The sequence below is a fragment of the Streptomyces manipurensis genome, assembly GCF_049570255.1.
GTDB classification, from domain to species: Bacteria; Actinomycetota; Actinomycetes; order Streptomycetales; family Streptomycetaceae; genus Streptomyces; species Streptomyces manipurensis.
The window spans coordinates 2927501-2984442 of record NZ_CP186950.1; the positions used below are offsets into that span (position 1 = coordinate 2927501).

Annotated in this window: 47 protein-coding genes (1 of these 47 cut by a window edge); 15 read left to right on the forward strand and 32 right to left on the reverse strand. The window is 73.0% G+C overall.

Features of this window, described 5'->3' with window-relative positions; genetic code table 11:
• Positions 1-310 precede the first annotated feature (310 nt).
• Positions 311-1318, reverse strand: coding sequence for a stage II sporulation protein M (locus ACPU2J_RS13370; protein WP_423833298.1), 1008 nt, complete (start codon positions 1316-1318; stop codon positions 311-313).
• Positions 1319-1429: 111 nt separating this feature from the next.
• On the opposite strand from ACPU2J_RS13370, the gene ACPU2J_RS13375 reads away from it, so the two are divergent.
• Positions 1430-2377: an RDD family protein gene (locus tag ACPU2J_RS13375; protein ID WP_423833299.1), complete on the forward strand. Its 948-nt coding sequence runs from the start codon at positions 1430-1432 to the stop codon at positions 2375-2377.
• 34 nt (positions 2378-2411) lie between these two features.
• Here the strand turns inward: ACPU2J_RS13375 and ACPU2J_RS13380 are convergent, their stop codons facing one another.
• Both ACPU2J_RS13380 and ahcY read right to left on the reverse strand, forming a co-directional pair.
• Positions 2412-3032 (reverse strand): hypothetical protein, encoded by a 621-nt coding sequence (locus ACPU2J_RS13380; protein WP_423833300.1) that lies wholly within the window; start codon positions 3030-3032, stop codon positions 2412-2414.
• 127 nt (positions 3033-3159) lie between these two features.
• Positions 3160-4596 carry an adenosylhomocysteinase gene (gene ahcY / locus ACPU2J_RS13385; RefSeq protein ID WP_420080619.1) on the reverse strand — a complete coding sequence of 479 codons (1437 nt, stop codon included), beginning with the start codon at positions 4594-4596 and terminating at the stop codon, positions 3160-3162.
• Positions 4597-4942: 346 nt separating this feature from the next.
• Between ahcY and lepB the strand changes: the two genes are divergently transcribed.
• Positions 4943-5644: a signal peptidase I gene (gene lepB / locus ACPU2J_RS13390; protein WP_423833301.1), complete on the forward strand. Its 702-nt coding sequence runs from the start codon at positions 4943-4945 to the stop codon at positions 5642-5644.
• A gap of 71 nt (positions 5645-5715) precedes the next feature.
• Here lepB and ACPU2J_RS13395 read toward each other — a convergent pair whose 3' ends face one another.
• The 6 genes from ACPU2J_RS13395 to ACPU2J_RS13420 form a co-directional block, all read right to left on the reverse strand.
• On the reverse strand, positions 5716-6639 hold the full coding sequence (locus ACPU2J_RS13395; protein WP_420080617.1) for a cation diffusion facilitator family transporter: 924 nt from the start codon (positions 6637-6639) through the stop codon (positions 5716-5718).
• Positions 6640-6716: 77 nt separating this feature from the next.
• Positions 6717-7877 (reverse strand): mannose-6-phosphate isomerase, class I, encoded by a 1161-nt coding sequence (manA, locus tag ACPU2J_RS13400; RefSeq protein WP_420080616.1) that lies wholly within the window; start codon positions 7875-7877, stop codon positions 6717-6719.
• Between the two features lie 42 nt (positions 7878-7919).
• Positions 7920-9053, reverse strand: a complete 1134-nt coding sequence (locus tag ACPU2J_RS13405; RefSeq protein WP_423833302.1) for an SIS domain-containing protein — start codon at positions 9051-9053, stop codon at positions 7920-7922.
• A 105-nt stretch (positions 9054-9158) separates the two neighbouring features.
• Entirely contained in the window at positions 9159-9344 is a 186-nt protein-coding gene (locus tag ACPU2J_RS13410) for a Trm112 family protein (protein WP_388284321.1), read from the reverse strand.
• Positions 9345-9654: 310 nt separating this feature from the next.
• Positions 9655-11025 carry a phosphomannomutase/phosphoglucomutase gene (locus ACPU2J_RS13415; protein WP_420080614.1) on the reverse strand — a complete coding sequence of 457 codons (1371 nt, stop codon included), beginning with the start codon at positions 11023-11025 and terminating at the stop codon, positions 9655-9657.
• Positions 11026-11103: 78 nt separating this feature from the next.
• Positions 11104-11478, reverse strand: a complete 375-nt coding sequence (locus ACPU2J_RS13420; RefSeq protein WP_365497767.1) for a DUF3499 domain-containing protein — start codon at positions 11476-11478, stop codon at positions 11104-11106.
• A gap of 90 nt (positions 11479-11568) precedes the next feature.
• Between ACPU2J_RS13420 and ACPU2J_RS13425 the strand changes: the two genes are divergently transcribed.
• Complete coding sequence (locus tag ACPU2J_RS13425) at positions 11569-12048, forward strand: metallopeptidase family protein (protein ID WP_423833303.1); 480 nt, start codon at positions 11569-11571, stop codon at positions 12046-12048.
• A gap of 27 nt (positions 12049-12075) precedes the next feature.
• Here the strand turns inward: ACPU2J_RS13425 and ACPU2J_RS13430 are convergent, their stop codons facing one another.
• The 3 genes from ACPU2J_RS13430 to ACPU2J_RS13440 form a co-directional block, all read right to left on the reverse strand.
• Positions 12076-13554, reverse strand: a complete 1479-nt coding sequence (locus ACPU2J_RS13430; RefSeq protein ID WP_423833304.1) for a DUF5719 family protein — start codon at positions 13552-13554, stop codon at positions 12076-12078.
• The gene (locus ACPU2J_RS13435; protein ID WP_423833305.1) at positions 13551-17192 is read right to left on the reverse strand and encodes a glycosyltransferase; all 3642 of its coding nucleotides are present in this window, start codon (positions 17190-17192) and stop codon (positions 13551-13553) included. Before ACPU2J_RS13435 ends, ACPU2J_RS13430 begins: the two co-directional genes overlap by 4 nt.
• A gap of 219 nt (positions 17193-17411) precedes the next feature.
• Positions 17412-17675 carry a WhiB family transcriptional regulator gene (locus ACPU2J_RS13440; protein WP_003983763.1) on the reverse strand — a complete coding sequence of 88 codons (264 nt, stop codon included), beginning with the start codon at positions 17673-17675 and terminating at the stop codon, positions 17412-17414.
• A gap of 626 nt (positions 17676-18301) precedes the next feature.
• On the opposite strand from ACPU2J_RS13440, the gene ACPU2J_RS13445 reads away from it, so the two are divergent.
• The 3 genes from ACPU2J_RS13445 to ACPU2J_RS13455 are packed head-to-tail and all read left to right on the forward strand — an operon-like array spanning position 18302 to position 21178.
• Positions 18302-18865 (forward strand): cysteine dioxygenase, encoded by a 564-nt coding sequence (locus ACPU2J_RS13445; protein WP_423833306.1) that lies wholly within the window; start codon positions 18302-18304, stop codon positions 18863-18865.
• A gap of 52 nt (positions 18866-18917) precedes the next feature.
• A complete protein-coding gene (gene cofD, locus ACPU2J_RS13450) occupies positions 18918-19877 on the forward strand; it encodes a 2-phospho-L-lactate transferase (protein ID WP_361598599.1) in 960 nt (319 codons plus the stop codon).
• Positions 19874-21178 (forward strand): coenzyme F420-0:L-glutamate ligase, encoded by a 1305-nt coding sequence (locus tag ACPU2J_RS13455; protein WP_365081829.1) that lies wholly within the window; start codon positions 19874-19876, stop codon positions 21176-21178. Before cofD ends, ACPU2J_RS13455 begins: the two co-directional genes overlap by 4 nt.
• Before the next feature lie 15 nt (positions 21179-21193).
• Here the strand turns inward: ACPU2J_RS13455 and ACPU2J_RS13460 are convergent, their stop codons facing one another.
• Together ACPU2J_RS13460 and ACPU2J_RS13465 are read right to left on the reverse strand one after the other, a co-directional pair.
• Complete coding sequence (locus tag ACPU2J_RS13460) at positions 21194-22192, reverse strand: DNA-3-methyladenine glycosylase family protein (RefSeq protein ID WP_423833307.1); 999 nt, start codon at positions 22190-22192, stop codon at positions 21194-21196.
• Positions 22193-22322: 130 nt separating this feature from the next.
• Positions 22323-23711 (reverse strand): peptidoglycan recognition protein family protein, encoded by a 1389-nt coding sequence (locus ACPU2J_RS13465; RefSeq protein WP_420080609.1) that lies wholly within the window; start codon positions 23709-23711, stop codon positions 22323-22325.
• A gap of 140 nt (positions 23712-23851) precedes the next feature.
• On the opposite strand from ACPU2J_RS13465, the gene ACPU2J_RS13470 reads away from it, so the two are divergent.
• The 4 genes from ACPU2J_RS13470 to ACPU2J_RS13485 all read left to right on the forward strand — a co-directional run bounded on the left by ACPU2J_RS13470 (position 23852) and on the right by ACPU2J_RS13485 (position 29764).
• A complete protein-coding gene (locus ACPU2J_RS13470) occupies positions 23852-24601 on the forward strand; it encodes a TIGR03089 family protein (RefSeq protein ID WP_420080608.1) in 750 nt (249 codons plus the stop codon).
• Between the two features lie 198 nt (positions 24602-24799).
• Positions 24800-26038: an LCP family protein gene (locus ACPU2J_RS13475; RefSeq protein ID WP_420080607.1), complete on the forward strand. Its 1239-nt coding sequence runs from the start codon at positions 24800-24802 to the stop codon at positions 26036-26038.
• A 223-nt stretch (positions 26039-26261) separates the two neighbouring features.
• The gene (locus ACPU2J_RS13480) at positions 26262-27998 is read left to right on the forward strand and encodes an LCP family protein (protein ID WP_420080606.1); all 1737 of its coding nucleotides are present in this window, start codon (positions 26262-26264) and stop codon (positions 27996-27998) included.
• 59 nt (positions 27999-28057) lie between these two features.
• Positions 28058-29764 (forward strand): LCP family protein, encoded by a 1707-nt coding sequence (locus ACPU2J_RS13485; RefSeq protein ID WP_423833308.1) that lies wholly within the window; start codon positions 28058-28060, stop codon positions 29762-29764.
• A gap of 89 nt (positions 29765-29853) precedes the next feature.
• Here the strand turns inward: ACPU2J_RS13485 and ACPU2J_RS13490 are convergent, their stop codons facing one another.
• Positions 29854-30879, reverse strand: a complete 1026-nt coding sequence (locus tag ACPU2J_RS13490; RefSeq protein WP_423833309.1) for a glycosyltransferase family 2 protein — start codon at positions 30877-30879, stop codon at positions 29854-29856.
• Positions 30880-31180: 301 nt separating this feature from the next.
• Here ACPU2J_RS13490 and ACPU2J_RS13495 point away from each other — a divergent pair, with 301 nt between their 5' ends.
• On the forward strand, positions 31181-32566 hold the full coding sequence (locus ACPU2J_RS13495) for an LCP family protein (protein WP_361598658.1): 1386 nt from the start codon (positions 31181-31183) through the stop codon (positions 32564-32566).
• Between the two features lie 21 nt (positions 32567-32587).
• Here ACPU2J_RS13495 and ACPU2J_RS13500 read toward each other — a convergent pair whose 3' ends face one another.
• Positions 32588-33124 (reverse strand): acyl-CoA thioesterase, encoded by a 537-nt coding sequence (locus ACPU2J_RS13500; RefSeq protein WP_360875801.1) that lies wholly within the window; start codon positions 33122-33124, stop codon positions 32588-32590.
• Between the two features lie 105 nt (positions 33125-33229).
• On the opposite strand from ACPU2J_RS13500, the gene ACPU2J_RS13505 reads away from it, so the two are divergent.
• Positions 33230-34543: an LCP family protein gene (locus ACPU2J_RS13505; protein WP_423833310.1), complete on the forward strand. Its 1314-nt coding sequence runs from the start codon at positions 33230-33232 to the stop codon at positions 34541-34543.
• Between the two features lie 37 nt (positions 34544-34580).
• Here ACPU2J_RS13505 and ACPU2J_RS13510 read toward each other — a convergent pair whose 3' ends face one another.
• Complete coding sequence (locus ACPU2J_RS13510) at positions 34581-35663, reverse strand: sugar phosphate nucleotidyltransferase (RefSeq protein WP_420080603.1); 1083 nt, start codon at positions 35661-35663, stop codon at positions 34581-34583.
• 138 nt (positions 35664-35801) lie between these two features.
• Positions 35802-36974, reverse strand: a complete 1173-nt coding sequence (locus ACPU2J_RS13515; RefSeq protein ID WP_361598566.1) for an acyl-CoA dehydrogenase family protein — start codon at positions 36972-36974, stop codon at positions 35802-35804.
• Positions 36975-37178: 204 nt separating this feature from the next.
• On the opposite strand from ACPU2J_RS13515, the gene ACPU2J_RS13520 reads away from it, so the two are divergent.
• The gene (locus tag ACPU2J_RS13520) at positions 37179-38522 is read left to right on the forward strand and encodes a UDP-glucose dehydrogenase family protein (RefSeq protein WP_361598563.1); all 1344 of its coding nucleotides are present in this window, start codon (positions 37179-37181) and stop codon (positions 38520-38522) included.
• Positions 38523-38662: 140 nt separating this feature from the next.
• Here ACPU2J_RS13520 and ACPU2J_RS13525 read toward each other — a convergent pair whose 3' ends face one another.
• From ACPU2J_RS13525 to ACPU2J_RS13540, 4 genes are all read right to left on the reverse strand, one after another.
• Positions 38663-39736, reverse strand: coding sequence for a membrane dipeptidase (locus ACPU2J_RS13525; RefSeq protein ID WP_423833311.1), 1074 nt, complete (start codon positions 39734-39736; stop codon positions 38663-38665).
• 147 nt (positions 39737-39883) lie between these two features.
• A complete protein-coding gene (locus ACPU2J_RS13530) occupies positions 39884-41062 on the reverse strand; it encodes a dipeptidase (protein ID WP_423833312.1) in 1179 nt (392 codons plus the stop codon).
• Positions 41059-41595 carry a 5-(carboxyamino)imidazole ribonucleotide mutase gene (gene purE / locus ACPU2J_RS13535; RefSeq protein WP_420080601.1) on the reverse strand — a complete coding sequence of 179 codons (537 nt, stop codon included), beginning with the start codon at positions 41593-41595 and terminating at the stop codon, positions 41059-41061. The genes ACPU2J_RS13530 and purE overlap by 4 nt, the downstream gene beginning before the upstream one ends.
• The gene (locus ACPU2J_RS13540; protein WP_423834963.1) at positions 41592-42710 is read right to left on the reverse strand and encodes a 5-(carboxyamino)imidazole ribonucleotide synthase; all 1119 of its coding nucleotides are present in this window, start codon (positions 42708-42710) and stop codon (positions 41592-41594) included. The genes purE and ACPU2J_RS13540 overlap by 4 nt, the downstream gene beginning before the upstream one ends.
• Before the next feature lie 219 nt (positions 42711-42929).
• Between ACPU2J_RS13540 and ACPU2J_RS13545 the strand changes: the two genes are divergently transcribed.
• The gene (locus ACPU2J_RS13545; protein ID WP_423833313.1) at positions 42930-43490 is read left to right on the forward strand and encodes a GtrA family protein; all 561 of its coding nucleotides are present in this window, start codon (positions 42930-42932) and stop codon (positions 43488-43490) included.
• A gap of 37 nt (positions 43491-43527) precedes the next feature.
• Here the strand turns inward: ACPU2J_RS13545 and ACPU2J_RS13550 are convergent, their stop codons facing one another.
• Positions 43528-44793, reverse strand: coding sequence for an ATP-binding protein (locus tag ACPU2J_RS13550; protein ID WP_361598546.1), 1266 nt, complete (start codon positions 44791-44793; stop codon positions 43528-43530).
• 27 nt (positions 44794-44820) lie between these two features.
• Entirely contained in the window at positions 44821-45498 is a 678-nt protein-coding gene (locus ACPU2J_RS13555; protein WP_420080599.1) for a response regulator transcription factor, read from the reverse strand.
• Positions 45499-45910: 412 nt separating this feature from the next.
• Between ACPU2J_RS13555 and ACPU2J_RS13560 the strand changes: the two genes are divergently transcribed.
• Positions 45911-47431 (forward strand): peptide MFS transporter, encoded by a 1521-nt coding sequence (locus tag ACPU2J_RS13560; protein WP_423833314.1) that lies wholly within the window; start codon positions 45911-45913, stop codon positions 47429-47431.
• A gap of 63 nt (positions 47432-47494) precedes the next feature.
• Here ACPU2J_RS13560 and ACPU2J_RS13565 read toward each other — a convergent pair whose 3' ends face one another.
• From ACPU2J_RS13565 to hutU, 8 genes are all read right to left on the reverse strand, one after another.
• Entirely contained in the window at positions 47495-48820 is a 1326-nt protein-coding gene (locus ACPU2J_RS13565) for a hypothetical protein (protein ID WP_420080597.1), read from the reverse strand.
• Positions 48817-49926, reverse strand: a complete 1110-nt coding sequence (locus tag ACPU2J_RS13570; RefSeq protein ID WP_420080596.1) for a hypothetical protein — start codon at positions 49924-49926, stop codon at positions 48817-48819. Before ACPU2J_RS13570 ends, ACPU2J_RS13565 begins: the two co-directional genes overlap by 4 nt.
• Positions 49923-50897, reverse strand: a complete 975-nt coding sequence (locus ACPU2J_RS13575; RefSeq protein WP_423833315.1) for a hypothetical protein — start codon at positions 50895-50897, stop codon at positions 49923-49925. Before ACPU2J_RS13575 ends, ACPU2J_RS13570 begins: the two co-directional genes overlap by 4 nt.
• Before the next feature lie 17 nt (positions 50898-50914).
• Complete coding sequence (locus ACPU2J_RS13580; RefSeq protein ID WP_420080594.1) at positions 50915-51583, reverse strand: LPXTG cell wall anchor domain-containing protein; 669 nt, start codon at positions 51581-51583, stop codon at positions 50915-50917.
• Positions 51584-51696: 113 nt separating this feature from the next.
• Positions 51697-52875, reverse strand: coding sequence for an imidazolonepropionase (gene hutI / locus ACPU2J_RS13585; RefSeq protein WP_423833316.1), 1179 nt, complete (start codon positions 52873-52875; stop codon positions 51697-51699).
• Positions 52876-52990: 115 nt separating this feature from the next.
• Positions 52991-54331, reverse strand: coding sequence for a formimidoylglutamate deiminase (locus ACPU2J_RS13590; protein ID WP_365136040.1), 1341 nt, complete (start codon positions 54329-54331; stop codon positions 52991-52993).
• A complete protein-coding gene (locus ACPU2J_RS13595) occupies positions 54322-55512 on the reverse strand; it encodes an allantoate amidohydrolase (RefSeq protein WP_361598652.1) in 1191 nt (396 codons plus the stop codon). Before ACPU2J_RS13595 ends, ACPU2J_RS13590 begins: the two co-directional genes overlap by 10 nt.
• A gap of 68 nt (positions 55513-55580) precedes the next feature.
• Positions 55581-56942: the 3' portion of a urocanate hydratase gene (gene hutU, locus ACPU2J_RS13600; RefSeq protein ID WP_389069490.1), read on the reverse strand. It continues 303 nt past the right edge of the window; 1362 of the gene's 1665 nt are visible here — the last part of the coding sequence; its start codon lies beyond the right edge, outside the window; the stop codon is at positions 55581-55583.

The following is a 56942-nucleotide window of genomic DNA, read 5'->3' on the forward strand; positions in this document are numbered from 1 at the left end:
CTATCAGACTCTTTCGTGTCCGAATTCCTCGGCGCTTTCCAGGTTTCCGCTTTCGCGTTTCCCTTTCCGGCGATTCCGACTCTATCAGAAGATTTCCACCGGATTTCCCGGCTTTGAATTCCTGAATGAAGAGACGGCTGTACCCCGATGAAACTCAATGGTCCATGTGGGGTGAGAGAGACTTTAAACCATCGCTGCCGAACTTGTCCAGTTCGAGGCAACCGTTCGAATCTACCTCTCCACTCGCGCCGTGTCAACAGCGTTTGCGGAACGACGAGGAGACTAGCAGCTCAGCAGCCCGGTACGCACATCAGGCCGCGGTCGGGAGCGTGGCCGTCCGGTCGGCCTCCTCCACGTCGCCCAGCTCGCCCGCCCGTGCGGCCCGGCCGCCCAGGACGAAGACGTAGACCAGGAACGCCGCCTCGGCGACCACGCCGATCGTGATGCGGGCCCAGGTGGGCAGCCCCGAGGGGGTCACGAAGCCCTCGATGAGGCCGGAGACGAAGAGGACCACCGCCAGGCCGATGGCCATGCCCAGCGCGGCGCGGCCCTGTTCGGCGAGTGCCGTGCGGCGGGTGCGGGGGCCCGGGTCGACGACCGTCCAGCCCAGGCGCAGGCCGGTGCCTGCGGCCACGAAGACGGCGGTCAGTTCGAGCAGGCCGTGCGGCAGGATCAGGCCGAGGAAGACGTCGAGCCTGCCGGCGGAGGCCATCAGGCCCAGGCCGACCCCGAGGTTGGCCATGTTCAGGAAGAGGATCCAGATCACCGGGATCCCGAGGAAGACCCCGAGGACCAGGCAGATCGCGGCCGCCTGGGCGTTGTTCGTCCACACCTGGGCGGCGAAGGAGCCCGCCGGGTTGCTGGAGTAGTACGTCTCGTACTGGCCGCCGGGCTTCGTGAGCTCCTTGAGCTGCTCCGGGGCGGCGATGGCTCCCTGGACCTCGGGGTGCGTGGCGATCCACCAGCCGATGAGCACCCCGAGGGCGGTGGAGAGCAGGGCGGTGGGGATCCACCAGAGGCGGCTCCGGTACACGGCGGCCGGGAAGCCCACCGTGAAGAAGCGGGCCGCGTCGCGCCAGCCGGCGCGGCGGGCCCCCGTCACGGTGGCCCGGGCCCGGGCCACCAGCTGGGTCAGCCGGCCGGTGAGCAGCGGGTCGGGGGCGCTGGACTGGAGGAGGGAGAGGTGGGTGGAGGTGCGCTGGTAGAGGGCGACGAGTTCGTCCGCCTCCTCGCCGGTGAGCTTGCGTCCGCGCCCCAGGAGCTGCTCCAGGCGGTCCCATTCCGCTCGGTGTGCCGTGACGAAGACGTCGAGATCCATCCGGTGCCGCTCCCCTGCCCCAGGTCCCCTGGCCGCTGCCTATTCCTAGTGTGGTCAGCTTGGCAGACTGGATGCCGAACGGGCGGGTCAGGTCACATGAGAGGTGCTGCGGTGAGCGATCTGGTGACGGGGGACGCGGTCGTCCTGGGGCTACGGCCCGCGAGGCTGCCGAGCCGCGCGCTGGCCATCTGCCTGGACCTGGCCGTGTACGTCACCGGCTACGTGCTGGTCACCGTAGGGCTGACCCTCGCGACGGCCTCCCTGGACCCGGCCGCCCGGGCCGCGGTCGCCGTGGCGAGCGTCCTGCTGGTGCTGGTCGGCGTACCGATCGCGGTGGAGACGCTGTCCCACGGGCGTTCCCTGGGCAAGCTGGCCTGCGGGCTGCGGGTGGTGCGCGACGACGGCGGGCCGATCCGCTTCCGGCACGCGCTCGTACGCGGCGCGCTGGGCGTGGTGGAGCTGCTGCTGACCTTCGGCACCGTCGCGGTCGTCGCCTCCCTGGTGTCGGCGCGCGGCCGGCGGCTGGGCGACGTGTTCGCGGGGACCCTCGTGGTCCGCGAGCGGGTGCCGGGCGCCCCGGTCATGCCGGTGCCGCCGCCGCCTCCGTGGCTGGCCGGGCGGTTCGGCGGCCTGGACCTGTCGGCGGTGCCGGACGGGCTGTGGCTCGCGATACGCCAGTACCTGACCCGGATGAACCAGCTCGACCCCCAGGTGGGTGCCGCGATGGCGGCGCGGCTCGCCGACGATCTCGTCACGTGCACGGGTGCGCCGCCTCCGGCGGGGGTCCCGGCCGCGGCCTTCCTGATGGCGGTGGTGCACGAGCGGCAGTCGAGGGACGCCGCGCGGGCCTTCGGTGCCGCCGGCACTCCTCCCGTTGCCGGCGCGGGCCCCGTGTTCGGTCCTGCTCCGACGGTCGGCGGCCCGGTTCCGGCGCCGGACACGGCTCCGGCCCCCGCCGTCGGGCCCGTTCCGTACGCGGCTCCGGCGCCCTACGCGGCCCCCGCGCCGGCGGCGCCCGTCGAAGGCCCGCGCGCGGGCGGTTTTGCCCCGCCCGCCTGACGGTTCCCGGACCGGAGGCGTTACCGGGCTCGGGTCACTGCTCCTCGAAGGCCGAGGGCGGTGTCTCCAGGTGCTCCAGTTCGATGCCGGGTGCCGACAGGACGACGTCCCCGGCGATGTGGACCGTGTGGACCTCGCCCGTGTCCAGGGCGCTGACCCGGTACTCGTCGACGAGAAGGGGGCCGCTGTCCGTGGGGTGCTCCTCCCGCCGGAGCAGGGCCCAGGCCTGGTCGACCGTGCGCGGGGCCAGCACCGGGTCGGTGAGGGCCAGCAGCCGGACGCGGGTCTCGGGGCCGCCGGGAGCCAGGCGGAGCAGACGGGACGTGGCGATCAGGAAGGCCGGCGAGGTGCCGGTGAAGCCGGGGGCGGCGATGTTGCCTTCCGTGGCCTCGGTGCCGGCGGGATCGGTGCGGACCCAGGTGACGCCGTCGAGCGCGGCGCCGCGCACCTGCCAGCTCGCCGCGTTGACCTCCAGCCGGATGGGGCGCCCCAGCTCGTCGATCGCCAGGTCCACGGAGCCTCGGTGCTCGCCGCCGGGGGCGGTGAGCTGGGAGACGTAGCGCCAGCCCGAGGGGCCGGGGGCGCAGTGGAAGTGCTCTTCGCCGAGGAGGGTGTGGTCGTGCGGGTCGTGGAGCGAGTAGCGGCCGCGGGGCATGCGCGCCCCCCTTCTTCGGGTCGGTTCTTCGGATCGGTTCTTCGGGGCGGTGGGGATACGGGGCAGGCCCCCGGCACGGGTGCCGGGGGCCTGCTTCAGGTACGTCCGCGGTGGATCGCCGGAGGGATCAGTAGCGGTAGTGGTCGGGCTTGTACGGGCCCTCGACCTTGACGCCGATGTACGCGGCCTGCTCCGGGCGCAGGGTGGTCAGCTTGACGCCGAGGGCGTCGAGGTGGAGTCGGGCGACCTTCTCGTCGAGGTGCTTGGGCAGCACGTAGACGTCGGTCGGGTACTCCTCCGGCTTGGTGAACAGCTCGATCTGGGCCAGCGTCTGGTCCGCGAAGGAGTTCGACATCACGAACGACGGGTGACCGGTGGCGTTGCCCAGGTTCAGCAGACGGCCCTCGGACAGCACGATCAGGACCTTGCCGTCGGGGAACGTCCAGGTGTGGACCTGCGGCTTGACCTCGTCCTTGACGATGCCGTCGATCTTGGCCAGACCGGCCATGTCGATCTCGTTGTCGAAGTGACCGATGTTGCCCACGATCGCCTGGTGCTTCATCCTGGCCATGTCCGCGGCCATGATGATGTCCTTGTTGCCGGTCGTGGTGATGAAGATGTCCGCGGTCTCCACCACGTCGTCCAGCGTCGCGACCTGGTAGCCGTCCATCGCCGCCTGCAGCGCGCAGATCGGGTCGATCTCCGTGATGATCACGCGAGCGCCCTGGCCGCGCAGCGACTCCGCGCAGCCCTTGCCGACGTCGCCGTAACCGAAGACGACCGCGACCTTGCCGCCGATCAGGACGTCGGTGGCACGGTTGATGCCGTCGATCAGGGAGTGACGGCAGCCGTACTTGTTGTCGAACTTCGACTTCGTCACCGCGTCGTTCACGTTGATCGCCGGGAACAGCAGCTCACCGGACTGCATCATCTCGTACAGACGGTGCACACCCGTGGTGGTCTCCTCCGTCACACCGCGGATCTCGGAGGCGAGCTGGGTCCACTTCTGCGGGCTCTCGCCGAGGGTGCGGTTGAGCAGCGTGAGGATGTGCGCGTATTCCTCGGAGTCGGCGGTGGAGGGGTCCGGCGCGGCGCCGGCCTTCTCGAACTCGACGCCCTTGTGGACGAGGAGGGTGGCGTCACCACCGTCGTCGAGGATCATGTTCGGGCCGCCGGTGGGCGTGTTCGGCCAGGTCAGCGCCTGCTCGGTGCACCACCAGTACTCCTCCAGCGTCTCGCCCTTCCAGGCGAAGACGGGGACGCCCTGCGGGTTCTCCGGGGTGCCGTTCGGGCCGACCGCGATGGCGGCGGCCGCGTGGTCCTGGGTGGAGAAGATGTTGCAGGAGGCCCACCGGACGTCGGCGCCGAGGGCGACGAGGGTCTCGATGAGGACGGCGGTCTGCACGGTCATGTGCAGGGAGCCGGTGATGCGGGCGCCGGCCAGCGGCTGCGCCTCGGCGTACTCACGGCGGATCGACATCAGACCGGGCATCTCGTGCTCGGCCAGGGTGATCTCCTTGCGGCCGAAGGCGGCCAGGGAGAGGTCTGCGACCTTGAAGTCCATGGGTGCTGCTCCTCATGGTTCGAGAGGGTGGGTACGGCTGGTCCGTGCGCCGTCCTGGGGACGGGACACCGAGCACAGTCCGTCGGGGGTCCTCTCTCCCCTCGGCCGGTCGCAGGGACCGCCCGACCCGCCATCAGCAGCGACGCCTGACACTGCCCACGAATCTACACCGATCGGCGCAGCCAACCCCAGTCGGACGGCGAACTCGGCCTGTCCGTTCGATTCGTTCCCCGGGCCCGGTGGACGACCCCGGCCGCCGTGCGGTTGCGGCCTGACCGTAGTCTTCCGGCCGTTCGTACTGGTCGGAGGGGTGGGGGACGTCATGGGGCGCAGGCCCGGGCGGAGAATGGGGATCTGGGCCGTCGCCCTGCTCGTGCTGGGGGTGACGCTGGCCGGCGGACCGCTGGCGTTCCTGTTCAGCACGTTCACGCCGGTGAAGCAGGGCAGTGAGAGCATGCTGCCCGCCGTCCCGGTCGGGACCGTGCTCGTCATGCGGAAGGATCCCGGTCCGCTACGGCACGGTGACGTGATCTCCTACGACCCCTCCGACTGGGGGCTCGACGGCCCCTTCCTCGGCCGTGTCGTGGCGCTGGGCGGGGACCACATCGCCTGGGCGACGGGCGACCGGACCCTGACCCTGAACGGCGAGCCGCTCGAGGAGCCCTACCTGGAGGGCGGCGACGCGGGAGCCGGCGGGGTGCCCTTCGCCGTCTCGGTGCCGGAGGGCCGGATGTTCGTGCTGGGCGACAACCGCGGCGACTCGGCCGACTCCCGGTTCCACCCGGACTACCGCGCCGGGACGCTGCCGGTGTCGGCGGTGATGGGCGTCGATTCCGGACTCTCCGAGGAGTCCCCGCTGATCGGGGCGCTGGGCCTGGTCTCGACCTCGGGCGTCGGCCTGCTGGCGCTGTCGCTCGGGCTGGGGATCGCCTCGCTGGTGACGCGGCGCAAGCCCGCCGAGGTGGCGTACCCGGTGTGGGGGGCCACCCGGGTGGACGACCCGCAGCAGGAAACACAGCCGGAACCGCAGCCACAGCCACAGCCGTAGACCTTCCGCCTTCCGGTACGCCGAGGCCCCCGCGAGCCGGTGCTCGCGGGGGCCTTCGCGTACGGCGGCGGCTACTTGGCGGCCTGGGGGCGGTAGATGTCCGGCTCCAGGTAGATCACGCGGGCGATCGGGACCGCTTCGCGGATGCGGGCCTCGGCGGCGTTGATGGCGTCGGCCACCTCGGTCGCGGTGTCGTTGCCCTCGACCGCGATCTTGGCCGCGACCAGCAGCTCCTCGGGCCCGAGGTGGAGGGTGCGCATGTGGATCACGCGGGTGACGACGTCGCCGTCGACGACGGCGGCCTTGATCTTCTCGACCTCCTCGGTGCCGGCGGCCTCGCCGAGCAGGAGGGACTTCGTCTCGGCGGCCAGCACGATGGCGATGAGGATGAGGAGAACGCCGATGCACAGCGTGCCGATGCCGTCCCAGACGCCGTCGCCGGTCAGCAGGGCGAGGCCGACGCCCATCAGGGCGAGGACCAGGCCGACGAGCGCGCCGAGGTCCTCCAGCAGGACGACGGGCAGCTCCGGCGCCTTGGCGCGGCGGACGAACTGGGTCCAGCTCTGGCTGCCCCGGACCTCGTTCGACTCCTTGATGGCGGTGCGGAACGAGAAGCTCTCGGCGATGATCGCGAAGACCAGGACGCCCACCGGCCAGTACCAGGCCTCGATCGGGTGCGGGTCGTGGATCTTCTCGTAGCCCTCGTAGATGGCGAACATGCCACCGACGGTGAAGAGCACGATGGAGACGAGGAACGCGTAGATGTAGCGCTCACGCCCGTAGCCGAAGGGGTGTTGCGGCGTGGCCTCTCGCTTGGCCTTCTTCCCGCCGAGGAGGAGCAGACCCTGGTTCCCGGAGTCCGCCACCGAGTGGACGCTTTCCGCGAGCATCGACGAGGAGCCGCTGAAGAGGAACGCCACGAATTTGGCTACAGCGATGGCGAGGTTGGCGGCGAGTGCCGCCACGATCGCCTTGGTACCGCCCGACGCGCTCATGGGTGCAGGGTGTCCTTCCTGGGCCTGTGACTTACCGGCCGCACATTGTTGCAGCCCGCGGAAGGGACGGCGTCGTCTCAGACCACCACGGTGGCGCGGAAGACCGTACCCGCTCCCGACAGTTCGGTCGTTTCGCCCGCCGGAACGAACACGGACTCGCCCGCGGACAGGGTCAGTTCGCCCGCCCGTGCGGTTCCCGCCGTACAGAGCAGGATCTGCGGGGCCCCGGCCGGGAGCCGGTGGGGGGCGCCGCCGGGTGCCGGCAGGAAGCGGGAGAGCCGGAACTCGTCGATGGGGGCCTCGTAGACCTCCTCGCCGCCGTCTCCCTCCGGGCGCATGACGTTCGGGTCGCTCGGCTCGAAGCGGACGATCTGCAGCAGCTCGGGAACGTCCACGTGCTTGGGGGTGAGTCCGGCGCGCAGCACGTTGTCGGAGTTGGCCAGCAGCTCGACGCCGAGGCCGTCGAAGTAGGCGTGCGGGACGCCCGCGCCGAGGAACATGGCCTCGCCGGGCTGGAGCCGGACGTGGTTGAGGAGCATGGCCGCGATGACCCCGGGATCGCCCGGGTAGTGGTGGATCAGGGAGGCGTACGTACGGTATTCGCCACCGAGGCGGCCTGCGGCGGCGGCGGTCTCGGCGACGGTACGGGCCATCTGCTCGCGGTCGGCGCTCAGTACGGCGGTCAGCACCTCGCGGAGCGCGGCCTCCTCGGGGTGGGCGCGCAGCAGGTCGGCGTACGGCTTCAGGGAGTTGACGCCGAGGCCGTCGAGCAGGTCCGCGGACTCCTTCGGGGCCCGGAAGCCGCACAGCCCGTCGAAGGTGGTGAGCGCGCAGATCATCTCGGGCTTGTGGTTGGCGTCCTTGTAGTTGCGGTGGGGCGCGTCGATCGGGATGCCGCGGCGTTCCTCGTCGTCGAAGCCGGACCGGGCCTGGTCGAGGTCGGGGTGGACCTGGAGGGAGAGCGGGGCGCCGGCGGCGAGGACCTTGAGGAGGAAGGGCAGCCTGGGGCCGAACTTGGCGACGGTGGCGGCGCCCAGCTCGGCTTCGGGGTCGGCGGCGATGACCTCGGCCAGCGACCGCGTGCCGGCGCCGCGGTCGATGCGGGACGGGGCCCCGGGGTGGGCGCCCATCCACAGCTCGGCCTGGGGCTCACCGGTGGGTTCGACGCCGAGCAGCGCGGGGATCGCCGTGGTGGATCCCCAGGCGTAGGGGCGGATCGTGTTGGTCAGGCGGTCCATCGTCGTCTTCCTGGACAGGGCCGGGCGTGTGCGGCGCGCACCTCAGCTGTTTCCCCCGGAGGCCAGCGCCAGGTAGGCGGTGGCGAAGTCCGTGACGGCGAGCAGCTCGGCGAGCTGCTCCAGCTCGGCGCCCTCCTCCGGTTCGAGCTCGCTGATCGCCGTGTCGTGGCTGAGGGCGAGTTCGCGTGCGGCGGGGGCGGCGGTGAGGCCGCCGGTGGGCCGGTCGCGCAGCAGGACGACGCGGACGTACAGGGCCTGGGGCTCGTCCACCCGGTCACGGAAGAAGTCGTCGGGGTCGGCGCCGGCGGCGAACGCTCCGGCGAGCAGGACGCCGTGGGCGGGCAGGGCCTCGGGGAGGGCCGCGGCCAGGGCGGGGCGGCCGGCGAGCTCGGCGAGGGTGGCGGCGAAGCGGCGCCCCGCGGGGCCGGCGCCGGCGCCCTCGCTCCAGATGAGCGGCAGGGAGTCGGCGAGTTCGGCGGCGAGGGTCTTGGCCGGGTTGGAGTACGTGGCGATGGCGGGCCCGCAGCGTTCGGCGGTGCGGTCGAGCCGGTCGGCGACGAGCTGGAGGGTGTCGGGCGCCGCGGAGATCAGGCCGACCCTGTCGAGGAGCACCAGCAGCGGGGTGAGCAGGGCCCACAGGGCGCCGGGTCCGGCCGCGGCCGATTCGTCGAACTCCTGGTAGGGGGCCTTGGCCATCGGTACGTGGAGTCCGTGCGCGCCGTCCACGGCCTCGCTCAGCGGTGAGCGTTCGGGGGCGACGGCGACGACGGTGCAGCCGCGCCGGTAGGCCTGCTCGGCGAGCAGGGCGAGCCCCGGTTCGGTGCCGTCGGTGGTGGCGAGCAGCAGGAGGTCGACGGAGCCGGCCCAGCCGGGCAGGGTCCAGCGCAGGGCCCCCGCGGCGTGCGCCACGCCGGTGGGGTCGAGGCGGATCACCGGCGCGGAGGCGCCCGCGAGGGCGCCGAGCAGGTCGGCGACCCCGGTGGCGGCGGTGCCGGGTCCTGCGATGAGGACGGCGCGGGGCCGCCCGTCGGGGCGCAGGTCGGCGAGGCCGGCCTCGCTCGCGTGCCGGACCGCGGTACGCACCCTGGCTCCGGCCTCGGCTGCACCGCGGAGCAGGCCCCGGCGGTCGACGCGGGCGAGATCGTCCGGTGCGTCGAGGAGCGACTCGTCGAGCATGGCGGCCTCCGGCTGTTGGGTGACGGGAACCAGTCTGCGGGTCTCGCGGCGCGGGCGCGGTGTGGTGCGGGTGCGGGTGCGGTGCGGTGCCGGGCGGTGGCCGGGTCAGACGGGGCGGCGGGCCTCGTCCACGAGCAGGACCGGGATGCCGTCGCGGACCGGGTAGGCGAGGCCGCAGTCCTGGCCGGTGCAGATCAGCTCGGGGGCCGTCTCGTCGGCCGACTTGTCCTCGAGGGGCGAGTGGCAGGCGGGGCAGGCGAGGATCTCCAGGAGGCCGGCTTCGAGCGGCATGGGGTGGGTTCCCTTCGGGGATGCGGGTATGGCGTGGTCAGCGTACCGCCGAGTCACTGCCGGTGCGGTGTCGTGGGGGGCGGAATTGGGGGTTCCGCCCGGGGGCGGTTTCCGTCGCCGCGTGCGGATGCGGGTGCGCGTGCGGGTGGGCCGTGGGTGAGCCCGGCTCCGCCGGGACCCGGGCGCTGCCCGGACCCGCGCCTCAAACGCCGGCGAGGCTGAAATGGGCCGGGCCCGGCCCCGGACGTGCGGGAAGGCCCGGCTGAAATGGGCCGGGCCCGGCCCCGGGGTGGGGGCCGGGCCGGAGGGGTCAGTTGCGGATGAGGGTCAGGGCCTCGTCGCGGATCTTCGCCAGCGTCGCCTCGTCTCGGGCCTCCACGTTCAGACGCAGCAACGGCTCGGTGTTCGACGCACGCACGTTGAACCACCAGTCGCCGCCCGTGACCGTGAGGCCGTCGAGCTCGTCCAGACTCACGCCCTCACGGGTGCCGAACGCGGCCCTGACCGCCGCGAGCCGTGCCGCCTGGTCGTCGACCGTGGAGTTGATCTCTCCCGAACCGGCGTAGCGGTCGTAGGAGGACACCAGCTCCGACAGCGGGCCGTCCTGGCCGCCGAGGGCCGCCAGGACATGCAGCGCGGCCAGCATGCCGGTGTCGGCGTTCCAGAAGTCCTTGAAGTAGTAGTGCGCCGAGTGCTCACCACCGAAGATCGCACCCGTCTTCGCCATCTCCTCCTTGATGAAGGAATGACCCACCCGGGTCCGCACCGGCGTCCCGCCGTTCTCCCGCACCACCTCCGGCACCGACCACGAAGTGATCAGATTGTGGATCACCGTGCCCGAACCACCGTTGCGGGCCAGCTCACGCGCCGCGACCAGCGCCGTGATCGCCGACGGAGACACCCCCACACCCCGCTCGTCCACGATGAAACACCGGTCCGCGTCCCCGTCGAACGCGATCCCCAGATCCGCACCCTCCGCCAGCACCCGCGCCTGCAGATCCACGATGTTCTTCGGATCCAACGGATTCGCCTCGTGGTTGGGGAACGTGCCGTCCAGCTCGAAGTACATCTGCGTCACCTCCAGCGGCAGACCGGCGAACACCGTCGGCACCGTGTGACCACCCATGCCGTTGCCCGCGTCCACGACCACCTTCAGCGGGCGGACCGACGACAGGTCCACCAGCGAACGCAGGTGCTCCGCATACCCCTTCAGCGAATCCTGCTCCGTCACCGACCCCGCCACCGTGCCCGCGGCGATCTCCGGAACACCCGCCTCCAGCCACCCCTCCACCAGAGACCGGATCTGCGACAGACCCGTGTCCTGACCCACCGGCGCCGCACCCGCACGACACATCTTGATCCCGTTGTACCGAGCCGGATTGTGCGAAGCCGTGAACATCGCACCCGGCAGACCCATCGAACCCGACGCGTAATACAACTGATCCGTCGAACACAGACCGATCAACGTCACATCCACACCACGCGCCGCGGCACCCCGCGCAAAAGCCGCCGACAACCCCGGCGACGACGGACGCATGTCATGACCCACCACGATCGCCGAACCGCCCACGACCTCCACGAACGCCGCACCGAACAGCTCGGCCAACGACTCGTCCCACTCGTCCGGCACGACACCACGCACGTCGTACGCCTTGACGATGTTCGAAAGATCTGCGGCCACTGCCTGCCCTCCTGAAGGTCCTTTGCGGTGCAGCAAACCTACCCTGAACCGGGAGCGGCGCCTCGGACCCGCGGGGCGTCAGGAATCCGGCGATCGCAGGACGCGCAGGTGTCCGCGACGCGTCTCGCCGGTGGTCTGGCCGCCCTGGCCCTGCCCGCCGTTCTCGGCCGGGCGGCTCGGCGGACGGGCCGCCTCACGGACGGCGTTGGCGAGGGCTTCGAGGTCGTCGCCGCTGGGGCGCGAGGGACCGGACCCGTCGGACAGCCTGACGACGTCCCAGCCGCGCGGGGCGGTCAGGCGTTCCGAGTGCTCGGCGCACAGGTCGTAACAGTGGGGTTCGGCGTAGGTGGCGAGCGGGCCGAGGACTGCGGTCGAATCGGCGTAGACGTACGTCAGTGTCGCGACGGCAGGGCGGCCGCACGCAGTGCGCGAACAGCGACGTACAAGGCTCACGACGTTGGACGGTACCGCACTCTTGACCGGGCCGCGACGACTCCACCGCCGCTCGCTCCCCCGTGTCGTGCTCGGAGCTACCCTGCGGGGGTGACGGACACCCCTCTGCCCCCTCGCCCCGCCGAGCCCCCCGCGGGGGTCCCCGCCGAGCCCAGAACGCGCCGTCGGGACCGGCACGGACGCGGGATGCGCGGGCCGTTGGCGCCTCCGCAGGTGCCGCTGGCCGCGAGCCGGTCGGAGCTGTTCGGGGACCTCGTACGGGATGCGGTGGAGCGGCTGGAGCGGCGGTGGCCGCAGCTCTCGGACGTGGAGTTCCTGGTCGGCGACGTGCCCGGGCCTCCGGGTGGGGCGGACGGCGGCTGGAACGACGAGGCCGTGCCGCTGGGCGCGGTGTACGTGTCCCGGGAGGGACGGCCGTCGCGGATCGTGGTGTTCCGCCGACCGGTGGAGATCCGTACGAAGACGCGGGACGAGAAGGCGATGCTGGTCCACGAGGTGGTCGTGGAGCAGGTGGCGGAGCTGCTCGGGCTCACGCCGGAGACGGTGGACCCCCGGTACGGCCAGGACTGATCCGGGCCGGCCGGGGGCCGGGGGCCGTCAGCGGGTCAGGACGGACAGGTCCTGGGAGGCCCGGGGCACGGAGACCGTGGAATGGTCGTCCGACAGGCCCTGGACGGTGAACATGGCGACGCCCTCGTGCGGCAGGGACAGGGTCCGGGCCGCGTGGACCGGGCCGCCCGAGACCGTTTCGACGGTGAGGGCGTAGGAGCCCTTGCCGCCGGCCGGGGCCAGGTTCAGCGTCTGCGTGGAGCCGGCCTTCAGCGTGACCTCCTGGGAGGCCGGCTCGCCGCCACCGGTGCCCGGCGACGCGGTCACCTTGACCTTGGCGTCGGCGGTGGGGGCCGTCAGGGACAGCAGGGTGGTGTTCTCCTCGGGCCGGTTGTCGGCGACGGTGGCGCGGGCGCCGACCGGGCCGGTGGCCGGGACGAAGCCGAGTTCCTGCTTGGCGCCGCTGCCGCGGACCACCCGGACCGCCGCGACCAGCGGGGAGGCCTTCGCGGGGTCGGCCGGGGTCAGCAGCAGCGAGCCGGGCTCGCCGCGCGTGAGGTCCTTGAGGTCCATGACGGTCGTCATGCCGGCCTTGACGTGCAGCTGCTCGTTGCCGGCCGGGGTGATCGCCCCGCCCGGTGCGGCCAGCCGCAGTTTCAGGTCCGCGTCCTCCTCGCCGGGTACGAAGGCCACGAGCCGTACGGACGTGGCGTCCGCGGGGATGCCCGGCAGCACCAGCGAGCCCGCCGGGTCGGCGGAGGCGGGCAGCCAGTCGGCGCCCACGCCCTCCTCGCCGACCTGCACGGAGGCGCCGACGCGACCCGCGCGGGTGGTGACGTGGGCGGTGGCGTCGGCGAGCTGGGTGTTGGGGGCGAGGGAGGACAGCAGGACGGTCTTGGTGGACTTGGGGTCGACGCGGATGTTCTCGCTGGTGCCCGCGTCGGGCTTGGCGAGCCCGTCGGGTCCGAAGAGCTTGACGTCGACGATGGCGGCGGCGTCGTCGGGGTTGGTGAGGTGGATGTAGTCCTCGCGGCCCTTGGCCGTGCTGACGGCCGGGAACCAGAAGTCGGTGCCGGGGGCGGTGCAGCCGACGCCGAGGACGCCCCGGGCCCGGCCCACCGACACCTTGGTGGTCAGCTGCGCGGTCCAGCCGGGGGCGAGGACGCCGTCGGCGCTGCCGGTGAGGGCGGGCGCGTCGGCCCCGTTGGCGGTGGCGCCGACGGGCTTGCCGGGCTCCTTGGGCTCCAGGACGGGCTTGGCGTCCTTGGTGGCGCCGAGCAGCCGGGCAGAGCCCTTGCCGCCGCCGGCGGCGCCGGGGGTGAAGGAGGTGTAGGTGGTCTCCGCGATGTCCGAGGAGCTGGGGCCGGGGCACACCAGCAGGGACCGTTCGACCGGCATCCGGGCGGCTGAGGCGGCCTTGCCGCCGGCGGCGGCGCCGGCGGGAGCGGGAGCGGTGAGGGCGGCCGCGCCGGTCAGGGCGGCGAGGGCCGCGACCGCGGCCGCCAGCGTCAGGGGTGCGCGCTTCACTGCTGGGGGCTCCCGTCGGGGCGCTGGTGGTGCGGTGCGTGGGGGTCGTGCTGCCCGGTCCCGTCGTAGCCCGGGTACTGCTCGTACGGGTAGGGGTAGTGCTGCTGGTCCGGGTAGGGGGCCTGGGCTCCGTACTCCTGGTGGGGCTGCTGGTCGTAGCCCGCGTACTGCTCGTAGGGGTAGGGCTGCGGGGCCTGCTGCCGGGACGGGGGCTGGGCCTCGTAGGCGTAGCCGTCCTGGTCGCCGTGGGCCTGGTAGGCGTAGCTCTCGTCGCCGTAGTACGGCTGGGCGGGGATCTGCGCGTAGGGGTCGGCCGCGGTGGCGGTCTCCACCGGGCCGGGTGCGGTGTCCGGCTCGGCCTCGGCGCGCAGCCTGCGGGCCCGGCGGCCCTCGCCGTTCTCGCCCGCCGCGGGGGCGGAGGGGGCCTCCTCGTCGGGCAGGTCGTCGTCGAGCCGGGCGCGGCGGCCGGGGAGGGCCATCACCAGCAGGACGAGGGCGAGGAGGCCCTGGACCCAGTACCAGGCGGTCCGCGGCAGGGAGTCCTCGTGGACGAGGTCGAGGCGGCCGCCGGAGGCGGGCAGTTCGAAGCCCTGCGCCCAGCCGTCGAGGGTCTTGGGCTTGAGGGGCTCGTCGTCGAGGGTGGCCTGCCAGCCGGAGTCGGCGCGGTCGGCGATGCGCAGGACGCGGCCCTCCTCGCCGGAGGGGATCTCGCCGTGGGCCTCGACGGGGCCGGCGGCGACGGGGATGGGTGCCTCGCCCTGCTTGCCGGAGACGATGACGGCGCGCGGCAGCCAGGGCTCGACGCCCCAGAGGGCGGTGCCGTCCTGCTGGTGGCGGCGGCTGAGTCCGGGGGTGGCGTCGAGGACGCGGCGGACGTCGTCGGGTCCGCCGGGGCGGAACATGACGAAGCGGATGGCGTAGGCGCTGAGCTGGCTGGACTGGTCGGCCCCGGAGCCGGCGACGAGGTTGGAGACGACCTTGTCGAGGCGGGGGTCGCCGCCGGTCCGCGCGGTGGTGTCGGCGTCGCCGAGGCGGCCGCCGGGGCCGCGGACGAGGCTGTAGGAGACGGTGCCGGGGGCGTCCACGTCGAGCAGGAGGGTGCGGGTCTGGTTGTCGTCGCCGCCGGCGTCGGCGACGAAGGCGGGCACCTGGACGGGGTCGCGGCGCTGGAGCGGACCGTCGGCTCCGGCAACCGTCCAGAGAGCCGCGGCGACCAGGGGGCCGGTGACGGCGGCGAGGGCGACGAGGGCGGCGAGGGGCTGGCGCCAGCCGAAGCCGTGCTCGGCGAGGCGGTCCTTGGCCCCGTCGGCGCCGACCGCGGCGGCGGCGAGGAGGGCGAGGCCGTACACGAGGGTGGCGGGGCCGGCCCAGGCGGTGCGGTTGGCGAGGACGGCGAGGAGGAGGCCGGTCAGGGCGGCGGCCCACGCGGTGCGGACGGCGAACTGCCGGTCGGCGCGCAGCAGGGCGGCCAGGGCGGCGAGGACGAGGCCGACGAGCAGCAGTCCGGTGCCGGTGCCGGGCCCGCCGGGGCTGGCGCCGAGGAGGTCCAGGGCGCTCGCGGAGCCGGTGCCGTAGGGCAGTCCGGCCTCCTGGAGGAGGCGGCCGGGGTGGGTGAACAGGCCGAGGGACCAGGGGGCGAGGACGACGAGCGGGACGGCGAGGGTCGCGAGCAGCCGCAGGCCGTACGTCTTCCACTGCGCGCGGCGCAGGAGGAGTGCGGCGGTGCCGAGGAGCGCGGCGAGCGGCCAGGCGATCGGGGTGAAGGCGGTGGCGGCGGTCAGCAGCAGCGTGTACGTCCACACGGCGCGGCGGCCGCCGCGCCGGTCGGCGTCCTCGTCGTGCCCGCCGAGGTCGAAGGCGGAGACGGCGGAGCGCGCGATGAGGGGGAGCAGCACGGCGAGGACGGCGGTGCCGAGGCGTCCGCCGGCGAGGGCTCCGGTGACGGCGGGGAGGAAGGCGTAGGCGACGGCGGCCCAGGCACGCAGCAGCCGGGATGCGACGAGGGGGCGCGAGGCGAAGTAGGCGGTGAGGCCGGCGAGCGGGACGGAGCCGACGAGCAGCAGCGTCAGGGCGGCCTTGGTGGAGCCGAGGAGGAGGGTGGCGAGGGCGCCGAGGGCGGCCAGGTAGGGCGGTGCGTCGGCGGTGGAGCCGGTGCCGACGGGATGCCAGCCGTCGGTGTAGGCGCGCCAGAGGTCGGGGCCGCTGTCGGGGGCGGGCAGCAGGGCGCCGCCCATCAGGGAGCCGCCGCCGACGAGGGCGCGGCAGGCGGCGAGGGAGACGAGGAGGAGCAGCCCGAAGAGGAGGGGTGCGGGGTTGCGGCCGATCCGCTTGAGGCGGGCGAAGCGCTCCTCGGCGACGGGGTAGTCGCCATCCTCGCCGGGGGCGGTGAGGATGCTGCCGCCGCCGTGCCGGCCGGCGGGGGCGGTGTCGGTGTCGCGGGAGCCGGCGAAGTAGCCGGCGAGCTGGTCGGCGTTGGCGCGCAGGGAGGCGCCGGGGGGCGGGAAGAGCGGGCGCAGTTCGGAGGCGGGTACGGCGGGGCGGCGGCGGGCTCTGCGGGCGGCGAGGATCCGGCCGGGCCGCAGCAGGGTGGCGAGGAGGCCGGTGATCTCCTCGACGGCCTGTCCGGGGGCCTTGCCGACGAGGTAGGCGAGGGTGCGCAGCACGGTGCCGAGCAGGACGCGCAGCAGGACGTAGGGCAGGGCGCGGCCGGAGCTGTTGGCGAGGATCGTGTAGACGGCGCCGGCCTTGTCGACGCGGTGCGGGCCTGCGGCGGTGCGGCCGACGCAGTCGACGGTGCGGCGTTCGCGGGCGGCGGCCTCGGCGTGGCGCAGGACGGCGTCGGGGGCGACGAGGACGGTGTGGCCGGCGCTCTGGGCGCGCCAGCACAGGTCGACGTCGTCGCGCATCAGGGGCAGGCGGCGGTCGAAGCCGCCGAGGGCGTCGTAGACGTCGCGGCGCACCAGCATGCCGGCGGTGGAGACGGACAGGACGGGGCGTACCTGGTCGTGCTGGCCCTGGTCCTGTTCGCGGCGGTCGAGGCCGGTCCAGCGGCGGCCGCTGCGGGCGATGGTGACGCCGGCTTCGAGGAGCTGCTTCTTGTCGTACCAGCCGCGGAGCTTGGGGCCGATGACGGCGGCGTCGGGGTTCTCGTCGGCGACGCGGAGCAGTTCGGTGAGGGCGTCCGGTTCGGGGGCGCTGTCGTCGTGGAGGAGCCAGAGCCACTGGACGGGTTCGCCGTGGGGCAGGTCGGGGAGGTCGTAGGTGTCGTCGCGCCATGTGCGGCTGACGGGGTCCCAGCCGCTGGGGCGCTTGAGGTACGGGAGGTCCTCGGGGGTGAGGGTGCCCGCGTTGCGTGCGGCCTCGTCGACGGCGGTGCCGAATCCGGTGCGGCGGGCGAGGTGCAGGACCCGGTCGTCGCCGAGGGCCTCGGTGAGCAGCCGGGCGGACTCGTCGGCGCTGCCGGTGTCGGCGGCGACGTGGTTCTGGGCGGGGCGTTCCTGGCCGAGGAGTCCGGCGAGGGTGCGCGGCAGCCAGCGGGCGCCGTCGTGGGCGACGAGGACCGCGGTGACGACGTGCCGGGGGAACTCGGGTGTGACGGGGGCCTGGTGGGAGGCCGTCGACTGGCTGTGCAGGGACATCGCGCTACGGGCCCTCCGGCCTGGGGGGTCCCTCGGACGGAGTCCGGGGGAGGGTCCGGGGGTGGTGTTCCCCTCGGAGGCTGCTGGACAGCGCCCCACCCTAACGGCTGGCAAAGCAGCGGTCCGCCTCCTGCGGGGAAGGTGCAGGAGGCGGACCGTGTGCGGTGCTCTGTGTTCGACTTCCGGTCGCCCGGAGTGCGTTCGCTATGTCGTGCGATGTCAGACGGCGGCCTTCTTCAGGCGGCGCCGCTCGCGCTCGGACAGGCCGCCCCAGATGCCGAACCGTTCGTCGTTGGCAAGGGCGTACTCAAGGCATTCGGAGCGGACCTCACAGGCGAGGCAGACCTTCTTGGCCTCGCGGGTGGAGCCGCCCTTCTCGGGAAAGAAGGATTCGGGGTCGGTCTGGGCGCACAGGGCGCGCTCCTGCCAGCCGAGCTCCTCGTCCGCCTCCTCGACCAGCAGTTCCTGAAACAGCTCGGTCATGTGCGCCCCTCGCTCTGTTCGTGCGTCCCCGTGGTCATGTCGTCACTGATCGCTACGAAACGACACGAGTGAAATTACAAGTGTGTGGCTCCTGAGCAGTCAAGCCGAGATCTGCTATTGGGGCCCTTATTCACTCTGCGGAACCAAGCCTATGCAGTAAGTGTTCATATCGCCAAAAATCGTGACACATGCCGCCGGCGTCACGGGATGCCGCCTTTACCCGTATTCCACGCGGTGCTCCGAAGGGGGGTTGCGGTCCGGCCGGAAGAGCGGCGCAGATCACATTCAGGTCACGACATGGCGGTTCAGGTTTGAACCCGATGTGGCGCCACCTGCCCCACCGTGAACTGCACAAACCTTTCTCCGATCACAGCAACCGGATGAGGTGAAACTTTTCCCCAAACCGGACATTGGGTTGACAGCCGGACCCGCGACCCGTTCTCCTTGTTCGCATGTCAGCGCCCGCAGCCGCCACCCGGACCCCCATTCGTGGGTTCCTGTGCGCTGCCCAGGTTCGCTGTCGCTGTTGCTGCTGTTGATGCCCGCGGAGCCCAGGCTCCTTCCGGAGCTCCGGCCCTCCCCACAGCGACCGCCAGCACCACTGACATCCGTCGAGGTACCCCCCGATGAACAGCACCCCCACCCGCACCGACGCCACCACCGCTCCCGTCCCGGCCCCGGCCGTCGAGAGCGACCTCCAGATCGCCGGCGACATCCTCGCCGTGCAGCACCTCCTGCAGCCGGCCCGCGAGCACCCCACGACCGTCTCCGAGTTCGTCGGCCTCGCCCGCTCCATCGCCGAGGACCGCGCCTCCTGGGAACACCTCGTGCGCTACGACGCCACCACCCGCTGGTACCACCGGCTGCGCACCGGCCCCGGCTACGAGGTCTGGCTGCTCAGCTGGGTCCCCGGCCAGGGCAGCGGCCTGCACGGCCACGGCGACTCCTCCGGCGTCCTGACCGTCCTGCACGGCGAGCTCACCGAGCACACCTCCCGCGGCCGGCTCACCCACCGCGCCGGCGCCCAGCGCGTCTTCGCCCCCGGCTACGCCCACGAGGTCGTCAACGACACCCTCGACGGCGCCGTCAGCCTGCACGTCTACTTCCCCGGCCTGACCGAGATGCCGATGCACAGCTGCTCGCCGTCCGCCGCCGGAGCCGCGTCCGACCCGGCGGCCGTCACCGCCTGACCCGCCCGGCCCGCCCCCCTGCCGGAACGCCTCCGACTGACACACTGTCCGCATGCGCATTGTTGTTCTGGCCGGCGGTATAGGCGGCGCCCGGTTCCTCCGCGGACTCAAGTCGGCACGGCCCGACGCGGACATCACCGTCATCGGCAACACCGGTGACGACATCCACCTCTTCGGCCTCAAGGTCTGCCCCGACCTGGACACCGTGATGTACACCCTGGGCGGTGGCATCAACGAGGACCAGGGCTGGGGCCGCACCGACGAGTCCTTCACCGTCAAGGAGGAACTCGCCGCCTACGGGGTCGGGCCCACCTGGTTCGGCCTCGGCGATCGCGACTTCGCCACCCACATCGTCCGTACCCAGATGCTCGGCGCCGGCTACCCGCTCAGCGCCGTCACCGAAGCCCTCTGCGACCGCTGGCAGCCCGGCGTCCGGCTGCTGCCGATGTCCGACGACCGCGTCGAGACCCACGTCGCCGTCACCGACGCCGGGACCGGCGAACGCCGCGTCATCCACTTCCAGGAGTACTGGGTCCGGCTGCGCGCCTCCCTGGACGCCGAAGCCGTCGTCCCCGTCGGCGCCGAGCAGGCCAAGCCCGCGCCCGGCGTCCTGGAGGCCCTCGCCGCCGCCGACGTGATCCTCTTCCCGCCGTCCAACCCCGTGGTGTCCGTCGGCACCATCCTGGCCGTCCCCGGCATCCGCGAGGCGGTGGCCGCCGCGAAGGCGCCCGTCGTCGGCCTCTCCCCCATCGTCGGCGGCGCGCCCGTGCGCGGCATGGCCGACAAGGTGCTGGCCGCGGTCGGCGTCGAGGCCACCGCCGCGGCGGTCGCCCTGCACTACGGCACCGGACTGCTCGACGGCTGGCTCGTGGACACCACCGACGCGGACGCCGTCGCCGAGGTGGAGGCCGCCGGCATCCCCTGCCGCGCGGTGCCGCTGATGATGACCGACCTGGAGGCGACCGCCGCCATGGCCCGGGCCGCGCTCGACCTCGCCGAGGCCTCCCGGTGAGCGCACCGGACCCCTCGTCGTACGAGGTGCGGGCCGTCACCGGGATCCCGGAGGTCAAGCCGGGCGACGACCTGGCGAAGCTGATCGTCACCGCCCGGCCCGACCTGCGCGACGGGGACGTCCTGCTCGTCACCTCGAAGATCGTCTCCAAGGCCGAGGGGCGGATCGTGGCGGCCGCCTCCCGCGAGGCCGCGATCGACGCCGAGACCGTCCGCGTGGTCGCGCGCCGCGGCCCCCTGCGGATCGTCGAGAACCGCCAGGGCCTGGTCATGGCCGCCGCCGGCGTGGACGCCTCCAACACCGCGCCCGGCACGGTCCTGCTGCTCCCCGAGGACCCGGACGCCTCCGCCGCCGCGATCCGTGCCGGGGTGCGCGACGCCCTGTCCGTCGACGTCGGGGTCGTCGTCACGGACACCTTCGGGCGGCCCTGGCGCAACGGCCTGACCGACGTGGCCATCGGCTCGGCCGGCGTACGCGTCCTGGACGACCTGCGCGGCGGCACCGACACCCACGGCAACCCCCTGAACGCGACCGTGACCGCCACCGCGGACGAGCTGGCCGCCGCCGGCGACCTGGTCAAGGGCAAGACGGCCGGACTGCCCGTCGCCCTCGTGCGCGGGCTGCCCCACCTCGTCGGCGAGGGCTCCCGCGCCCGGGACCTCGTCCGGGCGCCCGCCGACGACATGTTCCGGCTGGGGACCTCGGAAGCCGTACGGGAGGCCGTGACCCAGCGGCGCACCGTGCGGTCCTTCACGGACGAACCGGTCGACCCGGGCGCCGTACGGCGGGCCGTCGCCGCGGCCGTGACGGCCCCGGCACCGCACCACACCACTCCCTGGCGGTTCGTGCTGCTCGAGTCCGCGGCCGCGCGGCTGCGGCTGCTCGACGCCATGCGGGACGCGTGGATCGCGGACCTGCGGGCCGACGGCAAGTCCGAGGAGTCCGTCGCCAAGCGGGTACGGCGCGGGGACGTGCTGCGCAACGCCCCGTACCTGGTGGTGCCGTGCCTGGTGACGGACGGCGCGCACCACTACGGGCACGCCCGGCGGGACGCGGCCGAGCGGGAGATGTTCGTCGTCGCCATGGGCGCGGGCGTGCAGAACCTGCTGGTCGCGCTGGCCGGGGAACGGCTGGGCTCCGCCTGGGTGTCCTCGACCATGTTCTGCCGGGACGTGGTGCGGGAGGTGCTGGAGCTGCCGCAGGACTGGGACCCGATGGGGACGGTCGCGGTGGGCCACCCGGCCGCGGCGCCCGCCGAACGGCCCGGACGCTCGGCCGCCGACTTCATCGAGGTCCGCTAGGGCCCGTCCGGCGGATCAGAGCCGGCCGATGTCGCCGCGCGGCATGCGCGGCGTGCGGCGCGGCGGGGTGCGGCCCGCGAGGAGGACGAGGCGGGCCGCCCGGTGGCGCTGTCCGGCGTACGGGGCGAGGAGCTCCAGCATGGCGGCGTCGTCGGCGTCCCGGTCCCCGGCGAGGGCGAAACCGATGATGCCGGGCAGGTGCAGGTCTCCGGTGGTGACGGCGTCCGGGTGGCCGTTGCTGCGCTGCAGGGTCTCGGCGGAGGTCCACGGCCCGATGCCGGGCACGGCCTCCAGCCAGCGGGCGGCCTGCGGCAGGTCCATGGCGGCCGCCTCCTCCAGGCGCTCCGCGACGCGGACCGCGCGCAGGATCGTGCTGGAGCGCTTGGCGTCGACCCCGGCCCGGTGCCAGTCCCAGGACGGGATCAGCGCCCAGGTCCGGGGCTCGGGCATCACGTACAGGTCCTGGCCGAGGGGGCCGGGCGCGGGCTCGCCGTACTGCCGTACGAGGCGCCGCCAGGCCCGGTAGGCCTCCTCGGCGGTGACCTTCTGCTCCAGGACCGTGGGGATCAGGGACTCCAGCACCAGGCCCGTCCGGGTCAGGCGCAGGCCGGGGCGGCTGCGGTGGCTGGCGTGGACGAGGCGGTGACGGGGGACGAAGGCCGCCGGGTCGTCGCCGGCGCCGAGGAGCGCGGGGAGCCCTTCGAGGAGCCGGTCGGCGCCCGGGCCCCAGGCCTCGGCGCGGATCCGCGGCCCGGCGCGGGAGACCCGGAGGGTTCCGGGGCCCTCGGGGGTCCGGCTGGCCCTCCAGACGGAGCCGTCGGGGGTCGCCCGGAAGGTCGGGTCGTGGGCGCCGCGCCGCAGGGGTCCGAGGACGAGCCCCAGGTCGAGCGGGCCTTCCGGGGTCCAGTCGCGCTCCTTCGCCCCGGCCCCGGCCGTGCTCCCGGGCCCCGTCGGCACGTCGGTGCGTCCGCCGCGCACGGCGGCGCGGGTGAGGGGGTCGAAGCGGCCGGCCATCCTCCGAGCGTAGCCCGCCCGCGTCCGGCCCCGGACCGGTCCGCGGCGGGGCGTTGACCGGCGGGCCGGAGCGGGCGGGATCGGCGCACTCCGTGTGCTCGGCGTACTGCGCGTGCTCGGTGGGAGGCTCCTACGGGCGGCCCTGGAGCCTGGCCGAGGCGGTACGGGCCGTGCCGAGCTTGCCGTACAGCTGCTTGCCCGGGCACTCGGTGGCGAAGCCGTCGCGGTGGCCGGAGATGACGTTCAGCGAGACGTTGCGGCCCTTGGGGAAGCGGTTGCCGCCGCCCGACTTCAGGGTGGTCTTCCCGCGCGGGTCCCGTCCGAAGAGTCCCAGCTTCCAGGCCGTGAGGCGGGCGACCGCGTCGACCGCCACCGCGGGGGGCGCGGAGGAGGTGTACGTGCCGATCACCGCGATGCCCATGCTGTCGGTGTTGAAGCCCATGGTGTGGGCGCCGAGCACCGGCTTGGACACCCCGCCCGCGCGGCCCTCGTACACCGTGCCGCACTTGTCGACGGCGAAGTTGTAGCCGAAGTCGCGCCAGCCGCTGCTGACCACGTGGTAGCGGTACAGGCTGCGCAGCACCGCCGGGGCGTCCTTGCAGGCGTAGTTGTTGCCGGAGGCGCTGTGGTGGACGAAGGCCGCCTTCACCGTGTTCGTGTAGACGAAGGCCTTCTCGCGCAGGGACTCGTTGGCGCCCCAGCCCTTGCGGGTGACGATGCGCGGGCGCGGGCCGATGTACGGGGCGGCCGCCGCGGCCGGGCCGCCGTCGCCGGCGAAGACGGCGTCGGCGGTGGAGTCGGCCTTGTTCAGCGCGGTGATCTCGTTCGCGCCGATCGGGGCGTGCGGCACGTTCGCGGCGGAGGCCTCGGCCATCTCCATCGTCATGCCGGGGGCCACGAGCTCGCCCTTGTCGTCGCCGGCCGGGCCGTTGTTCTTGCCGTCGGCGGGCCCGGTGGACCCGGCGGCGCCCGGGTCGACGAGTTCGATCCGCAGGCCGGAGGGGAGCCGGGAGCCCGCGCGGGTGGCCGCGGCGCCGGGCTCCGCCTCGACGCGGACCTCCACGCCGTCGGACTCCCCGACCCACAGCGGGGCGGTGGCGCCCCGGACGCGGCCGGATTCGCGTTCGACGGCGTCGGGGTCGGCCGCGTGCTCGCTGTTGTGGACCTCGACGTCCTGCCACGGCGACCAGGTGGCGGTCGCGGTGGAACGGGTGCGGACCTGGACGCGGCCGTGGAGTTCGGTGGTGACGTCGTCCCAGACGACGCCGACCAGGGAGAAGGTCTCCACCTTCCGGGCGGGCAGACCCCGGGTCTCGGGCCCGCCGGGCGAGGCGCTCTTGCCGGGAACGCCCGGGGTGCGGGTCGCGACGGCTCCCAGGGGGACGAGCGGCAGCGACTGGGTGGACCCGGCCGGGGTGACGGGGACGGTTTCGGCGAGTGCTGGAGTCGGGAGCGCGAGGGGCAGGGCCAGTGCGGCGGCCGTCGCGACGCCGATCGAGGAAGCAAGGAATCCACGCATGACAAGGATGGTGGGCAGCCTGCCGGGCCGCCGCCATCCGAGAACTGACGATCCGTCCGGTGCGGCGCGGCATACCCCTCCCTCGTACGGAGGACCCGGTGACCGCCGTCCGGGGGAGGGCCCCGCGTACCCTGTGCCGGGTGAACGCCACTGACCGCACCCCTGCCGACCTGCTGCGATCCGCGCTCGCCGCCGATCCGGGCCGCCCGCTCGTCACCTTCTACGACGACGCCACCGGCGAACGCGTCGAATTGTCCGTCGCGACCTTCGCCAATTGGGTGGCCAAGACCGCGAACCTCCTCCAGGGCGACCTGGGCGCCGAGCCCGGCGACCGCCTGGCCCTGCTGCTCCCGGCCCACTGGCAGAGCGCGGCCTGGCTGCTCGCCTGCGCCTCGGTCGGGGTGGTCGTGGAGATCGGCGGCGACCCGGCCGGTGCGGACCTGGTGGTGAGCGGCCCGGACACGCTGGAGGAGGCGCGGGCCTGTTCCGGCGAGCGGGTGGCGCTGGCGCTGCGGCCGCTGGGCGGTCGCTTCCCGCAGCCGCCCGCCGGGTTCGCGGACTACGCGGTGGAGGTGCCGGGGCAGGGGGACCGCTTCGCGCCCTTCGTGCCGGTGGACCCGCAGGGCCCCGGGCTGGCCGTCGGCGGCGAGGAGCTCTCGTACGCGGCGCTGGTCGACCGGGCCCGGTCGGACGCCGCGCGGCTCGGCCTCGGCGAGGGTTCCCGGGTGCTGACGGGGCTGGCCTACGACAGCTGGGAGGGGCTCTCGGCCGGGCTGTACGCCGCGCTGGCCGCGGGCGGGTCCGTGGTGCTGTGCCGGAACCTGGACCGGCTGCCGGCGGACGCCCTGGCGCAGCGGGTCGAGAGCGAACGGGTCACGCACACCGTCTGACCGGGCCTCTTGCGGGCCCCCCGCGGCCCCGTCCGGCCGTCCGCCCGCACCGCCGCACGCCGAGAACGGCCGATCTGTCACCCGTTCGGCTCTAGACAGGCCCCCGCCCCCAGGCTGCCTTCGCCGCCCGGGGGCAGGATCGGCTGTGGCCGTGCTCACCCGTACGGCTGCTCGCAGCGGCGAGGGGACGGAACGCCAGTGACGGACAGCGCAGGCATACCGGACGGCACCGGTGCGGCCGGGGGCGGGCAGCCGCCCCCGCGGAACCGCAGGCGCCGGCTGCTGCGATGGATCGGGCTCGGTGCGGCGCTGCTCGTCCTGCTGGGGACGGCCGTCGGCTGGTGGGCCTACAACACGCTCGACGGGAACATCACCGAGGACAGCTCCGCGGCGGCCGAGCTGGAGCGCTACGAGCGCGAACGCCCCGCGCACCTCGCCACCGGCGCCCAGAACATCCTGCTGATCGGCTCGGACTCCCGGGCCGGCCGGGGCAACGCCGGCTACGGGGAGGACAAGGGCACCCAGCGCTCGGACACCACGATCCTGCTGCACCTGCCCCGGGACCGCGAGAGCGCGACCGCGGTGTCCATACCCCGGGACCTGATGACGGAGATCCCCTCCTGTCTGAAGCCGGACGGGAGCCGCACGCCCCCCTCCTTCGCGCAGTTCAACTGGTCCTTCGAGTGGGGCGGGGCGGCCTGCACGATCCGGACCGTGGAGAAGCTCACGGGCATCCGGATCGACCACCACATGGTGATCGACTTCGCCGGGTTCAAGCGGATGGTGGACGCCGTCGGCGGTGTCGAGGTGTGCCTGAGGCAGCCGGTGGACGACGCGCAGGCCAAGCTGCGGCTGCCCGCCGGCCGGCAGACCCTCCGGGGCGAGCAGGCACTGGGGTTCGTCCGCGCCCGGCACAGCCTGGGCAACGGCAGCGACACCGAACGCATGCAGCGCCAGCAGCAGTTCCTCGGCTCGCTCGTCAAGAAGGTGCAGAGCAACGGGGTCCTGCTGAACCCGGCGCGGCTGTACCCGCTACTGGACGCGGCGACCTCCTCGCTGACCACCGACCCGGGGCTGGCCTCGCTGCGGAACCTGTACGAACTCGTACGGGGCGTACGGGACATACCGACGGAACGGATCACCTTCCTGACCGTGCCCCGCCGCCCCTACGGTCCGAACCCCAACCGCGACGAGCTGGTGGAGCCCGATGCGGCCCTGCTCTTCCGGCAGTTGCGGGAAGACCGCTCGGTCACGGTGACCCCGCCGAAGCCCTCGCCGTCGGTGTCCGCGTCAACCGCGACCCCGGCGGAGGCAACCGCTTCGGTGGACCCGGACGCCGCCCGTTGGACGGATCCGGCCGGCCGGGGAACCGTGACGGCGCCCACACCCGTCCCCACCTTCACCGGGACCACGGCGGACGAGGCCGACTGCCGGTAAAGCAATCCCAAAAGCCGGTGACCGAACCGAGTGGGATAGGCAGTTCGCCCCGTTATAAGGGGAGTGGAATTTGTCACCACCATGGTTTGCGGCCGAACAGGGCGGATAAGGTGAGCGATCCGGTGCCCGGCCGGACCGGAGACCGGGTACCAGCAGCCGGATCGTTGACCGTGCGTCTTGGGGGAGGCGCGTCGCGAGGCACCGACGGAGGATTCGAGCAACCGTGGATGCGCAAAGCCGTGGGCGGGCGGACGAGATCGACCCCGCAGACCAGTGGGTGCTCAATCCCCGCACCGGCCACTACGAGCTGCAATTGAACGACTCCGGTGCGCAGGCGCGGCCCAGGGTCGGGGCCCCCCGCCGGTCCTCGACGGCCACCCCCTCCGCACCCACCGCCCCCTCCCCCGGTGTGCCGAAGCCGCGCCGCGGCGACGCTCCGCCCGGCGGGCGGCGCGGGGGGCGCTCCCGCAAGGGTGACGGCGGCGGGGGCCGCCGGAAGAAGGCCCTGGCCGTCACGGGAGGCACGCTGGCCTTCCTGCTGGTCGGCGGTGCCGTGGCCGGGTACCTCTACTACGACCACCTGAACGGCAACCTGAGCGTCACCGACATCGCGGGCGCCGGCACGGGCGGCTTCAAGAAGGACCAGGCCATCAACATCCTGGTCATCGGCACCGACAAGCGCAGCGGTGCGGGCAACGAGGGCTACGGCGACAAGGACAGCGTCGGCCACGCCGACACGACGATCCTGTTCCACATCGCCAAGGACCGCTCCAACGCGACGGCGCTGTCCATCCCGCGCGACCTGATCACGAACATCCCGGACTGCCCGACCAAGCAGCCCGACGGCACCACCAAGACGGTCCGCGGCTCCAAGGGCATCCGCTTCAACAACAGCCTGGGCCAGGAGGGCCGCGACGCGGGCTGCACGATGCGCACGGTCAAGGACCTCACCGGCATAGAGGTCGACAACTTCATGATGGTCGACTTCAACGCCGTGAAGACCCTGAGCACTGCGGTCGGCGGCGTGCCCGTCTGCCTGGAGAAGGCCGTCGACGACCCGGACTCCAAGCTGAAGCTCCCGCAGGGCGAGCACCGGCTGCAGGGCGAGCAGGCACTGGCCTTCGTACGGACCCGGCACGCCTTCGGCAACGAGAGCGACCTGGACCGCATCAAGACCCAGCAGCAGTTCCTCGGTTCGATGATGCGCGAGATGAAGTCCAAGGAGACGCTGACCAGTCCGAAGAAGTTCTTCTCACTCGCCGAGGCGGCCACCAAGTCGCTGACCGTGGACCAGGGGCTGGGCTCCATCGACAAACTCACGGACCTCGCGACCGAGTTGAAGGACATCGACCTCAAGAACATCACGTTCACCACGCTGCCCGTGCTGGACAACCCGGCAGAGCCCGCGAACCGCAAGGCGACGGTGGTGGTCAACCAGGGGCTGGCGGATCCGCTGCTGCAGATGATCCGGGGAGACGTCTCGCTCACGGAGGTCGAGAAGAAGGAGCAGGCCGCGAAGGAGGCGGCCGACGCCGACGCGAAGGCCAAGCAGGACGCGCTGCTCCAGGGCGGCCGGGCGGCCGCGGGGGACGTGCGGGTGTCGGTCTACAACGGCGGGGGGCCCAAGGGCGCCGCCTCCACCACGCTCAACTGGCTGCAGAACACCAAGGGCATGACCAAGGCCAGCAACCAGGGCAACGCTCCGTCGAAGGTGGACGCCACCCAGCTGGAGTTCGCGCCCAACCAGGCCGACCAGGCCCGTGCGCTCGCCGACGCCCTCGGGCTGCCGGCCACCGCGCTGAAGGTGGGGACCTCGGACGCGGGGGCGAAGACCCCGATGAAGCTGACCCTGGGGCCGGACTTCTCGCAGCCGGGCTCCCCGCTGGCGCCGCCGGTGCCGCAGGAACTGCCCAAGGACGTCCAGCAGGCACAGGCCGACAAGGCCGTCTGCGCCAAGTAGCGGCAGGTGCCGGCCGTACCGGCACACCCATGACCAAGAAGGACCCGAGGGGGATACGCGTGACGCACAGCAGCGTGCGGGGGGAGGGGGCGACCGCCCAGGCCGACGGGGACATACCCGGCGGCGGGGCCGGCGCCTCCGGCACGGTGCCCCCGCAGCGGGACGGCTCGGGGCGGGCCCGCAAGGCGGCGGCCGGCCCGCCCGGCAGACGGGGCCGCCGGCGCGTGCTGCGCTGGATGTCCGCCGTGCTGTCCCTGCTCATACTCGGGACGGCGGCGGCCGGCTACCTCTACTACCGCCACCTGAACGGCAGCATCCAGACGGACGCCCTGAACCTCGGGGACAACAAACTGGGCGGCTCCAAGCCCAACGCCTTCGGGCAGACCCCCCTGAACATCCTGCTCATCGGCTCGGACGCGCGTGACGACGCGGAGAACCAGGCCCTCGGCGGCGCCACCGACACCTTCGACGGGCCGCCCCTCGCGGACGTGCAGATGCTGCTGCACCTGTCCGCCGACCGCTCCAACATGTCCGTGGTGTCGATGCCCCGCGACACGATGCTGATGATGCCCAAGTGCACCGAGCCGGGCGGCAAGGTGCACCCGGCCAGCAAGGGCCTCGTCCAGACGAACGAGTCGATCCAGCGCGGTGGCCCGGGCTGCACGGTCGCCGCCTGGACCGAGCTGACCAAGATCCCCATCGACCACTTCATGATGATCGACTTCAAGGGCGTCGTGAAGATGGCCGACGCCATCGGCGGCGTCCCGGTCTGCGTCGAGCAGAACGTGCACTCCCGCACCCGGGACGGCAAGGGCTCCGGCCTGAAGCTGCCGAAGGGCACGAGCGTCATCCAGGGCGAGACGGCCCTGCAGTGGCTGCGCACCCGCTACGGCTTCGAGGACGGCACCGACATAGGCCGGACCCACGCCCAGCACCAGTACATGAACTCCATGGCCCGGGAGTTCCGCAAGAACGCCAAGCTCAGCAACCCGGTCAAGCTCAACAGCCTGGCGCAGGCGGCCATCGAGGCCATGGTGGTGGACACCGGCCTGAACAAGATCGACAAGCTGTTCGACCTCAGCATGGAGCTGAAGAAGGTCCCGCCGGGCCGGATCACCATGACCACGATGCCGTGGATCTACAGCACCAAGCCCGGCCTGGACGGCCGCGTCGAGCCCAAGCCGGGCGAGGCAGAGGACCTGTTCCGGATGGTCCGCGAGGACATCGCCCTCGACGGACAGGGCTCGGGGACCCCGCCCGCCTCCGCGACCCCCGGGACTCCGGCGGCCTCGCCGTCCGCTCCGGCCGGGCAGCCGAGCGCCGCCCCGACGGCCGCCGCCACCGCCGCACCCCCGTCGAGGATCGCGGTGACCGTCCGCAACTCCACCGGCGGCAAGGACGGCTCCGAGGCCCTGGTCAAGGGCCGGGCCAGCGAGGTCGCCGCCCTGCTGGGCGGGAAGGGCTTCGGCAAGGTCGTCGCGGACACCCGGACGGGCGCCGAGGACACCTCGGTGATCCGGTTCGCCACCGACGCCCAGGCCGCCGACGCGGCGGTCGTGGCCACCGCCCTGGGCCTGCCCGCCACCTCGGTGCAGAAGTCCGACCAGGTCGCCGGGATCGTGGTGTTCGTCGGGAAGGACTGGCGGACCGGCGGATCACCGGCCGCGCCGCCGCCGGCCCCGACCAAGGCCCCGGACTCCGCGCACGCCCTGAACGGCGACAACGACCAGGCCTGCATGGCGATCCAGCCCGGCTTCACCTGGTAGCAGGCGCGCGGAGAACACGCGCAGGGAAAAGGGGCCCGGTACGGCGGCTGCGGTGATCGCAGCCCCCGTACCGGGCCCCTCGTCGCGTCTCAGGCCTGCGGGGCGTTCGTCCGCACGGCCGGGCGGCGCGTGGCGATGAGCTTCTCCGCCAGCGAGCGCGGGCTCGTCAGGAAGCCGAAGCCCCAGCTCAGGTGCATGGTCGCCAGGGCCACGGGGATCTGCGCGCGGGCCCTCGGGGACAGACCCCTGCCGGCCGGGACGGAGCCCGCGGCGATCGCCGCGAGGTAGCCGGCCGGGACGGCGAAGCCCAGGGGGCTGACGGTCGCGCCCACGACCACGCCCGCGGCGAGCGCGCAGACGAGGGTCGGCGGGGCCAGGTAGCGCAGGTTGATGGAGCCCGAGTGGTAGCGGGCCACCACGTGCCGCCAGCGGCCGTAGTCCTTGTACTGCTTCGCCAGCGCCTTCACCGATCGCCGGGGGCGGTACTGGACCCGCAGCTCCGGCGAGAACCAGATGAGCCCGCCGGCCTCGCGGATGCGGAAGTTCAGCTCCCAGTCCTGGGCGCGGATGAACTCCTCGTTGTAGCCGCCCTGCTGCTCCAGCGCCTCGCGGCGGAACACGCCCAGGTAGACGGTCTCGGCCGGACCGGCCTGGCCGCCGGTGTGGAAGGGCGCGTTCCCCACGCCGATCTTCGAGGTCATCGCGGCGGCGACGGCCTCTTCCCAGGCGTTCTCGCCCTCGGCGTGCATGATCCCGCCGACGTTCTGCGCGCCGGTCTCCTCCAGGAGCCGGACGGCGGTGGCGATGTAGTTCGGGGAGAGCATGCCGTGGCCGTCGACGCGTACCACGATCGGGTGACGCGAGGCCTTGATGGCGGCGTTGAGCGCCGCCGGGGTCCGGCCGGTGGGGTTCGGGACGGTGTGGACTCGGGGATCCTCCGCGACGAGTTCGGCGGCGATCTCGTCGGTGCGGTCCGTGGACGGCCCGAGTGCGATCACCACCTCCATCTCGCCCGCATACTCCTGTTCCAGGATGTGGCGGACGGACTCACGGAGGTAGTGCTCCTCATCGAGCACCGGCATGATCACCGAGACTGCGGGCTGCTGGGCGGGCATGTGGTCCTTCAAGGTCGGGTATCGGTGTCACGTTACCGCGTACGGGGGAACCAGGTGCGCGCCGAGTGATCGGTAGGGACAGCCGCTGATCGTATGGGCCTACTGTTCTGTCGCATCACCCGGCTGAGCTGCTCACGACCGGCCCGGCCCGAGTCCGGTTCCCTGCTGCCCCGCGGAGGTGTCCACCGTGCCCCAGCCGCACCGACCCACCCGTCCCGCCCGGCCGCCCGAGCCGCAGCGCGCACGGCGCGGCGGCGGTGGCGGCCGGGCCCGGAGCCGGGAGGGCAGACCCCGCTGGGGGGTGCGGCTCGCGGCCGGGGTGTCGGTGGCGGTGCTCGGCTCCGGGGCCGTCGGGCACGCCGTCATGACCGGTCTGGACACCGGGATCGAGCGGGTGGACCCCTTCAAGGACATGAAGAACCGCCCACAGGCCGGGCACGGCCTGAACTTCCTGCTGGTGGGCACCGACGGCCGGGAGAAGATCACCCCCGAGGAGAAGCGCGAGTACCGCCTGGGCGGGGCGCCCTGCCACTGCACGGACACGATCATGCTGGTGCACCTGTCGGCGGACAAGGCCCGGGCCAGCGTGATCAGCCTGCCCCGGGACAGCTACGCCGAGGTGCCCGCGCACACGGACCTCACCACCGGCAAGGCGCACAAGGCCCACCCGGTCAAGCTCAACGCGGCCTACGCGGAGGGCGGGCCCAACCTGACCGTGCGGACCGTCGAGAACATGACCCGCGTGAAGATCGACCACTACCTGGAGGTCGACTTCACCAGCTTCATGAAGACGGTCGACGCCATGGGCGGGGTGGAGATCTGCACGGCCAAGACCATGCGCGACCCCAACACGGGCCTGGACCTGCTGCCCGGCACCCACCGGCTGACCGGCGGCCAGGCCCTGCAGTACGTGCGCTCGCGCCACGTCGACGGGGCCTCCGACCTCGGCCGGATGCAGCGCCAGCAGCGCTTCATCGCCGCCCTGATCAAGCAGGCGACCGGCGGCGGGGTCCTGCTGAACCCGGTGAAGTTCAAGGAGGTCAGCTCCACCCTGCTCGGCTCGGTCCGGGCCGACAAGGACTTCGGCTCCGAACAGATGCTGGCGCTCGGACAGGCGATGCGGGACTTCACCCCGTCCTCCTCCGAGTTCGCCTCCGTGCCCATCGGCAGCGCCTCCTTCCGGGTGAAGGGCATCGGGTCCACCGTGAAGTGGGACGAGCCGAAGGCGGCCAGGCTCTTCGAGGCGCTGCGCGAGGACCGTCCGCTGGCCCCGGTGCGGCCCGGGAAGCCCGGCGCGGCCGGCCGGCCCGCGGCGGTCCCGGTGGACGTGCCCCCGCAGCAGGTCCGGGTCCAGGTGGAGAACGGCACGCGGATCGACGGGCTGGGCGGCCGGGTGGACGCCGCGCTGCGCGCCACCGGCTTCGACACCACCCGGGCGCCGGGCAACGGCGCCAGCCGCGACGTCCGGCGCACGGTGATCACGTACGACCCGCGCTGGGACCGCACCGCGCGGACGGTGGCGACGGCGCTGCCGGGCAGCGAGCTGCGGGCGGTCGCCGGCCAGGGCCGGACGGTCCTGGTCACCGCGGGCGCCGACTACCGCAAGGTGGTGCCGGTGCGGGCGGAGGACCCCTACCAGGGCGCCTTCGGGGTGGTCACCGGGGACCAGGTGGTCTGCGGGAGCTGACCCGCGCCCCCGGCCGGCGGGTCAGTCCTCGGAGCCGCGGGCGTTGCGCTCCTCGCGCAGCGCCATGATGGCCTGGCGGCGGGCGAGCCGGTGGGTGCGGCGGATCTGGGCCTCCTGGTAGCGCCGCTCGTCCTGCTCGGTCTCCGGCAGCACGGGCGGGACCGTACGGGGCTTGCCCTCGGCGTCCACGGCCGCGAAGACGAGGTAGGCGCTGCCGACCTGGGTGGCGGGGGTGGACTCGTTCCAGCGTTCGGCGAGGACGCGCACGCCGATCTCCATGGAGGAGCGGCCGGTCCAGTTGCACTGGGCCTTCACGTGGACGAGGTCGCCGACGCGGACGGGCGCGAGGAAGGCCATCTCGTCCATCGAGGCGGTGACCGCGGGGCCGCCGGAGTGACGCCCGGCCACGGCACCGGCCGCGTCGTCCACCAGTTTCATGATCACTCCACCGTGCACCGTGCCCAGGAGGTTGGTGTCGTTGGCGGTCATGATGTGGCTGAGGGTGGTGCGCGAGGCGGAGGTCGGCTTCCCGGGCAGCTCGTCCGGTATCTGTGTCATACGGACACCTTAGATCCGTGCCGTGGGCATCAGCTCTGCAACAGCCGCGGAACGGATCCTCCCCCGGGCTGTCGGTGGGTGCGCGGGGCCAGGCATCCTTGGCGCATGAATGACTGGCCAGAAGGTCGTGACGACGCCTACGGACGCGGCAGCGCGCATCCCCAGCCCGAGGGCGTGCAGCGGATGCGGCACGTCCAGCGCCCGCCCCGGCAGCAGCCGCCGCGGCCCGCGCAGCCCCCGCAGCCGCAGCGTCCGGCGGGGCCCCCGCCGGGGCACGTGCCTCCGCAGCAGGCGGGCGCCCACGACACGTACGGCGGTTACGACAGCGGCTACAACACCGGCCAGGTCTACGGCTCGCCCTCCGGCGGCGCTCCCGGCCGCCCGTCGGGCCCCGGCGGACCGTCGGGGCCGGGCGGCCCCGGGGGACGGCCCGGTCCCACGCCGGACTGGCGCAAGCGCATCAAGGTCGGCTCGATCGTGCTGGTCTCCGCGCTGCTGGTGACCTCGGTGGCCACCTACTTCTGGGCGGACGGCAAGGTGCGCCGCGAGGTGGACCTCTCCAAGGTCATCGAGCGGCCGAAGGAGGGAGACTGCACCACCTACCTGATCGTGGGCTCCGACAGCCGCGAGGGCATGTCCGACGAGGAGAAGAAGAAGCTCCACACGGGCTCGGCCGAGGGCAAGCGGACCGACTCGATGATGATCCTGGCGAAGTGCTCCAGCGGGAACACCATGATCTCGCTGCCGCGCGACTCGGACGTGGAGATCCCCTCCTTCGTCGGCTCCCAGTCCGGCAAGAAGTTCCCCGCGCAGGGGCGGCGGGTCAAGCTCAACGCGGCGTACGCCGAGGACGGGCCGGAGCTGCTGGTGCGGACCGTTGAGCACAACACGGGCCTGCGCATCGACCACTACGCCGAGATCGGCTTCGCCGGCTTCGCGAACATCGTGGACGCCCTGGGCGGCGTGGAGCTGGACATCGAGGAGGGCTTCAAGGACGAGAAGTCGGGCGCCGACTTCAAGGCCGGCAAGCAGACGCTGAACGGCGAGCAGTCGCTGGCGTTCGTCCGGACCCGCTACGCCTTCGCCGAGTCCGACCTGCAGCGGACCAAGAACCAGCAGAAGTTCCTGGCGGCGCTGGCCAACCAGGCCGCGACCCCCTCGACGGTGCTCAACCCGTTCACGCTCTACCCGGTGATGGGCGCGGGCCTGGACACCCTGATCGTGGACAAGGACATGGGCCTGTACGACATGGGCCAGATGTTCTTCGCGATGAAGGGCGTCAACGGCGGTGACGGCGTGTCGATGAACATGCCGATCTCCGGTCAGCGCGGCGGCAACCTCGTCTGGGACAAGGCGAAGGTGCAGCAGCTGGTGAAGCAGATCCAGAACGACGAGAAGGTCACCGTCCGCGGCAACTGACCGCGGCGGCGGCCCGCCCGCACCCCCGGACCGCGCGTCAGGCGTCCGGGGAGAAGCGGATGACGGCGTCGGGCAGCCGGGCCTCGCACCACACGCGGGCCCCGGCGCGCAGCTCGTTGTCCGCGCCGACGACGGCTCCGTCGCCGACGACCGTGCCGTCCAGCACGGTCCGCTCGCCCACTGCGGCGCGGGCTCCGATCAGGCTGGCGCTCACCTGGGCGTCCGCTCCGACGACGGCGTCGTCGAGGACGATGGAGCCCTGGACGACGGCTCCGGCCCCGATGCGGGCTCCGGCCCCCACGACGGTGCCGCCGGAGAGCTTGGCGCCGGCGGCCACCTCCGCGCCGGGCAGCACCAGGTACTCGCCGCGGCGGCCGGGCACGGCCGGGGAGGGCACGACGCCGCGGACCAGGTCGGCGGAGGCCTGGATGATGGACTCGGGCTTGCCGAGGTCCATCCAGTAGGTGTTCTCGGTGACCCCGTGGAGCGTGGCGCCGGCGGCGAGCAGGCCGGGGAAGGTCTCGCGCTCGACGGAGACCGGGCGGCCGGCCGGGATCGAGTCGATCACGCTGCGGCGGAAGACGTAGCAGCCGGCGTTGATCTGGTCGGTGATGATCTCCTCGGGCGTCTGCGGCTTCTCGGTGAAGGCCAGCACCCGCCCGTCGGGGTCGGTGGGGACCAGGCCGAAGGCGCGGGGGTCCTCGACCCGGACCAGGTGCAGGGAGACGTCGGCGTCGGCGCTCTCGTGCGCCCGGACCAGCCCGGCGATGTCCAGGCCGGTCAGGATGTCGCCGTTGAAGACCAGGACGGAGGAGTCGGAGCCGCCGGTCAGCCGCCGGCCGGCGTTGCGGATGGCGCCGCCGGTGCCCAGGGGCTCGTCCTCGACGACGTATTCGAGGGAGATGCCGAAGTCGGACCCGTCGCCGAAGTAGGGCTCGAAGACCTCGGCGAGGTAGCAGGTGGCCATGACGATGTGCGTGACACCGGCGGCGGCGGCCCTGGCTATCTGGTGGGCGAGGAACGGCACACCGGCCGTGGGGACCATCGGCTTCGGCGTGTTCACCGTCACCGGCCGCAGGCGCGTCCCCTGTCCGCCGACCAGCAGGATCGCTTCCGTCATTGCGTTCTCCCCAACCGATTCCGGCGTACGAAGGTCCAAATTTAGCCCATGCGGGTGGGCCCCGGCCCCGGGGCCACAGCGACGAGGAACCCCCGGCCGGCGGCCGGGGGTCCCTGTGTCCGTGCAGGTCGGAGCAGGCTACGGCAGGTTGCGGGCCATGACGATCCGCTGCACCTGGTTCGTGCCTTCATAAATCTGCGTGATCTTGGCGTCGCGCATCATGCGCTCGACCGGGTAGTCACGGGTGTAGCCGTAGCCGCCGAGGAGCTGGACGGCGTCCGTGGTGACCTCCATGGCCACGTCGGAGGCGAAGCACTTGGCCGCGGCACCGAAGAAGGTCAGGTCCTCCTTGTCGCCCCCGGCGGAGACGCGCTCGGACTTGGCGGCGGCCGAGTAGGTGAGCTGGCGGGCGGCCTCGATCTTCATGGCCATGTCCGCGAGCATGAACTGCACGCCCTGGAAGTCGCCGATCGGCTTGCCGAACTGCTTGCGCTCCTGGACGTAGCCCTTGGCGTAGTCCAGCGCGCCCTGCGCGATGCCGAGCGCCTGGGCGGCGATCGTGATGCGGGTGTGGTCCAGCGTCTTCATGGCGGTGGCGAAGCCGGTGCCCTCGGCGCCGATCATGCGGTCGGCCGGGATCCGGACGTTGTCGAGGTAGATCTCGCGCGTCGGGGAGCCCTTGATGCCGAGCTTCTTCTCCGGGGCGCCGAAGGAGACGCCCTCGTCGGACTTCTCGACGACGAAGGCGCTGATGCCCTTGGAGCGCTTCTCCGGGTCGGTGACGGCCATGACCGTGTAGTACTCGGAGACGCCCGCGTTGGTGATCCAGCGCTTGACGCCGTTGAGCACCCAGAAGTCGCCGTCGCGCACCGCGCGGGTCTTCATGCCGGCCGCGTCCGAGCCCGCGTCCGGCTCGGAGAGCGCGTACGAGAACATCGCGTCGCCCTTGGCGAGCGGGCCGAGGTACTTGGCCTTGAGCTCCTCGGAACCGGAGAGGATCACCGGGAGCGAGCCGAGCTTGTTGACGGCCGGGATCAGGGAGGAGGAGGCGCAGACGCGGGCCACCTCCTCGATCACGATCACGGTGGCGAGGGCGTCGGCGCCCGCGCCGCCGTAGGTCTCCGGGACGTGGACGGCGTGCAGGTCGTTGGCGACCAGCGCGTCGAGGGCTTCCTGCGGGAAGCGGGACTCCTCGTCAACGGCGGCTGCGAACGGCAGGATCTTCGCCTCGGCGAGCGAGCGGACCGACTCGCGGAGCATGTCGTGCTCCTCGGCCGGGCGGTACAGGTCGAAGTCGGCAGAACCCGCCAAGATCTCTCACTCCCCAGGGTGACACGCGAAAAACGTGATGCTAACTACCGTTAAGTAACCCAAGTTTAGTGGCCCGCTCACGGATGGCGATATGGGCGCCCCACGTGAGTTGCGTGACAGAAGGTGCACTCCTGGGGACCGTCCCCCCTGACCGGCCCGACTATGCTCAGTGGCCGCAAACGGCCCCGCACCTCTGGAGCACCCATGGCCCCCCTCAGGATCACTGTGATCGGCACCGGCTACCTCGGCGCGACGCACGCCGCGGCGATGGCGGAGCTGGGCTTCGAGGTGCTGGGCCTGGACGTGGTGCCCGAGAAGATCGAGATGCTGGCCGCGGGCCGGGTGCCGATGTACGAGCCCGGGCTGGAAGAACTGCTGGCCAAGCACGTGGCCGGACTGCCGGGCTCGACCGGGCGGCTGCGGTTCACCACCTCCTACGAGGAGGTCGGCGCCTTCGGCGACGTCCACTTCGTCTGCGTGAACACCCCGCAGAAGCACGGCGAGTACGCGTGCGACATGTCCTACGTCGACGCGGCGATGGCCTCCCTCGCCCCGCACCTGACCCGGCCGGTCCTGGTCGTCGGCAAGTCCACGGTGCCGGTCGGCTCCGCGCAGCGGCTGGCGGCGAAGCTGGCGGAGCTGTCCCCGGCGGGCGACGGCGTGGAGCTGGCCTGGAACCCGGAGTTCCTGCGCGAGGGCTTCGCCGTGCAGGACACCCTGCACCCCGACCGGATCGTGATCGGTGTCCAGGGCGAGCGCGGCGAGAAGCTGCTGCGCGAGGTCTACGAGACGCCGATGGCCGAGGGCAGCCCCCTGGTCGTCACCGACTTCCCGACCTCCGAGCTGGTGAAGACGGCCGCCAACTCCTTCCTCGCCACCAAGATCTCCTTCATCAACGCGATGGCGGAGGTCTGCGAGGCCGCCGGCGGCGACGTGGTCAAGCTGGCCGAGGCCATCGGCTACGACGAGCGGATCGGCGCGAAGTTCCTGCGGGCCGGCATCGGCTTCGGCGGCGGCTGCCTGCCCAAGGACATCCGCGCCTTCATGGCGCGGGCCGGCGAGCTGGGCGCGGACCAGGCGCTGACCTTCCTGCGCGAGGTGGACTCCATCAACATGCGCCGCCGCGGCCACATGGTCGAACTGGCCCGCGAGGCCGTCGGCGGCTCGTTCCTCGGCAAGCGGGTCGCCGTCCTCGGCGCCACCTTCAAGCCGGACTCCGACGACGTCCGCGACTCGCCCGCCCTGAACGTGGCCGGGCAGATCCACCTCCAGGGCGGCCAGGTCACCGTCTACGACCCCAAGGGCATGGAGAACGCCCGGCGCGTCTTCCCCACCCTCGGGTACGCGGACTCCGCGCTGGAGGCGGCCCGCGGGGCGGAGGTCGTGCTGCACCTGACGGAGTGGCGGGAGTTCCGCGACCTCGACCCGGCGGAGCTGGCCTCCGTGGTCACCGACCGGCTCGTGCTGGACGGGCGCAACGCGCTGGACCCGGTGCGGTGGCGGGCGGCGGGGTGGACGTACCGGGCGATGGGGCGGCCCCGAGCCTGAACCCTGCGGGGTGCTCGGCGGGCCTGGTCCTGGTCCGGGTCCGGGTGGCGTGGAGTGCCGGGTGCGGCGCCGTTGCGGGGGCGCTGCCCCCGAGCCCCCGCGCCTCAAACGCCGGCGGGGCTGGATTCGAGCCCCGGCGCTCAGGCGCTGGTGGGGCTGGATCGGCGGGCGGTGAAGTCTGTGTCGCGGATGACGCGTTGGGCGTTGGCCCAGGTCAGGAGGGCGAGTTCGGGTTCCGTCCAGCCGCGTTCCAGCAGTTCCGCGATCAGGCGGGGGTAGCCCGAGGGGTCGGTCAGGCCCGTCGGGTGGCGGCCGGCCCGGTCGGTTCCGAAGGCCGCGCCGAGCCCCACGCACTCCGGGCCCGCGACCGCACGTACGTGGTCGAGGTGGTCCGCCACCGCGTGCAGGGAGTCCCCCGTGCGCGCCGTGTCGAAGCTGACCATCACGAGGCCGTTCGCCTCGCGCAGGGCGGCCAGCACCTCGTCGTCGACGTTGTCCGGATGCGGGTTGAGGGCCGCCGCGCCGGTGCCGGAGACGATCACCGGGGCCTTGGAGGCCGCCGCGATCCGGCGGGCCACCGCCGCCGGGCAGCCCGCGAGGTCCAGCAGGACCGCCAGCCGGTTCGCCTCCCGCACCACCTCGTGGCCGAAGGCCGTCAGCCCCTCCCGGGCCCATACCGCCCCCGCCGGGGCGAGGCTGCGCACGCCCAGCGCGTGGAAGGCGCGCAGCGCGCCCAGGGAGTCGGTCAGGGCACGGCCGGGGACCGGGCCCAGGAACGAGGCGATCCGGCCGCGGTTGCGGGCGTCCGCCAGGTCGTCGGCGCCGAGGGCGAGGCGCAGGCTGTCGGGGTGGCGGCGCATCAGCGCCAGGGCCACGTCGATCTGTTCCAGGGTGTCGGCGACCACCTGATCGGTGGTCCCGTCGCCGCAGGAGCCGCCCTCCGGCACGAGCAGGGACCAGAACTGCGCTCCCACTCCCCCGGCCCGCAGGCGCGGGATGTCGGTGTCGACGCCCGCGTCGGAGGTCTCGATGTCGAGGTACGGGTTCTGGCGCAGCGTCCAGACCAGGGTGTTGCAGCCGTCCAGGACGGGATGGACGGCCAGCAGCGCGGCGGCCCTGTCGAGGGTGCTCACCGCCGCCGCGGGTGCGGCGGGGGCCGGGAGGTCCTCGGCCCCGATGCCCGCGGAGTGGGGTTCATCCTGCAGGTCGGCCATGGCGTCGGCTCCGGTCGTCGGCGGCGCGGGGAGGAACGCTGCCACCGTGACACGCCGGGTGGGCGGGACGCCCGACGGACGCGGCATTCGGGTGGCCGCCCCGCCGGACCCGCCCGGGGGGGGCGGGCCCGGAGCCGGGGGCGGGACCTACAGGTGGGCGTTCGACGGGCCGTGGGCGGCGGTGAGGTCGCGGGAGACGGCCTCCGCGTCGCGCAGCGCCCGCACCGCGTTGGACCAGGTCAGCTTGGCGAGGTCCGCCCGGGACCAGCCGCGCGCCAGGAGTTCCGCCACCAGGTTCGGGTAGCCCGCCACGTCGTCGAGGCCGGAGGGGGTGAACGCCGTGCCGTCGTAGTCCCCGCCGATGCCGATGTGGTCGACCCCGGCGACCTCGCGCATGTGGTCCAGGTGGTCGGCGACCGTCGCCGCCGTGGCCACCGGCCGCGGGCGGGCCGCCTCGAACTCCCGGTGCAGGGCCATCGCCTCCGGGGTGGTGTCCAGGTGGTGGAAGCCGTGCGCGCGCAGGTTCTCGTCCGCGGCCAGGGTCCACTCCACCGCCTCCGGCAGGATGAACTTGGGGACGAAGGTGGCCATGGCCACGCCCCCGTTGGCCGGGAGCATCGCCAGCACGTCGTCGGGGATGTTGCGCGGGTGGTCGCACACGGCCCGGGCGGACGAGTGCGAGAAGACCACGGGAGCCCGCGACGTCTCCAGCGCGTCCCGCATCGTCGTCGCGGCGACGTGCGAGAGGTCCACCAGCATGCCGATGCGGTTCATCTCCCGGACGACCTCGCGGCCGAAGTCCGTCAGCCCGCCGTGCCGGGGCTCGTCCGTCGCGGAGTCGGCCCAGTCGATGGTGTCGTTGTGGGTGAGCGTCATGTACCGCACGCCCAGGTGGTGCAGGGCGCGCAGCGTGGCGAGGGAGTTGTTGATGGAGTGGCCGCCCTCGGCACCCATCAGGGAGGCGATCCGCCCGTCGGCGCGGGCGGCCTCCATGTCGTCCGCCGTCAGCGCCCGTACGAGGTCGCCGGGGTAGCGGTCGATCAGCTGGGAGACGGCGTCGATCTGCTCCAGGGTGGCGCTGACCGCCTGGTCGCCCGTGTAGTCGGACCGCACGTACACGGACCAGAACTGCGCGCCGACACCCCCGGCGCGCAGCCGGGGGATGTCGGTGTGCAGGTGGGCCGACTGGTCGCCGGCGATGTCCCGCTGTGTCAGGTCGTAGCGCACCTGTTGGCGCAGCGCCCAGGGCAGGTCGTTGTGGCCGTCCACGACGGGGTGTTCGGCCAGCAGTGTACGCGCCTCGTCCAGACGCTGCGCCGCGCTCACTTGCCGAACCCGAAGGACTCCGCGTTCGCGACCTTGGTGCGCAGGCGCCTGCCCTTCTCGGTGGCCTGGTCGTTCAGCTCCTGCTGGAAGTCGCGCATCCGGGCCTGGAGCTCGGTGTCGTGCGCGGCGAGCATGCGCACCGCCAGCAGGCCCGCGTTGCGCGCCCCGGCGACCGAGACGGTGGCGACGGGCACCCCGGCCGGCATCTGGACGATCGACATCAGCGAGTCCATGCCGTCGAGGTACTTCAGCGGGACGGGCACGCCGATGACGGGCAGCGGGGTGACGGAGGCGAGCATGCCGGGCAGGTGGGCCGCGCCGCCCGCGCCGGCGATGATCGCCTTCAGGCCCCGGCCGGCGGCCTGCTCGCCGTACTCGATCATCTCGCGCGGCATCCGGTGCGCGGAGACGACGTCGACCTCGTAGGGGATCTCGAACTCGTCGAGTGCCTGCGCTGCCGCCTCCATGACGGGCCAGTCCGAGTCGGAGCCCATGACGATTCCGACGACGGGGCCTGCGGCGGTGGTGCTCATTCGGTGACCGTTCCTCTGAGGTAGTCGGCAGCGTGGCGTGCGCGCTCCAGCACATCGTCCAGGTCGTCGCCGTAGGTGTTGACGTGGCCGACCTTGCGGCCGTGTTTCACGTCCTTGCCGTACATGTGGATTTTCAGCTGGGGGTCGTGCGCCATGCAGTGGAGGTACCCCGCGTACATGTCGGGGTAGTCCCCGCCGAGCACGTTCGCCATGACGGTCCACGTGGCGCGGGCGCGCGGGTCGCCGAGCGGGAGGTCCAGGACCGCCCGTACGTGGTTGGCGAACTGGGAGGTCACGGCCCCGTCCTGGGTCCAGTGGCCGCTGTTGTGCGGGCGCATCGCCAGTTCGTTGACCAGGATGCGGCCGTCGGTGGTCTCGAAGAGCTCCACGGCCAGGTGGCCGGTGACGCCGAGTTCCTTGGCGATGCGCAGGGCGAGGGCCTGGGCCTCGCCCGCCAGCTCCTCCGAGAGGTTCGGGGCGGGGGCGATCACCGTGTCGCAGACCCCGTCCACCTGGACGGACTCGACGACGGGGTAGGCGACGGCCTGCCCGTGCGGGGAGCGGACGATGTTCGCCGCGAGCTCGCGGACGTAGTCCACCTTCTCCTCGGCGAGCACGGGGACGCCCGCCTGGAACGGGGCCGCCGCGTCCTGCGGGGTGCGGACGAACCACACCCCCTTGCCGTCGTAGCCGCCCCGCACGGTCTTGAGGATGACGGGGAACCCGCCCACCTCCTGCGCGAAGGCCGCCACGTCGTCCGGATCGCTCACGATCCGGTGGCGGGGGCTGGGTGCGCCGATCTCGTCGAGCCGGGCACGCATCACCCCCTTGTCCTGGGCATGCACCAAAGCGTCGGGCCCCGGGCGGACGGGGATTCCGTCCGCTTCCAGGGCCCGCAGGTGCTCCGTGGGTACATGCTCGTGGTCGAAGGTGATCACGTCACAGCCGCGCGCGAAGGCACGCAGCGTCTCCAGGTCGCGATAGTCGCCGATGACGACGTCGCTCACGACCTGGGCCGCCGAGTCCTGTGGAGTGTCACTCAGGATCTTGAATCTGATGCCGAGGGGGATACCCGCCTCGTGGGTCATGCGGGCGAGCTGACCGCCGCCGACCATGCCGACTACCGGGAACGTCACGCCTCCAGGGTATCCGCCGGTATTCGGCCATCGGGACCCGCATGGACCCGACCCCGACGCGATCCGCCCGGTGTGCCGTGCGTCGCAGGGTGCCGGAAGGCACAGACGGAGCCCCGGGAGGACACTTAGCATGGTCGGGTTGACCGTGGAATCCGTACGCCCCGTAAGCGGGCGGTGACCGACAGGACTGACCTACTGATGAGAGCCCCGGGCGGATCCGTCCTCGAACGCGTACGCGGCCTCGTGCGCGAGGTCGCCAAGTTCGGGGCGGTCGGCGGCCTGGGCGTCCTGGTCAACCTGGGGGTCTTCAACCTCATCCGGCACACCACCGACCTCCAGGTGGTCCGGGCGAGCGTGATAGCCACCGTGGTGGCGATCGCCACGAACTACATCGGCTTCCGCTACTACGCCTACCGGGACCGCGCCCAGAGCGGCCGCACCCGCGAGATGGCCCTGTTCGCCGCCTTCAGCGGTGTCGGCCTGGTCATCGAGAACGGCGTCCTCTACACCGCCACGTACGGCTTCGGCTGGGACGGCCCGCTGGCGAGCAACGTGTTCAAGTTCATCGGCATCGGCACGGCGACCGTGTTCCGCTTCTGGTCCTACCGGACCTGGGTGTTCAAGGCCCTGCCCCCGGTCGCGCCGCGGGCCGCGCCCGCGGCGGCGGACCCCGCGCCCGCGGCGGCGGACCCCGCGCCCGTGCCCCGGCCGGAGCGCAGGCCCGGACCGCTTCCGGAGCCGGAGCCCGCGAACAACTAGGGCCCGGCCCTGGGACGGCCCCAGCGGACCGTCTGCCCTAGCGGACCGTCTTCTCGCGCTCGGCCGGCTCCGGGGCCGTGCAGCTCAGGAACAGCGCGAACACCGGCGGCTGCGTCTGGAGCAGTTCCAGCCGGCCGCCGTCCGCCTCGGCGAGGTCGCGGGCGACCGCGAGGCCGATGCCGGTGGAGTTGCGGCCGCTGATGGCCCTCTCGAAGATCCGGTTGCCGAGGTCGGGCGGGACGCCCGGTCCCTCGTCCGTGACCTCCAGCACCGCCTGGTTGCCGACCACCCTGGTGCGCAGGGCGACGGTGCCGCCGCCGTGCATCAGGGCGTTCTCCACGAGGGTGGCCAGCACCTGGGAGACCGCGCCGGGCGTGCCGACGGCCCGTACGCCCTGCTTCCCGGAGCGCACGATGGCCCGGCCGGCGCTGCGGTAGGCCGGCCGCCACTCCTCCACCTGCTGTTTGACGACCTCGTCGAGGTCGAAGGGGACCGCGGAGCCCGTGCGCGGGTCCCGCGAGTTCGTGAGCAGGCGCTGCACGACGTCCGTGAGCCGCTCCACCTGGGTCAGGGCGATGGTCGCCTCCTCCCGCACGGTCTCCAGGTCCTCGGTGACCGTGATCTCCTCCAGCCGCATCGACAGCGCGGTGAGCGGGGTGCGCAGCTGGTGGGAGGCGTCGGCGGCGAGCCGCCGCTCGGCGGTGAGCATCCGGCCGATGCGTTCGGCGCTGGAGTCCAGCACGTCCGCGACCCGGTCCAGCTCGGGCACCCCGTACCGCTTATGCCGGGGCCGCGGGTCGCCCGAGCCGAGCCGCTCGGCGGTCTCGGCGAGGTCGGTGAGGGGGGAGGCCAGCCGGTTCGCCTGCCGTACGGCGAGCAGGATCGCCGCCACGACGGCCAGCAGGGCGACGGCGCCGACCACCGCGAGGGTGCGCACGACCTCCCGCGTGACGGTGGAGCGGGCCTCCTCGACGACGACGATCTCGCCCTGCTCGCCGCGCGCGGTGCCGCGCACGACGCTGTCGGGGATCGGCGCGCCCACCTCCACGGCAGCCTGCCCGGGGATCGTGATCCGCGCGTGGTGCCCGGCGTCGAGGAGTTCGGCGAGGTCGGAGGGGTCGGTCGGCTTCCTCTCCAGGACGTTCGCCTCGACTACGCTCACCAGCCGCAGCGCCTCGGACTCGACCCGGTCCTGGGCGCTGCTGGTGATGGTGCGGGTCTCCACGATGACGAGGGAGACCCCGAAGACGGCGATCACCACGAGCACCACGGCGAGCGTGGACTGGATGAGGCGGCGGCGCATGGGCGAGGGCCTTTCTTGCCCCGGGGGTCAGCTCTTCTCGAAGCGGAAGCCGACGCCGCGGACGGTGGCGATGTAGCGGGGGTTGGCGGCGTCGTCCCCCAGCTTCTTGCGCAGCCAGGAGATGTGCATGTCGAGGGTCTTGGTGGAGGACCACCAGGTGGTGTCCCAGACCTCGCGCATGAGCTGGTCGCGGGTGACGACCCGGCCGGCGTCGCGCACCAGCACGCGCAGCAGGTCGAACTCCTTGGCGGTCAGCTGGAGCTCCTCCTCGCCCATCCAGGCGCGGTGCGACTCGACGTCGATGCGCACGCCGTGGGTGGCGGGCGGCTGGGCGGTCTCCACGGCGCCGCGCCGGAGCAGGGCCCGGACCCGGGCGAGCAGTTCGGCGAGCCGGAAGGGCTTGGTCACGTAGTCGTCGGCCCCCGCGTCCAGACCCACCACGGTGTCGACCTCGTCGGCCCGGGCGGTGAGGACGAGGATGGGGAAGCCGTGGCCCTCGGCGCGCAGCCGGCGGGCGACTTCCAGCCCGTCCATGCCCGGCAGGCCCAGGTCCAGGACGACGAGGTCGATGCCGCCCTGCAGTCCCGCGTCCAGGGCCGTTGGGCCGTCCTCCCGGACCTCGACCTCGTATCCCTCCCGGCGCAGGGCGCGGGCCAGGGGTTCCGAGATGGATGCGTCGTCCTCGGCGAGCAGTACACGCGTCATGTGGGTGATGGTAGTGCGCGGTGACCGAAACGAGAGGCCTGCCTGCACACCCCTTCCGATCTGGGCTTATGGACTACTAAGCGCCTTCGAATATGGCCGATCGGTTCCCGACTCGCCTTGTGATCCATCTCTCAAGTCCTTTCATATGGCGCGGTGTCGTGTCGTATGGTGGCGAGACGCCTGATGCAATACCTCAGGGACCTTTGTGCCGAAAAACAGCACATAGGTCTCTCTTTCTGTCCGAAACGGGACGGGACGCCTCCCCCGAGGCCCCCGGACGACCGTGACGACGGCGAATGACGGCGGTACCCAGAGGCGTGGGGCGGAAGTCCGCCCACCGGTGCCGGCCACCCCCCACCGGGCGCGGATGAGCTCACGAAGCCGAAGCGTCCCGAGCAAGCAAGGATCGACCATGGCTTCCAGCCTGACGACGTCTTCACCGAGCCCTGCTCCGGAAAAGACCGTCCTCGGCCACCCGATCGGCCTGGCCACGCTGTTCATGACCGAGATGTGGGAGCGCTTCTCCTACTACGGCATGCGTGCGCTTCTCGTCCTGTACCTGGTCTCCGGCGGCACGGACGCCGCGACGGGCAGCCAGGGCGGCGGCCTCGGCTTCACCGCGGCAACGGCCACGGCGATCTACTCCGTGTACGTGGCCATGGTCTACCTCATGGCCATGCCCGGCGGCTGGTTCGGTGACCGTGTCTGGGGCGCCCGCAAGACGGTCGCCATCGCCAGCTTCGTGATCATGGCGGGCCACGTGGCGCTCGCCGTTCCCGGCCAGCTCGCGTTCTTCGTCGGTCTGCTGCTGGTCGCCGTGGGCTCCGGTCTGCTGAAGGCCAACATCTCCACGATGGTCGGCCACCTGTACAAGGGTGTGGACGACCCGCGCCGCGACAGCGGCTTCACGATCTTCTACATCGGCATCAACGTGGGTGCCCTGCTCGCCCCGGTCGGCATCGGCATCGTCGGCGAGCGCGTGAACTGGCACCTCGGCTTCGCGCTCGCCGCCGCCGGCATGGGCATCGGCCTGCTCATCTTCCTGCTCGCGGGCCGCACCCTGAGCCCGAAGAGCAGCATCGTCCCGAACCCGCTGAGCGCCGCCGAGCGCAAGGCCGTGATCACCAAGGCCCTCGCGGCCGTGGCCGTCGTCGCCGTCTTCTACGGCGCCGTGGTCGCCGCGGACATGTTCACCATCAAGTGGGCGCTGTACCCGATCACCATCGCCGGTCTGATCATTCCGGTCGCCGTCCTGGCCCGTATCAAGCGGGACAAGGACCTGTCGCCCGTCGAGCAGACCCGGATGAGCGCCTACATCTGGTTCTTCGTGGCCGCCGCCGTCTTCTGGATGATCTACGACCAGGGCGGTTCGACGCTCTCGCTCTTCGGTGACAAGAACTCCGAGCGCGCGCTGTTCGGCTGGGAAGTCCCGACCACCATCTTCCAGTCGCTGAACCCGCTCTTCGTGGTGGCCCTGGCCCCGGTCTTCGCCGCCACGTGGGTGGCGCTGGCCCGCCGCAACCGCGAGCCCAGCACCATCGTGAAGTTCTCCGCGGCCCTGATCATCGTCGGCGCCTCGTTCTTCGTCTTCGCGATCCCGCTGAGCCAGACCGCGGGCAACGACACCAAGGTCACCATGTGGTGGCTGGTGCTCATCTTCCTGATGCACACGCTCGCCGAGCTGTGCCTCTCCCCGGTCGGCCTGTCGGTCACGACGAAGATGGCGCCGCAGAAGTACGGCTCCCAGATGATGGGCGTCTGGTTCCTCGCGGTCACCGCCGGTGACTGCATCACCGGTCTGCTCGGCCTGGCCGAGGTGCAGATGAACGGTGTCGGCGTGATCCTCTTCCAGGCGTGCGCCGCCGTCCTCGCCGGTGTCGCGATCTTCATGTACCGCAAGAAGGTCAACGCGCTGATGGGCGACATGAACTGACCCGTTCCGCTCCGGCGGAGCAACGGCCCGGCACACCGCACGGTGTGCCGGGCCGTTCCCGTGTCAGCGGGAGCCGCGCAGGCGGCGCCACGGGGTGAAGGTGAACACCGCGCCGCCGAGCAGGACCACCGTGCCGGCGACCAGGGCCAGGGCCTTGATGCCGCCCTCGTCCTCCGCGCCGGTCTCGGCGAGACCGCCCGAGGTTCCGCTGCCGCCGCTGCCGCCGGTGGAGGAGCCGGAGCCGCCCGGCTGGGCGGTGGTGTCGAGCTCCAGCGAGACGCCGCTGCTCGCCGCCTTGCAGGGCACGTTGATCGGGGTGGAGCCGGGAGCCATCGTGACGTCGATCGTCAGCCGGTCGGGGCTGAGCGTCACCTTGCCGGACTTGCCGGGGGTGTAGGTGCCGGTCATGTCGCTGAGGCTGACCGGGGCCTTGTCCGGGATCGGTTCGGCGTTGGCCGGGCCGGAGACCTTGACCGTGCCGCTGTCGGCCCCGCCGAGCTTGACGTCCATCGACGGCTTGAGGGCTCCGGCGGGCAGGGCCATGGGCGCCGCCATCGCACCCTTGGCGGTCTTGACGGTGAGGTCGTAGCCGCCGCCGTTCTTCTTGGCGTTGATCGTGACCGGGGTCTTGATGCCGCCGGGGACGACGGGCCCGCAGTCGAAGGCCACCTCGACCGCCTTGCCCGGGAAGTCGGTCTGGCCGCCTCCGCCGCCGCTGCCGCTGCCGCCCGAGGACGTGGTCGTACCGCCCGTCGTGGCGCCTCCGGTGGTCGTGCCCCCGGTGGTGGTGCCGCCCGTGGTGGTGCCGCCGGTCGTGGTGCCGCCGGTGGTCGTGCCCCCGGAGGAACCGGCCGACACGTCGATGGTGGCCCCGCCCTCGACCTCGCCGACCGGCGCGCACTTCGTCACGAACGTGCCGAAGGAGAAGGTGACGGCCACGTCGTACTTGCCGGGGGTGAGGGTGATCCTGCCGGCCTTGGTGAGCTTCAGCTTGCCCTTCATCGTGGACATCTGCATGGGCGCCTTCTTGGGGATCGGCGGGTTCTTCTTCTCCCCGACCACCTTCAGCTCGCCGCCACCGCCGCCCACGGTGATCCAGCCGGTGGGCTGGACCGAGTCCTGCGGGATGTCCATCAGGTCGGTGTTGTTCGAGGCGGGTTTGACGGTCTCCCAGGACACCTCGACCTCGTCGCCGACCTTGGCCGTGGCCGGAGCGGTGACCTTGGCGGTGGTCTCGCCCTCCACGGGTGAGCCGCCGCCGGCCGGCGGCACGCACTTGACCTTGAACGTGGTCTCGGCGGCCTGTGCGGGAGAAGCCGTGATGGCGAGGCCCGCGCCGCCGAGCAGCAGCGCGGCCACGGCCGCGCCCACCCTCCGTCGGTTCTTCACAATGGTCCCTTCGTCGTCGAACGGTTCTCAGACGGTGCGGACGTCTGCGGTGCTGTCTCCGGCGCGCTGTCCGGGGCGAACCACGGCAGGACCGCCGTGGTGGTCTCGGGGGACTCCCGGAGCACGGGGAGCCGGGCCGTCACCGCCGCCGCGCCCCCGGAGGGACCCGTGCCCCGGTGGCGTCCGGCGGCGGTCGCGGTGGCGGTGGCGGTGCGTGGCCGTACCCGGTCCACGACCGCCATGCCGATCCGGAAGAGGGCGGCCGGGACGACGACCAGGAGCAGCCCCCAGAACAGCAGGACCCCGTACGGGCGGTCGACGCCCCACGGCTGGGTGGCCACGACGGTCTCGCCGTACTTGAGGGAGATCGTGTAGTCGCCGTGGGCTCCGGCGGCGAGGGCGACGTCGAGCGCGATCTCCGCCTTGCCGCCGGGCGGGACGGTCCCCTTCCACCGGGCCTCCTCCCACACCGGGGCGAACACCCCGTGGGCGGTGCCGAGCTGGAAGACGGGGTCCTTGACCGGCGCGGAGCCCAGGTTTCCGACGGTGACCCTGAACTTCCGGGCGGGCGGGGCCCCGAACCAGGTCAGCACCCCGTCCTCGCCCTCCAGACGGACGCCGGTGAGCATCGCGAGGCGGCCCGTGCCCGATGCGGCGGGCAGCTCGGCGACCGGATGACCGGTGATCCGCAGGGGGGCCGCGACGGTGGCGCGGTCGCCGTTGACGGAGGTGACGTTGACGACGCAGGGGCAGGGCTTGGGGGGAGCGACCACGGCGAGCCGGCCGGTGAAGTGCCCGTCGTCGGCGACGGACACGGCGGCGCCGTCGGCATTGGCGCAGTCGTTGGTCCCGCCGATCATGTTCTGGCCGCAGACCAGCAGCATCACGAGCGTCCTGGGCTTCCAGCCGGTACCGGTGACGGTGACCTCGGCGCCCGGGGCGGCCTCCTGCACGGACAGCGCCGCGGCCGGTTTCCCCTCCTCCGCGGCGGCGGGGGCCGCGGACAGCAGGGCCAGGGCCAGGGCGCAGGCAGCCGACACCGCCGCCGGGAACCGGGCCGTCCCGCGGGCCCTGCCGCCGGCCGCGGCCCGCACGTTCGCTCTCACCTGGGGGCTCCCGTCAGTTCGTGTTCCGGTGCGGGGGCCGGGCCCGCGGCGGCCGGGCCCGGGGCGGGCGCGTCGTGGTCCACCGGCTCCGGCAGGCCCCGCCGGGCGCGTACGCGGCGCAGCGCCACGGCTGCCGCGGCGGCGAGGACCGGCAGGCCGAGGCCGGTCAGGGCGGCGGCCGCCCGGGGCACGAGCCAGGCCGAGGCGGTGGCGCTCCCCCCGGCACCACCGGGCGCGGTGGCCGTGACCGTCACCCGCACCCGGTCGAGGTCCGGGGCGGCGGGCCACGGCTCGGTCAGCTCGACGCGCCGGCCCGGGGGCAGGGCCTCGGCCGGGGTGCGGACGGCCGGGGCGGCCACCGCGCCGAAGGCGCCCTCGGCGCGGACGGACAGCTCCGGGGCGAGGGCCACGTTGCCGCGGTTGACCAGGGTGTACGCGAGCACCGCGGCCGCGCCCCGGCCGCGTACGGCGACGTCCTCAACGGTGAGGGCGGCCAGGGCGGGGCCGTCGACCCGCAGGTGGACCCGTACGGACGCCTCGTGGCCGGGCCCGGAGGCGATCACCGCGGCGGAGTGGTCGCCGGGCGGGGACGCGGAGGGCACGGTGACGGTGAAGGGGACCACGGCCCGGGTGCGGGGCGGGATCCGCACGGTGGCCCCGGCGCCGAAGCTGAACCAGGAGGCCGCCCCGGCGGGTGCGGTGCCGGCGGGGGCGTCGGCGCCGCGCAGGGTGACGGTCCGCTCCAGGTCGCCGGTGTTGACCAGGGCGAGGCGGTCCTCCAGGACGGTGCCGGGGGCGCCCTGGAGGTAGAAGGCGGGGCGGGCGGCGGCGGGGCGGGCCGCGCCGGCCGCGGGCTCGGCGGTCCAGCCGGGCTCGTCGGCGGCGGCGGGGCCGGCGGGCAGCACCGCCGCGGCGAGCAGGGCGAGGCACACGGGGAGCCGGGCGCGGGTGCGGGTGGGGGGCGCGGGCATGGCCGGGGTGATCCCGTTCAGGACCGGGCCCGCCGGCCGCGCCGGGTCAGCCAGAGCATGCCGGCGGCGCCGGAGAGCAGCACGGTGCCGCCGAGGGTGCCGAGGGCGAGGGCGGAGTCGGTGGGGCCCGTCTGCGGGAGGGTGTCGGGGGCGGTGGCGGCCGGGGACCCGCCACCGGCGGCGGTGACGTCCAGCTCCAGCGAGGGTCCGGGGGTGTTGCCGGGGGTGCAGGTGGTCGTGGTGCCCATCGCCTTGATGGTGAGCACGCCCGCGGTGAAGGTGACCTTGCCGCTCTTCTTCGGGGTGTAGGTGCCCGACAGGTCGGTGATCCTGATGGGGGTGTCGGCGGGCACGGCCTCGGGGTTGGACGGCCCCGAGACGGGCACGGTCGTCTTCTCGGCGCCGCCGACGAGGACGACGGCGCTGGGGCTCATGGCCCCCTTGCCGAGCTCGATGGGGCTGGAGGAGACGCCCTTCTGGAAGGACACCGTCAACTTGTAGCCGTCGCCCTCCTTGACGGCCTTGATGTCGATGGGCGAGACCGCCGACTTGTCCCCGATCGGGGTCTTGCAGTCGTAGGCGACGTCGACGACCGCGGCCCGGGCCGCGGGGGCGGCGAGCAGGACCGCCGATCCGGCGAGGGCGGAGGCCAGTGCGAGCGCGGTGGAGCGTTTCCGGTCGGACACCTTCGTCTTCCCCTCGGGCCACAGATAACTGACGACACATCAGATCGGTGGCTCAAGGTACGCCCGGGGCCTTGCGGAGGGAAGACAAAGGACAGGCCCGGATCGACGGTCCGTCAGTGGGCGCGCAGGCCCTTCTGCCACACCCCGGAGACGAGCGGGACGCCCGGCCGGTAGGCGAGGTGGACGTGGCTGGGGGCGTCGAGCAGGGCCAGGTCGGCGCGGGCCCCGGGGGTGAGGGTGCCGATGTCGGTGCGGCGCAGCGCGCGGGCGCCGCCCGCGGTGGCCGCCCACAGGGCCTCGTCGGGGGTCATCCGCATGTCGCGCACGGCGAGCGCGATGCAGAAGGGCATGGAGCTGGTGTAGGAGGAGCCCGGGTTGCAGTCCGTGGACAGGGCGACCGTGGCGCCCGCGTCGATCAGCCGGCGGGCGTCGGGCCACTGGGCGCGCGTGGAGAACTCCGCGCCCGGCAGCAGGGTGGCCACCGTGGTGTCCGCGGCCTGGACGAGGGCGTCGACGTCGGCGTCGGTGAGGTGGGTGCAGTGGTCGGCGGAGGCGGCCTCCAGCTCGACGGCGAGCTGCACGCCGGGGCCGTACGACAGCTGGTTGGCGTGGACGCGCGGGATCAGGCCGGCGGCGGCGCCGGCGGTGAGGATCGCGCGGGCCTGGTCGCCGTCGAAGGCGCCCTTCTCGCAGAAGACGTCGACCCAGCGGGCGTACGGGGCGCAGGCCGTCAGCATCTCGCCGGTGACGAGGTCGACGTAGCCGGCCGGGTCCTCGGCGAAGTCCGGGGAGACGATGTGCGCGCCGAGGTAGGTGACCTCCTCGGTGTGCGCGGCGGCGATGCGCAGGGCGCGGGCCTCGTCGGCGACGGTGAGGCCGTAGCCGGACTTCGTCTCGAAGGTGGTGGTGCCCTGGCGGCGGGCCTCGGCGAGGTGGCGGACGAGGTTCGCCTCCAGCTCGGCGTCGGAGGCGGCGCGGGTGGCGGCGACGGTGGTGCGGATGCCGCCGGCGGAGTAGGCGCGGCCCGACATGCGGGCGTTGAACTCCTGGGTGCGGTCGCCGGCGAAGACGAGGTGGGAGTGCGAGTCGACGAAGCCGGGGATGACGGCGCGGCCCTGCGCGTCGAAGCTCTCGTCGGCCGCCGGGGCCTGTGCCGTCGGGCCGACCCAGGCGATGCGGCCGCCGTCGATGACGACGGCGGCGTTCTCGATGAGGCCGAGGGGGCTGCCGTCGCCGACGGCGGGGTCGTTGGTGACGAGGCTGCCGATGTGGGTGATGGCCGTGGTGGTCACTGGGTTCCTCTCAGAGCGTGCTTGTCCCCCCACCCCGCCCTTTCTCCGTTTCCCGGGGCGGAGCCCCGGTTTCGGGAAGGGGCGGGGGGGGACGAGCCCGCCGCAGGCGGCACGGTCAGGAGCGCAGGGCTGCGATGGACTCGGACAGGGCCGTCGGGACGTCCCCGACCAGGGTGTGGTGGCCGTCGCGGACGACGTGCCGTCCGCCGACGACCGTGTGGCGGACGTCGGCGGCGGTGGCCGCGAAGACCGCCGTCTCGGCGCCGAGCCGCGGCAGCGGGCCGGCCGTGCGGACGGAGTCCAGGGCGATGGTGGTGAAGTCCGCGAGGGCGCCCGCCTCCAGGCGGCCCGCGTCGGGCAGTCCCAGCGCCGCGTGCCCGTCGCCGGTGGCGGCGGTCAGCAGGGCGTTCGCCGTCCAGTGGCCCCGGGTACGGCTGCGCAGGCGCTCGTCGAGCTCCATCGCGCGGGCCTCTTCGAGCAGGTCGATCACCGCGTGGCTGTCGCTGCCGAGGGAGAGCGGGCTGCCCGCCCGCTGCAGGCGGGTGGCCGGTCCGATGCCGTCCGCGAGGTCGCGTTCGGTGGTGGGGCACATGCAGGTGCCGGTGCCGGTGCCGCCGAGCAGCGCGATGTCCACGTCGGTCAGATGGGTGTTGTGGACGCCGGTGGTGCGCGGGCCGAGCACCCCGTGGTCGGCGAGGAGCTGCGTGGGGGTCCGGCCGTGGGCGGCCTGGCAAGCGTCGTTCTCGGCGGTCTGCTCGGAGAGGTGGACGTGCAGCGGCGCGCGGCGCTCCTCGGCCCAGCGGGCCACGGTGGCGAGCTGGTCGGCGGGCACCGCGCGGACCGAGTGGACCGCCGCGCCGATCAGCGCGTGCGGGCGGGGCTTGAGGGCGCCGACGCGTTCGGCCCAGGCCTCGGCGGTCCCGTCCGAAAAGCGCTGCTGGTGGGCGTTGGGGGCTTCCCCGAAGCCGGAGGAGAGGTAGGCGGTGTCGAGGAGGGTGATGCGGATCCCGGCCGCGGCGGCGGCCTCGATCAGGGCCTCGCCCATGGCGTTGGGGTCGGCGTAGGGGGTGCCGCCGGGCGCGTGGTGGACGTAGTGGAACTCGCCGACGTTGGTGATGCCGGCCAGCGCCATCTCGGCGTACACGGCGCGGGCGAGCGCGAAGTAGGTGTCCGGGGTGAGGTTCTGCGCGGCCCGGTACATCAGCTCGCGCCAGGTCCAGAAGGTGCCCGAGCCGACCTGGACGGCCCCGCGCAGGGCCCGGTGGAAGGCGTGGCTGTGGGCGTTGGCCAGACCGGGCAGGGTGAGGCCGCGCAGCACCTCGGCGCCCGGCGGCGGGGTCTCGGCCCCGGTGCGCAGGGCGCCGATCCGCCCGTCGTCGGTGACCTCCAGGGTCACGCCCGGCTCGACGTGGGTGCCGAGCCAGGCGTGCTCCAGCCAGTACGTCGTCAGCGACATGCCAGGCCTTCCAGTACGTCGGCGAGGGCGAGGACGCCGGCCACGCAGTCGTCCTCGGCGGCGAACTCCCGCGGTGAGTGGGAGACACCGGTCGGGTTGCGCACGAACAGCATGGCGGTCGGGACGGCCGCCGAGAGGATTCCGGCGTCGTGTCCCGCCCCGGTGCCGAGGACGGGGACGGAGCCGCCGAGGATCCGGTTCATCTCGTCGCGCAGGGCGTGCTCGAACTCGACGACCGGGGTGAAGGACTCCCGGACGATCCCGAGGTCGATGCCGTCCTGGTCGGCGCGTTCGCGGGCGGCCTTCTCGATGGCGGTGACGACCGTGTCGAGGGTGGCCTGGTCGGCGGCGCGGGAGTCGAGCCAGCCGCGCACCAGCGACGGGATGGCGTTGACCCCGTTGGGCTCGACGGAGATCTTCCCGAAGGTGGCGACGGCGCCGGCGAGGGCCGCCTCCGTGCGGGCGGCCAGCACGGTGGCCGCGTACGTCAGCATCGGGTCGCGCCGGTCCACGAGGCGGGTGGTGCCGGCGTGGTTGGCCTCGCCGCGGAAGTCGAACCGCCAGCGGCCGTGCGGCCAGATCGCGGAGGCGATGCCGACCCGGTCCCCGGACAGGTCCAGGGCGCGGCCCTGTTCGACGTGCAGCTCGACGAAGGCGCCGATGCGGCCGAGCCGTTCGGGATCGGCCCCGATCGCCTCGGGGTCGTAGCCGGCGGCCTCCATGGCCTGCGGCAGGGAGACGCCGTCGCCGTCGCGCAGGGCGTACGCCTTCTCCTTGGTCAGCTGCCCGGCGGCGAGCCGGGAGCCGACGCAGGCGAGCCCGAAGCGGGCGCCCTCCTCGTCACCGAAGTTGGTGATGGCGAGCGGCCGGGTGAACCGGACGCCCCGGCTGCGGAGTTCGTCCAGGGCCGCGAAGGAGGAGACCACGCCGAGGGGGCCGTCGAAGGCGCCGCCGTCGGGGACGGAGTCCAGGTGCGAGCCGGTGACCACGGCGTCCCCGGCGAGGGGGTCGCCGAGCCAGGCCCACTGGTTGCCGTTGCGGTCGGTCTCGTACGTGAGCCCGCGGGCCTCGGCCTGCTCCTGGAACCAGGTGCGGCAGTCGGCGTCGGCCCCGGTCCAGGCGTAGCGGCGGTAGCCGCCGGTACCGGCGTCGCGGCCGACGGGCGCGAGGTCGGCCCACATGGTGTGGAACGACGGGGCCCCGCCGGGGCCCGCGGCCGGCACGGCCGCGGGCGGGAACTCGGCCTGGCTCACGCGTCGTCGCCCTCGCGCATCGGGACGCGGACGCCGCGCTCGTCGGCGACGGTCTCGGCGATGTCGTAGCCGGCGTCGACGTGGCGGATGACGCCCATGCCGGGGTCGTTGGTGAGGACGCGGCGGATCTTCTCGCCGGCGAGCGGGGTGCCGTCGGCGACGGTGACCTGGCCCGCGTGGATGGAGCGGCCCATGCCGACGCCGCCGCCATGGTGGAGGGAGACCCAGGAGGCTCCGGAGGCGACGTTGACCATGGCGTTGAGCAGCGGCCAGTCGGCGATGGCGTCGGAGCCGTCGAGCATGGCCTCGGTCTCGCGGTACGGGGAGGCCACCGAGCCGCAGTCGAGGTGGTCGCGGCCGATCGCGAGCGGGGCGGCGAGGGTGCCGTCGGCGACCATCTCGTTGAAGCGCTCGCCGGCCTTGTCGCGCTCGCCGTAGCCGAGCCAGCAGATGCGCGCGGGCAGGCCCTGGAAGTGGACGCGCTCGCCGGCCATCTTGATCCAGCGGTGCAGGGACTCGTTCTCCGGGAAGAGCTCCAGCATCGCCTTGTCGGTCTTGTGGATGTCCGAGGCCTCGCCGGACAGGGCGGCCCAGCGGAAGGGGCCCTTGCCCTCGCAGAAGAGGGGGCGGATGTAGGCGGGGACGAAGCCGGGGAAGGCGAAGGCGCGGTCGTAGCCGGCGAGCTGGGCCTCGCCGCGGATGGAGTTGCCGTAGTCGAAGACCTCGGCGCCGGCGTCCATGAAGCCGACCATGGCCTCGACGTGCTTGGCCATGGACTCGCGGGCGCGGGTGGTGAAGCCGGCCGGGTCCTTGGCGGCGTAGGAGGCCATGTCGTCGAAGTCGACGCCGACGGGCAGGTACGCGAGCGGGTCGTGGGCCGAGGTCTGGTCGGTCACGATGTCGATCGGGGCGCCCTCGGCGAGCATCTGCGGGAGCAGCTCGGCGGCGTTGCCGAGCAGGCCGATGGAGAGCGGCCTGCGGGCGTCGCGGGCCTCGACGGCCAGCTGGAGGGCGTGGCGCAGGTCGTCGGCCTTGACGTCCAGGTAGCGGTGCTCGATGCGGCGCTCGATGGCGCGCGGGTCGACGTCGATGCAGATCGCGACGCCGTCGTTCATCGTGACGGCCAGCGGCTGGGCACCGCCCATGCCGCCGAGGCCGGCGGTGAGGGTGATGGTGCCGGCCAGGGTGCCGCCGAACTTCTTTGCGGCGACGGCGGCGAAGGTCTCGTAGGTGCCCTGGAGGATGCCCTGGGTGCCGATGTAGATCCACGAACCCGCGGTCATCTGGCCGTACATGGTCAGGCCGAGCTGCTCCAGGCGGCGGAACTCCTCCCAGTTGGCCCAGTCGCCGACGAGGTT

What these genes read in the sequence shown, in the direction of transcription:
- ACPU2J_RS13370 (WP_423833298.1), bottom strand. Translation starts at nt 1,318, where the DNA reads ATGGATCTCGACGTCTTCGTCACGGCACACCGAGCGGAATGGGACCGC.
- ACPU2J_RS13380 (WP_423833300.1), bottom strand. Translation starts at nt 3,032, where the DNA reads ATGCCCCGCGGCCGCTACTCGCTCCACGACCCGCACGACCACACCCTC.
- ahcY (WP_420080619.1), bottom strand. Translation starts at nt 4,596, where the DNA reads ATGGACTTCAAGGTCGCAGACCTCTCCCTGGCCGCCTTCGGCCGCAAG.
- lepB (WP_423833301.1), top strand. Translation starts at nt 4,943, where the DNA reads ATGGGGATCTGGGCCGTCGCCCTGCTCGTGCTGGGGGTGACGCTGGCC.
- ACPU2J_RS13395 (WP_420080617.1), bottom strand. Translation starts at nt 6,639, where the DNA reads ATGAGCGCGTCGGGCGGTACCAAGGCGATCGTGGCGGCACTCGCCGCC.
- manA (WP_420080616.1), bottom strand. Translation starts at nt 7,877, where the DNA reads ATGGACCGCCTGACCAACACGATCCGCCCCTACGCCTGGGGATCCACC.
- ACPU2J_RS13405 (WP_423833302.1), bottom strand. Translation starts at nt 9,053, where the DNA reads ATGCTCGACGAGTCGCTCCTCGACGCACCGGACGATCTCGCCCGCGTC.
- ACPU2J_RS13410 (WP_388284321.1), bottom strand. Translation starts at nt 9,344, where the DNA reads ATGCCGCTCGAAGCCGGCCTCCTGGAGATCCTCGCCTGCCCCGCCTGC.
- ACPU2J_RS13435 (WP_423833305.1), bottom strand. Translation starts at nt 17,192, where the DNA reads ATGTCCCTGCACAGCCAGTCGACGGCCTCCCACCAGGCCCCCGTCACA.
- ACPU2J_RS13440 (WP_003983763.1), bottom strand. Translation starts at nt 17,675, where the DNA reads ATGACCGAGCTGTTTCAGGAACTGCTGGTCGAGGAGGCGGACGAGGAG.
- ACPU2J_RS13445 (WP_423833306.1), top strand. Translation starts at nt 18,302, where the DNA reads ATGAACAGCACCCCCACCCGCACCGACGCCACCACCGCTCCCGTCCCG.
- cofD (WP_361598599.1), top strand. Translation starts at nt 18,918, where the DNA reads ATGCGCATTGTTGTTCTGGCCGGCGGTATAGGCGGCGCCCGGTTCCTC.
- ACPU2J_RS13460 (WP_423833307.1), bottom strand. Translation starts at nt 22,192, where the DNA reads ATGGCCGGCCGCTTCGACCCCCTCACCCGCGCCGCCGTGCGCGGCGGA.
- ACPU2J_RS13465 (WP_420080609.1), bottom strand. Translation starts at nt 23,711, where the DNA reads ATGCGTGGATTCCTTGCTTCCTCGATCGGCGTCGCGACGGCCGCCGCA.
- ACPU2J_RS13490 (WP_423833309.1), bottom strand. Translation starts at nt 30,879, where the DNA reads ATGCCCGCCCAGCAGCCCGCAGTCTCGGTGATCATGCCGGTGCTCGAT.
- ACPU2J_RS13500 (WP_360875801.1), bottom strand. Translation starts at nt 33,124, where the DNA reads ATGACACAGATACCGGACGAGCTGCCCGGGAAGCCGACCTCCGCCTCG.
- ACPU2J_RS13505 (WP_423833310.1), top strand. Translation starts at nt 33,230, where the DNA reads ATGAATGACTGGCCAGAAGGTCGTGACGACGCCTACGGACGCGGCAGC.
- ACPU2J_RS13510 (WP_420080603.1), bottom strand. Translation starts at nt 35,663, where the DNA reads ATGACGGAAGCGATCCTGCTGGTCGGCGGACAGGGGACGCGCCTGCGG.
- ACPU2J_RS13520 (WP_361598563.1), top strand. Translation starts at nt 37,179, where the DNA reads ATGGCCCCCCTCAGGATCACTGTGATCGGCACCGGCTACCTCGGCGCG.
- ACPU2J_RS13525 (WP_423833311.1), bottom strand. Translation starts at nt 39,736, where the DNA reads ATGGCCGACCTGCAGGATGAACCCCACTCCGCGGGCATCGGGGCCGAG.
- purE (WP_420080601.1), bottom strand. Translation starts at nt 41,595, where the DNA reads ATGAGCACCACCGCCGCAGGCCCCGTCGTCGGAATCGTCATGGGCTCC.
- ACPU2J_RS13540 (WP_423834963.1), bottom strand. Translation starts at nt 42,710, where the DNA reads ATGGTCGGCGGCGGTCAGCTCGCCCGCATGACCCACGAGGCGGGTATC.
- ACPU2J_RS13545 (WP_423833313.1), top strand. Translation starts at nt 42,930, where the DNA reads ATGAGAGCCCCGGGCGGATCCGTCCTCGAACGCGTACGCGGCCTCGTG.
- ACPU2J_RS13550 (WP_361598546.1), bottom strand. Translation starts at nt 44,793, where the DNA reads ATGCGCCGCCGCCTCATCCAGTCCACGCTCGCCGTGGTGCTCGTGGTG.
- ACPU2J_RS13555 (WP_420080599.1), bottom strand. Translation starts at nt 45,498, where the DNA reads ATGACGCGTGTACTGCTCGCCGAGGACGACGCATCCATCTCGGAACCC.
- ACPU2J_RS13560 (WP_423833314.1), top strand. Translation starts at nt 45,911, where the DNA reads ATGGCTTCCAGCCTGACGACGTCTTCACCGAGCCCTGCTCCGGAAAAG.
- ACPU2J_RS13575 (WP_423833315.1), bottom strand. Translation starts at nt 50,897, where the DNA reads ATGCCCGCGCCCCCCACCCGCACCCGCGCCCGGCTCCCCGTGTGCCTC.
- ACPU2J_RS13590 (WP_365136040.1), bottom strand. Translation starts at nt 54,331, where the DNA reads ATGTCGCTGACGACGTACTGGCTGGAGCACGCCTGGCTCGGCACCCAC.
- ACPU2J_RS13595 (WP_361598652.1), bottom strand. Translation starts at nt 55,512, where the DNA reads ATGTGGGCCGACCTCGCGCCCGTCGGCCGCGACGCCGGTACCGGCGGC.